The sequence below is a fragment of the Paenibacillus sp. NRS-1782 genome (assembly GCF_050467685.1).
In the GTDB taxonomy this organism is placed as follows: Bacteria; Bacillota; Bacilli; order Paenibacillales; family Paenibacillaceae; genus Paenibacillus; species Paenibacillus terrae_A.
In genome coordinates, this window is sequence record NZ_JBITPH010000035.1 from 1 (window position 1) to 43,846 (window position 43,846).

General features: G+C 48.0%; 38 protein-coding genes, 11 tRNA genes, 1 rRNA gene and 1 pseudogene. 46 read left to right on the plus strand and 5 right to left on the minus strand.

What is annotated here, in order from left to right; translation table 11 throughout:
* The 20 genes from ACIFQM_RS13010 to yajC form a co-directional block, all read left to right on the plus strand.
* Positions 1-121: ribosomal RNA gene (locus ACIFQM_RS13010) — 23S ribosomal RNA — on the plus strand; the annotation flags it as partial.
* Positions 122-189: 68 nt separating this feature from the next.
* Positions 190-265 (plus strand) — tRNA-Asn (locus ACIFQM_RS13015).
* 3 nt (positions 266-268) lie between these two features.
* A tRNA-Ser gene (locus ACIFQM_RS13020) sits at positions 269-360 on the plus strand.
* Positions 361-378: 18 nt separating this feature from the next.
* A tRNA-Glu gene (locus tag ACIFQM_RS13025) sits at positions 379-450 on the plus strand.
* 6 nt (positions 451-456) lie between these two features.
* Positions 457-532 (plus strand) — tRNA-Val (locus ACIFQM_RS13030).
* 31 nt (positions 533-563) lie between these two features.
* A tRNA-Met gene (locus tag ACIFQM_RS13035) sits at positions 564-637 on the plus strand.
* A 25-nt stretch (positions 638-662) separates the two neighbouring features.
* Positions 663-739, plus strand: a tRNA-Asp gene (locus ACIFQM_RS13040).
* A gap of 28 nt (positions 740-767) precedes the next feature.
* Positions 768-843: transfer RNA gene (locus ACIFQM_RS13045), tRNA-Lys, on the plus strand.
* A gap of 35 nt (positions 844-878) precedes the next feature.
* Positions 879-953 (plus strand) — tRNA-Gly (locus tag ACIFQM_RS13050).
* Positions 954-958: 5 nt separating this feature from the next.
* A tRNA-Arg gene (locus ACIFQM_RS13055) sits at positions 959-1,035 on the plus strand.
* Positions 1,036-1,048: 13 nt separating this feature from the next.
* Positions 1,049-1,128, plus strand: a tRNA-Leu gene (locus ACIFQM_RS13060).
* A gap of 7 nt (positions 1,129-1,135) precedes the next feature.
* Positions 1,136-1,209: transfer RNA gene (locus ACIFQM_RS13065), tRNA-Pro, on the plus strand.
* Positions 1,210-1,327: 118 nt separating this feature from the next.
* Positions 1,328-2,032: a BofC C-terminal domain-containing protein gene (locus ACIFQM_RS13070; protein WP_430037421.1), complete on the plus strand. Its 705-nt coding sequence runs from the start codon at positions 1,328-1,330 to the stop codon at positions 2,030-2,032.
* A gap of 234 nt (positions 2,033-2,266) precedes the next feature.
* Positions 2,267-2,770 (plus strand): crossover junction endodeoxyribonuclease RuvC, encoded by a 504-nt coding sequence (ruvC, locus tag ACIFQM_RS13075; protein ID WP_430037424.1) that lies wholly within the window; start codon positions 2,267-2,269, stop codon positions 2,768-2,770.
* The gene (ruvA, locus tag ACIFQM_RS13080; protein WP_430037428.1) at positions 2,767-3,375 is read left to right on the plus strand and encodes a Holliday junction branch migration protein RuvA; all 609 of its coding nucleotides are present in this window, start codon (positions 2,767-2,769) and stop codon (positions 3,373-3,375) included. The genes ruvC and ruvA overlap by 4 nt, the downstream gene beginning before the upstream one ends.
* A gap of 50 nt (positions 3,376-3,425) precedes the next feature.
* The gene (gene ruvB, locus ACIFQM_RS13085; protein WP_025681892.1) at positions 3,426-4,433 is read left to right on the plus strand and encodes a Holliday junction branch migration DNA helicase RuvB; all 1,008 of its coding nucleotides are present in this window, start codon (positions 3,426-3,428) and stop codon (positions 4,431-4,433) included.
* Positions 4,434-4,710: 277 nt separating this feature from the next.
* Complete coding sequence (locus ACIFQM_RS13090) at positions 4,711-6,804, plus strand: SpoIID/LytB domain-containing protein (protein WP_430037432.1); 2,094 nt, start codon at positions 4,711-4,713, stop codon at positions 6,802-6,804.
* Between the two features lie 7 nt (positions 6,805-6,811).
* Positions 6,812-7,840: a tRNA preQ1(34) S-adenosylmethionine ribosyltransferase-isomerase QueA gene (queA, locus tag ACIFQM_RS13095; protein WP_430037434.1), complete on the plus strand. Its 1,029-nt coding sequence runs from the start codon at positions 6,812-6,814 to the stop codon at positions 7,838-7,840.
* A gap of 20 nt (positions 7,841-7,860) precedes the next feature.
* Complete coding sequence (gene tgt, locus ACIFQM_RS13100) at positions 7,861-9,000, plus strand: tRNA guanosine(34) transglycosylase Tgt (protein WP_430037436.1); 1,140 nt, start codon at positions 7,861-7,863, stop codon at positions 8,998-9,000.
* A gap of 35 nt (positions 9,001-9,035) precedes the next feature.
* Positions 9,036-9,371, plus strand: coding sequence for a preprotein translocase subunit YajC (yajC, locus tag ACIFQM_RS13105; RefSeq protein WP_430037439.1), 336 nt, complete (start codon positions 9,036-9,038; stop codon positions 9,369-9,371).
* 78 nt (positions 9,372-9,449) lie between these two features.
* Here yajC and ACIFQM_RS13110 read toward each other — a convergent pair whose 3' ends face one another.
* Positions 9,450-9,839, minus strand: a complete 390-nt coding sequence (locus ACIFQM_RS13110) for a TIGR04086 family membrane protein (protein ID WP_025681897.1) — start codon at positions 9,837-9,839, stop codon at positions 9,450-9,452.
* Positions 9,840-10,042: 203 nt separating this feature from the next.
* On the opposite strand from ACIFQM_RS13110, the gene ACIFQM_RS13115 reads away from it, so the two are divergent.
* Positions 10,043-10,822, plus strand: a complete 780-nt coding sequence (locus tag ACIFQM_RS13115; RefSeq protein ID WP_430037603.1) for a YetF domain-containing protein — start codon at positions 10,043-10,045, stop codon at positions 10,820-10,822.
* 5 nt (positions 10,823-10,827) lie between these two features.
* Here the strand turns inward: ACIFQM_RS13115 and spoVB are convergent, their stop codons facing one another.
* The gene (spoVB, locus tag ACIFQM_RS13120; protein ID WP_430037441.1) at positions 10,828-12,399 is read right to left on the minus strand and encodes a stage V sporulation protein B; all 1,572 of its coding nucleotides are present in this window, start codon (positions 12,397-12,399) and stop codon (positions 10,828-10,830) included.
* Positions 12,400-12,705: 306 nt separating this feature from the next.
* Between spoVB and ACIFQM_RS13125 the strand changes: the two genes are divergently transcribed.
* From ACIFQM_RS13125 to ACIFQM_RS13165, 9 genes are all read left to right on the plus strand, one after another.
* A complete protein-coding gene (locus ACIFQM_RS13125; protein WP_013311570.1) occupies positions 12,706-12,963 on the plus strand; it encodes a post-transcriptional regulator in 258 nt (85 codons plus the stop codon).
* Positions 12,964-13,053: 90 nt separating this feature from the next.
* The gene (secD, locus tag ACIFQM_RS13130; RefSeq protein ID WP_430037444.1) at positions 13,054-14,310 is read left to right on the plus strand and encodes a protein translocase subunit SecD; all 1,257 of its coding nucleotides are present in this window, start codon (positions 13,054-13,056) and stop codon (positions 14,308-14,310) included.
* Positions 14,300-15,217, plus strand: coding sequence for a protein translocase subunit SecF (gene secF / locus ACIFQM_RS13135; RefSeq protein ID WP_430037447.1), 918 nt, complete (start codon positions 14,300-14,302; stop codon positions 15,215-15,217). Before secD ends, secF begins: the two co-directional genes overlap by 11 nt.
* 134 nt (positions 15,218-15,351) lie before the next feature.
* Positions 15,352-16,308, plus strand: coding sequence for a cation diffusion facilitator family transporter (locus ACIFQM_RS13140; RefSeq protein ID WP_430037450.1), 957 nt, complete (start codon positions 15,352-15,354; stop codon positions 16,306-16,308).
* Positions 16,309-16,342: 34 nt separating this feature from the next.
* Positions 16,343-18,739 (plus strand): single-stranded-DNA-specific exonuclease RecJ, encoded by a 2,397-nt coding sequence (recJ, locus tag ACIFQM_RS13145; RefSeq protein ID WP_430037453.1) that lies wholly within the window; start codon positions 16,343-16,345, stop codon positions 18,737-18,739.
* A gap of 69 nt (positions 18,740-18,808) precedes the next feature.
* Positions 18,809-19,321, plus strand: a complete 513-nt coding sequence (locus tag ACIFQM_RS13150) for an adenine phosphoribosyltransferase (protein WP_283652975.1) — start codon at positions 18,809-18,811, stop codon at positions 19,319-19,321.
* 190 nt (positions 19,322-19,511) lie between these two features.
* A complete protein-coding gene (locus ACIFQM_RS13155; RefSeq protein WP_430037456.1) occupies positions 19,512-20,351 on the plus strand; it encodes a PDC sensor domain-containing protein in 840 nt (279 codons plus the stop codon).
* An 18-nt stretch (positions 20,352-20,369) separates the two neighbouring features.
* The gene (locus tag ACIFQM_RS13160; protein WP_430037459.1) at positions 20,370-21,185 is read left to right on the plus strand and encodes a methyl-accepting chemotaxis protein; all 816 of its coding nucleotides are present in this window, start codon (positions 20,370-20,372) and stop codon (positions 21,183-21,185) included.
* Positions 21,148-21,348: a hypothetical protein gene (locus ACIFQM_RS13165; RefSeq protein WP_430037462.1), complete on the plus strand. Its 201-nt coding sequence runs from the start codon at positions 21,148-21,150 to the stop codon at positions 21,346-21,348. The genes ACIFQM_RS13160 and ACIFQM_RS13165 overlap by 38 nt, the downstream gene beginning before the upstream one ends.
* A gap of 140 nt (positions 21,349-21,488) precedes the next feature.
* Here ACIFQM_RS13165 and uraA read toward each other — a convergent pair whose 3' ends face one another.
* The gene (gene uraA / locus ACIFQM_RS13170; protein WP_430037464.1) at positions 21,489-22,799 is read right to left on the minus strand and encodes a uracil permease; all 1,311 of its coding nucleotides are present in this window, start codon (positions 22,797-22,799) and stop codon (positions 21,489-21,491) included.
* 269 nt (positions 22,800-23,068) lie between these two features.
* Here uraA and ACIFQM_RS13175 point away from each other — a divergent pair, with 269 nt between their 5' ends.
* From ACIFQM_RS13175 to crcB (ACIFQM_RS13240), 14 genes and pseudogenes are all read left to right on the plus strand, one after another.
* A complete protein-coding gene (locus tag ACIFQM_RS13175; RefSeq protein WP_430037467.1) occupies positions 23,069-25,246 on the plus strand; it encodes a RelA/SpoT family protein in 2,178 nt (725 codons plus the stop codon).
* Positions 25,247-25,384: 138 nt separating this feature from the next.
* Entirely contained in the window at positions 25,385-25,831 is a 447-nt protein-coding gene (gene dtd, locus ACIFQM_RS13180; RefSeq protein WP_430037470.1) for a D-aminoacyl-tRNA deacylase, read from the plus strand.
* Positions 25,832-25,932: 101 nt separating this feature from the next.
* Positions 25,933-26,094 (plus strand): hypothetical protein, encoded by a 162-nt coding sequence (locus ACIFQM_RS13185; RefSeq protein WP_430037473.1) that lies wholly within the window; start codon positions 25,933-25,935, stop codon positions 26,092-26,094.
* An 80-nt stretch (positions 26,095-26,174) separates the two neighbouring features.
* A pseudogene (locus ACIFQM_RS13190) lies at positions 26,175-26,270 on the plus strand (protease); the annotation flags it as partial.
* 50 nt (positions 26,271-26,320) lie between these two features.
* Complete coding sequence (locus ACIFQM_RS13195) at positions 26,321-26,779, plus strand: hypothetical protein (protein ID WP_430037476.1); 459 nt, start codon at positions 26,321-26,323, stop codon at positions 26,777-26,779.
* Between the two features lie 661 nt (positions 26,780-27,440).
* Positions 27,441-28,685, plus strand: coding sequence for a histidine--tRNA ligase (hisS, locus tag ACIFQM_RS13200; RefSeq protein ID WP_430037479.1), 1,245 nt, complete (start codon positions 27,441-27,443; stop codon positions 28,683-28,685).
* A gap of 85 nt (positions 28,686-28,770) precedes the next feature.
* Positions 28,771-30,549 (plus strand): aspartate--tRNA ligase, encoded by a 1,779-nt coding sequence (gene aspS / locus ACIFQM_RS13205; RefSeq protein WP_430037481.1) that lies wholly within the window; start codon positions 28,771-28,773, stop codon positions 30,547-30,549.
* 155 nt (positions 30,550-30,704) lie between these two features.
* Positions 30,705-31,454 carry a tRNA threonylcarbamoyladenosine dehydratase gene (locus ACIFQM_RS13210; protein WP_014282962.1) on the plus strand — a complete coding sequence of 250 codons (750 nt, stop codon included), beginning with the start codon at positions 30,705-30,707 and terminating at the stop codon, positions 31,452-31,454.
* A gap of 49 nt (positions 31,455-31,503) precedes the next feature.
* Positions 31,504-32,802, plus strand: a complete 1,299-nt coding sequence (locus tag ACIFQM_RS13215; protein WP_430037485.1) for an NCS2 family permease — start codon at positions 31,504-31,506, stop codon at positions 32,800-32,802.
* Between the two features lie 130 nt (positions 32,803-32,932).
* Entirely contained in the window at positions 32,933-34,684 is a 1,752-nt protein-coding gene (locus ACIFQM_RS13220) for an ABC transporter ATP-binding protein (protein ID WP_430037606.1), read from the plus strand.
* A 449-nt stretch (positions 34,685-35,133) separates the two neighbouring features.
* Positions 35,134-37,275: a HelD family protein gene (locus tag ACIFQM_RS13225; RefSeq protein WP_430037488.1), complete on the plus strand. Its 2,142-nt coding sequence runs from the start codon at positions 35,134-35,136 to the stop codon at positions 37,273-37,275.
* A gap of 279 nt (positions 37,276-37,554) precedes the next feature.
* Positions 37,555-38,865, plus strand: coding sequence for a replication-associated recombination protein A (locus ACIFQM_RS13230; protein WP_430037491.1), 1,311 nt, complete (start codon positions 37,555-37,557; stop codon positions 38,863-38,865).
* 101 nt (positions 38,866-38,966) lie between these two features.
* Complete coding sequence (gene crcB / locus ACIFQM_RS13235; protein WP_430037493.1) at positions 38,967-39,362, plus strand: fluoride efflux transporter CrcB; 396 nt, start codon at positions 38,967-38,969, stop codon at positions 39,360-39,362.
* Between the two features lie 3 nt (positions 39,363-39,365).
* Positions 39,366-39,722: a fluoride efflux transporter CrcB gene (crcB, locus tag ACIFQM_RS13240; RefSeq protein ID WP_430037496.1), complete on the plus strand. Its 357-nt coding sequence runs from the start codon at positions 39,366-39,368 to the stop codon at positions 39,720-39,722.
* Positions 39,723-39,834: 112 nt separating this feature from the next.
* Here crcB (ACIFQM_RS13240) and ACIFQM_RS13245 read toward each other — a convergent pair whose 3' ends face one another.
* Both ACIFQM_RS13245 and mnmA read right to left on the minus strand, forming a co-directional pair.
* Positions 39,835-40,665: a PPK2 family polyphosphate kinase gene (locus ACIFQM_RS13245; RefSeq protein WP_430037499.1), complete on the minus strand. Its 831-nt coding sequence runs from the start codon at positions 40,663-40,665 to the stop codon at positions 39,835-39,837.
* 156 nt (positions 40,666-40,821) lie between these two features.
* On the minus strand, positions 40,822-41,949 hold the full coding sequence (gene mnmA, locus ACIFQM_RS13250) for a tRNA 2-thiouridine(34) synthase MnmA (protein WP_430037501.1): 1,128 nt from the start codon (positions 41,947-41,949) through the stop codon (positions 40,822-40,824).
* 298 nt (positions 41,950-42,247) lie between these two features.
* Here mnmA and cymR point away from each other — a divergent pair, with 298 nt between their 5' ends.
* A complete protein-coding gene (gene cymR, locus ACIFQM_RS13255; RefSeq protein ID WP_014282941.1) occupies positions 42,248-42,667 on the plus strand; it encodes a cysteine metabolism transcriptional regulator CymR in 420 nt (139 codons plus the stop codon).
* A gap of 11 nt (positions 42,668-42,678) precedes the next feature.
* Complete coding sequence (locus tag ACIFQM_RS13260; RefSeq protein WP_430037504.1) at positions 42,679-43,830, plus strand: cysteine desulfurase family protein; 1,152 nt, start codon at positions 42,679-42,681, stop codon at positions 43,828-43,830.
* Positions 43,831-43,846: the final 16 nt, after the last annotated feature.

Below are 43,846 nucleotides of genomic sequence, written 5' to 3' on the forward strand. Positions count from 1 at the left end.
CCTCAAGATGAGATTTCCCAAATAGTAAGACCCCTTGAAGACGACGAGGTAGATAGGTTGGGGGTGGAAGTGCAGTAATGCATGGAGCTGACCAATACTAATCGGTCGAGGGCTTATCCTAAGAATAAGACGCAATGAAGTTTCGGATCCAGTTTTCAGGGTGTAACCTTGAATGAATGATTATGTTATTCCCTGATAGCTCAGTTGGTAGAGCACTCGACTGTTAATCGAGTTGTCACAGGTTCGAGTCCTGTTCGGGGAGCCATATGGAGAGGTGTCCGAGTTGGCCGAAGGAGCACGATTGGAAATCGTGTAGGCGCCAAAAGCGTCTCGAGGGTTCGAATCCCTCTCTCTCCGCCAGATATTATTTATTGTTAAGGCCCGTTGGTCAAGCGGTTAAGACACCTCCCTTTCACGGAGGTAACAGGGGTTCGATTCCCCTACGGGTCATAATATGGAGGCTTAGCTCAGCTGGGAGAGCATCTGCCTTACAAGCAGAGGGTCGGGGGTTCGAGCCCCTCAGCCTCCACCATTTATCATTATATAGAATTCCCTAATATTATCGCGGGGTGGAGCAGTTCGGTAGCTCGTCGGGCTCATAACCCGAAGGTCACAGGTTCAAATCCTGTCCCCGCAATTCATTTCCCTAAGGAAATCCTTTTGGAACTGTGGTGTAGAGGCCTAACATGCCTGCCTGTCACGCAGGAGATCGCGGGTTCGAATCCCGTCAGTTCCGCCATTTTTACAAATTTATATTACCCTGTTGGGAGCCATTAGCTCAGTTGGTAGAGCACCTGACTTTTAATCAGGGTGTCGAAGGTTCGAGCCCTTCATGGCTCACCATTCATGAATTTATATGTCATGGATATCATTGTATTGCGGACGTGGCTCAGCGGTAGAGCATCGCCTTGCCAAGGCGAGGGTCGCGGGTTCGATTCCCGTCGTCCGCTCCATATTTGCGCCCTTAGCTCAGCTGGATAGAGCGTTTGACTACGAATCAAAAGGCCGGGAGTTCGAATCTCTCAGGGCGCGCCATTTAACTTCATAAGCCGGTGTGGCGGAATTGGCAGACGCGCGCGACTCAAAATCGTGAGGGAAACCGTGGAGGTTCGAGTCCTCTTACCGGCATATATTTCGGGATGTAGCTCAGCTTGGTAGAGCACCTGGTTTGGGACCAGGGGGTCGCATGTTCAAATCGTGTCATCCCGATTCAAAAGGAAAGTCGCTTGAAGAAGCGGCTTTTTTTGTTATATTTTTTGTCTTTTTTTGTATAAATCAGTAATCGTCAGGTCACACTAACACAAAAAGTGGGACGGAAGGGATTACTGTGAAGCGATTAAGCTGGAAAAAACAAATTAAACGACGCTGGAAGCAGTGGAGAAGAACGGTGTGGGCCTGTACTATTTTTGGATCGGCTTGTTTGCTGGCAGGTTTAGGTATCCTGTTTTCACGTTATATGCAGACTATGATGTCACAGTCCCTTGCTACTACCGTTATGGCGGACGTTGATACGGAGGAGCCTTCACACACGAGTCCGGCTGAAGTGCATTCCTCGCAGGTGCAGGTATTGCAAAGTATCCGTGCTTCTGGCATCAGCAGAAAGACTCATTTGTTAACTACCTATGTGTGTGGCACAGAGACACTTTCTTTGGGAACGTTAAGTTCTCAGCAGTTAGAGAGTTTGCTGAAGCAGCATCCCGATTGGAAGGGACGGTTAAATTCCAGGGGCGAGGTGTGGCTGGAGCGTAAAGTGGAGGATTTGTCGGAGTTATGCAAACAGCACGCCTACATGGGTATGAGTATGGATGGACAGCTTACTTTGTTTGAAGGACCGCCTAAAAAAGAAAAAGTAATTCGGACTTTCTTTCAGCTGGATGTGGGATCAATGGAGACGGCTCTGCCCGAGGGAGTGTATGAGCAGCTCCAGCAGGGAATCCGTGTGCAGGATATGAACGAATACAACAGCGTGATCTCCACTTTTGGTGATTTTGCGGTGGAACGAACACAGCGGGTATTGAAGCAGCAATATTGATTACATGCAAGTGGGAGGCGTGTGGCTTTGCCCGGGGGGTGAGGCGTACAACGTCTCTTTTTTTGTGATGAACTTAGAGTTAAACTTTTTACTCTATTAGATGCAAAGTTTTGTTATAATGAAATGAACGACACATATGTTCGCTTTGTTTAGTATTTGGCAATGATTATGGTTTTGATATTGATCGTTGATGGCTAGTTAACGCCGTATTTTGGCGATAGGGGAGAGATTTTTTTGCGTTTTCTAGGAATTGATCCGGGTATTGCAATTGTGGGCTTTGGATTTGTAGACAAGATTGGCAGTAAGGTGGTTCCTGTTCAATACGGTTGCATCCAGACGGAGGCCCATACACCGGAAGAAGAGCGGTTGCTTTATGTGTATGAGGGCATGCTGCAATTGATTGATAAATATAAGCCTGATGCGGTAGCGCTGGAGAAGCTTTTTTTTAATCGTAACGTAACAACCGCAATGTCTGTGAGTCAGGCGCGCGGTGTGCTGGTGCTGGCTGCGAAACAACGTGGTCTGCCTATAGGGGAATATACGCCTATGCAGGTGAAACAGGCTATTGTAGGGTATGGAAAGGCTGAGAAGAAGCAGGTACAGGAAATGGTTAGAATGTTTCTGAAGCTTCAAGTTGTGCCCAAACCGGATGATGTGGCGGATGCTTTGGCAGTGGCTATTTGTCATGCGCATTCATATGGACTAAATTCAAAGTTAAATGAGGTATTGCGAAAATGATAGATTTCTTGCGTGGTTCTGTGGCTCACTTGGAAAATGAATATGTCGTTTTGGATGTGCAGGGTGTCGGGTACCGGGTGTTTTGTCCGAATCCTTATGCCTTTGTTAAAACAGATAAGCCTGTTGTCATTTATATTCACCATCATGTAAGGGAAGATGCTATTTTATTGTTCGGTTTTGCGACCCGTGAGGAGCAGCAGTTGTTCCGTAAGCTCATTGATGTATCTGGAATTGGGCCGCGTGTGGCGCTTGGTATTTTGGGAGGCGGTACACCTACTCATGTGGTAACGGCAATCTATCAGGAGAACATCGCGTTTCTCACCAAGCTGCCGGGTATCGGTAAAAAGACAGCACAGCGCATGATTCTGGATTTGAAGGACAAGCTGGACGGCATCGGCTCAGTCAGCATTGCGACCGGATTGTTTGCGGAGCCTGTCGTGGAAGAGGGTTCCTATTGGAGCGAGGCACGAGAAGCGCTCAAGGCGTTGGGCTACACAGATGCGGAGCTGGATATGGTATGGAGCAGAATGAAGAAAGACGCGAAACCTGATGAATCTGCCGATATTTTGATGAAACGGGCTTTGCAACTGTTGTTTGCCGGATAGGACGATGATGTCCGTTAAAGAAGTCTGATGAAAAGGAGGAGCGATGGAATATGGATGACCGGATTATTTCCGCCAATTTGATGATGGAAGACCAGACGGCGGAGCTAAGCCTTCGCCCCCGTTATCTGAATGAATATATCGGGCAAAATCAGGTGAAAGAAAATTTGAAAATATATATTGAAGCGGCCAAAATGCGTAAAGAGGCGCTGGATCATGTGCTGCTGTACGGCCCGCCTGGACTGGGCAAAACGACGCTCGCCAATATTATCGCCAACGAGCTTGGTGTTAATTTACGCACGACCTCAGGCCCGGCAATTGAAAGACCTGGGGACCTGGCGGCGTTGCTGACTAATCTTCAAGAGGGCGATGTTTTGTTCATTGACGAGATACATCGCCTGCACCGTACGGTGGAAGAAGTCATGTATCCGGCAATGGAGGATTTTGCTCTGGACATTATGATTGGTAAAGGCCCGAGTGCGCGTTCGGTTCGTCTGGATTTGCCGCCCTTTACGCTTATAGGGGCTACTACGCGCGCTGGGCTGCTTTCTGCGCCGTTGCGTGACCGATTTGGTGTCATTAGTCGGTTGGAGTTCTATACGACAGACGAGCTGGCCTACATCGTATCAAGGAACGCAGATATTATGGAGATTGAGATTGTCGGGGATGCGGCCGAGGAAATTGCATTGCGTTCACGGGGGACACCACGGATTGCGAATCGGCTGTTAAAAAGGGTACGTGATTTTGCCCAAGTTGCAGGAGACGGTATTATTCATTCGGAGCTGGCCGCAGAGGCGTTGAAGAGATTGCAAATTGATCCGCGCGGACTGGATGAAATTGACCATAAAATGCTTAAGGCGATGATTCATTCATTCCGTGGCGGACCTGTGGGATTGGATACAATTGCAGCGACCATTGGTGAAGAAAGTCAGACGATCGAGGATGTGTATGAGCCATATTTATTGCAAATCGGCCTTCTGCAAAGAACGCCGCGGGGACGGATGGTGACTCCGGCGGCCTATGCTCACCTCGGAATTCCCATGCCAACGGATTCACGGTGAGCAGGGAATGTGTACTTTTATCACATGGAACAGGCAGTATCGCCTCATACACAGAAAAATGTAGCTGAAATTAGTTCTTAACGTGATTACACGGCTATGTACTCGTATGATATTGTGAGACGAATGGTATGGAAAAGAGAGTGCGTTTAATTAAGATTTGAGCGGGTTCAAGTTTAGGCGTATTTCGCCGATGTATTAAAAGGGACAGGTATGAGTTAAGTCCCCGCCAAATCATGCAGTATGCGTGCTATGACAGCCAGAAATGGGGGAGCCAGAAATGAGTGAAAAGGCGTTAAATCAAAACACAATTTTCGGCACATGGGCGTGTCGGGCCAAACGGGCAACAGCGGCTATCGTATTAGCTGTAGTTTGCTTGCCTTGGTCTTCGACTGTTCACGCCGCTGCCACCCAAGAGGATATTCGTGTAGTGATCTTTGCGGATCTGGGCAGCAAATATAAAGCGACTACACCCGCTGTTACCTTGAAATCATCAGGGGCTTTGAGTGTCGGACAAAACAGTGGGGGCAGCTTTCAGGCCTGGACGGGACTTCCGGACAGCACAGCACGCTTTAGTGTAGACAGCTATCGGGTGAAGGTACTGGAAGGAAATGAAGCGGCTGCCATAAAAGCGGCTCAAGTGTTGCAGAAGACCAATGATAAACCGACGGTTTTTATTGGCTCGAAAAACGGTAGCTCTGTCTATCAGGTGTATGCGGGAATATATGCGAGTGAACAGGCGGCACAGGCCGCTGTACAGCGCATTTCTACTGCAACCGGAGCACAGGTGGAAGTTACGGGGAACAAGCATTGGTCTACAGGGAACTATGGTAGTGAGCAAGAGGCCAATCTCGTCCGAACGACGATTGCTGCCGCAGGTTTTGATGCTTTTACCGTAGTTCAATCGAGAGGTCAATATGCTGTGTGGATCGGTGAAGAGAGTAATGACAGCAAGTTGTCCGCTTTGAAAACAGAACTGGAAAGCAAGCAACCGCGACTCACCCTCTCTAAAGTCAACGCTACTCAAACTGGACTGATTGTGAGACAGGAAGCAGGAGTAACGACAGGCTCTCAGGTGATGACTCATTACGTGCTGAGTGGTTCTGATAATAGCAAGGTTATTGTCAACGGAGACAACGATGGAATTCAAGTGGTTGAGAGATCACAGCGTACATATCGTGGAGACATGGAGATTGGCATGACGTCAGGACAGCTAGCGCTAGTAAACGAAGTGCCGTTGGAGCAGTATTTGTATTCCGTGGTAGGAGCTGAGGTCTATTCCTCATGGCCGGGTGAAGCACTCAAGGCACAAGCGGTAGCGGCTCGCAGCTATGCGCTTGCCCAAGGCAATCGTTTTCAGATCGGGAACGTGGTGGATGGAACGTTAAGCCAGGCTTATAACGGCAAAGGCTCAGAGCATGCGAATGTTAGCGAGGCTGTAGATGCAACTGCTGGTGAAGTGATTAAAAGTGGTGGCAAGGTGGTCGAAGCTGTATTTTCATCCAATGCGGGTGGCGTTACAGCGGATGCTTCCGAGGTGTGGAATAGTGGCGGCGAAGCGTTTGCCAGCGTAGATAGCTCTGGAGATACTTCGGCGCAAAAAGGAGCACAAGAGTGGTATCATGTGCTTCTCTCGAGTGGAAAGACAGGCTATATCCGAGCAGATAACGTTAAGGAGTTGGAGGGAGTCACAGAGGCGGGGCTAGACAAGGTCACCGTGACTGCTGAAAATACCAATGTACGTCCCATTCCTCAAATTCAATCAAACGTGTCAGCAGTAGCCAAGGTACAACCGGGCGAAGAAATGATTGTATTGGAAAAGGTGCCTCAATCTGGAGACTACGCATGGGTGCGGGGACCCTTTACGGCTGCTCAGCTTGTAAAATCCTTGCAAGGGAAAGTAACGGGCACAGTACCGTCCTCTATTGACCATCTCGATGTCACCAAACGCGGTCCGAGTGGACGAGTGCTGGAGGTTGAAGCGAACGGATCGCCTTTAAAGGTGAAGTATCCTGATATGTTTCGTTCAGCGATGGGAGGATTGCCGAGCACGCTGTTTGATATTGCGAGTACTGGCAGTTATACTGTATTAGGCGCTGATGGGGCTACTACTCATGTAAATGGTGCACAGGGAACTTCAATCCTGTCGGCATCAGGGAGCAGCACTTCCAATGGTAATGGGGTGATTGTCATGAATGAAGATCGTCATGCGCGAGTCATCGACAAAACGCAAAGCTTTATTTTTACAGGCAAAGGGAATGGTCACGGTTTGGGCTTGTCACAATGGGGAGCCAACGGTTTGGCTGATCAGGGGTATGATTACAAGAAAATTTTGCAACACTATTACAAAAATGTGGATATAGTTAAGGACTGACCAATATATGAACGTAAACGATTATGATTTTGAATTACCTGAAACATTAATTGCACAGACGCCTTTGCTTGAACGTAGTGCTTCCAGACTGCTGACGTTGAATAAGGGTAGCGGTGAAGTGGGTCATCATACATTTTCAGATATTGTGCAGTATCTCCAACCGGGCGATACGCTGGTGCTAAATGATACGCGAGTGATTCCTGCACGCTTGTTTGGTATCAAGGAAGACACGGGAGCTAAGGCCGAGGTGTTACTGCTCAAGCCACTGGAGGGTGACCGATGGGAAGCATTGGTCAAACCCGGCAAGAAGTTGAAAAAGGGCGCGGTCATCGTTTTCGGTGATGAGTTGAAGGCGGTCATTGAGGAAGAAGGCGATATGGGCGGAAGAGTGCTCTCATTCTCATATGAAGGTATTTTTCAGGAGATATTGGATCGTCTTGGGAAAATGCCGCTTCCACCGTATATCAAGGAGCAACTGGATGACCGTGAGCGTTATCAGACGGTTTATGCCCGGCACGAAGGCTCAGCCGCGGCTCCAACCGCAGGTTTACATTTTACAGAGGAATTGCTGGACCGAATTAGAGAAAAGGGTGTTTCCATTGCTTTTGTCACCCTTCACGTCGGTTTAGGAACGTTCAGACCCATGTCTGTGGATACGATTGAAGAGCATGTGATGCATGAAGAATATTATTCATTGTCACAGGAAACGGCAGATGTGCTGAATGAAACCAAAGCGCGTGGCGGAAGAGTCGTAGCGGTGGGGACAACCAGTTGTCGGACGCTGGAGACGGTGGGCAATACATTCGGTGACGAACTATTACAGGCCAGCAGCGGCTGGACGCAGATTTTTATTTATCCAGGTTATGAATTCCGTGTGGTAGATGCGATGATTACGAATTTTCATTTGCCTAAATCCACATTGGTTATGCTGGTCAGCGCACTGGCGGGCAGGGAGAATATTATGCATGCTTACCAGGAGGCGATTGACCAGGAATATCGGTTTTTCAGCTTTGGGGACGCAATGTTCATTTATTAATTAAGGATGGTAGAGAAAATATGGCACCAGCAATAAGATACGAACATATTAAAACCTGCAAACAATCGGGTGCTCGTCTCGGTCGTGTGCATACACCTCACGGGGTTATTGAGACACCAACCTTTATGCCTGTAGGGACACAAGCTACAGTTAAAACGATGAGTCCTGAGGAACTGAAAGAAATGGATGCTCATATTATTTTGAGTAATACGTATCATCTGTTTCTTCGACCTGGTCACGATATTATTCGTGAAGCAGGCGGGCTGCACAAGTTTATGAACTGGGATCGTCCTATTTTAACGGACAGCGGCGGGTTTCAAGTGTTTTCATTGAGTGAAATGCGTAAAATTACGGAGGAGGGCGTTCATTTTCGCTCCCACTTGAATGGAGATAAGAAGTTTCTTTCGCCAGAAGTGGCCATGGAAATTCAAAACTCGCTCGGCTCGGATATTATGATGGCCTTTGATGAATGTCCTCCTTTTCCGGCTGAATATGAGTATGTGAAAAAGTCGTTGGAACGCACCAGCCGTTGGGCTGAGCGCTGTTTGGAGGCGCATGCGCGTCCTCTTGATCAAGGGTTGTTTGCCATTGTTCAGGGAGGGATGCATGAAGATCTGCGAAAGCAGAGCGCGGCGGATTTGACTTCCATGGATTTCCCGGGGTATGCTATTGGTGGACTGAGCGTAGGTGAACCGAAGCATTTGATGTATGAAGTGCTGGATTATACGCTTCCTCTGCTTCCCACTAACAAGCCACGCTACTTGATGGGCGTAGGTTCTCCGGATGCCTTAATTGAAGGCGCTATCCGTGGTGTGGATATGTTTGATTGCGTACTTCCAACACGAATTGCTCGCAACGGGACGACGATGACCAGCCAAGGCCGTCTTGTCGTTCGCAATGCCCAATATGCAAGAGATTTCGGTCCGCTTGATCCGGCTTGTGATTGCTATACCTGTCGTAATTATTCACGTGCTTACTTACGACACTTGATTAAAGCGGATGAAACCTTCGGGCTCCGACTGACAACGTATCATAATTTGCATTTCTTAATTCAATTGATGCGCAATGTCAGACAAGCGATTATGGATGACAGACTGCTTGATTTCCGCGATGAATTTTTTGAGCAGTATGGTCTTCATGATAATGATAAAGGTTTTTAAGTTTTAGGGGAGAGTATACGAAAGGGGGATTTAATATGTTTCAATTTGCTACAGCTGCAGCTGCACCTGGTGGAGCTGGGGGGCTTTTTCAAATGATTTGGCCACTGGCTCTGATGTTTGTAATCTTCTATTTCTTGCTGATTCGTCCGAATCAGAAAAAACAGAAGCAGCGTCAAACGATGCTTCAAGCCTTGAAAAAGGGTGATAAAGTGATTACAATCGGAGGTCTTCACGGTACAATTTTGGAGATTACGGATGATGTGGTCGTTTTGCGTGTCAATGATGTTACGAAGCTAACCTTTGATCGCAGCGCAATCAGCAATGCGATTGCAAAAGATTCTGCTTCCGAGGAAGTTGTTTCCAAATCATAGAATATTAGCATAACATGCAAAAACCGAGCCTTGGAGTAGGGCTCGGTTTTTTGTGTTGTTTCGCCACATACATTTTGATTATTTGCTCAGGTTAATCCCAAACATACCGCCCCCGGCTCCAATGATAAAGGCAATTCCCAGGTGCAAAAGATCCTTGGCGTTCATGCCTGCATCCAGTGCCAGAAAACCGACCAGCAGCACGATTAGCCCATACAGGATGCCTGTAATACCGCCTTGATACCAGCCTTTGTTCGTAGATCTTTTACCGGCGACGAAGCCGCCAGATACCATGGCGAATGCATGAACGATGTACGTATACAACGATAAATCCTGTTCCTGCATCTGTGTCAGCCACAAGAGTAGCGAAAGGATAAATGCGCCCAGAAGCATCCATGCAAAAGCATAAAACAAGCCGGATAAAATGGGATGGGCCAGACGAAACGAACACCAGCGGCGAATGAGCTCCATTGATAATTCCTCCTGTACCAAGGTTTGAACTATTATAATTCTATGGCCAAGCCTCCCGGCTTAGTACCAAGTCGTAAGCAGTCTTTGTCTTTATTTGAATAATTTAACCTTTTGATTTTTGTATGGTTGATATGAGAAACGGTCAGAATACGTGTACAATGAACGGCGAATGTCTTGTCGCAAGTACAGGAGGAGGCGACATGTTGGGGCACGATATTTTTGCACATGTATTTCGAACGTTGCTCATGTATTTTATTGTATTTCTGGTTATGCGCTTAATGGGTAAACGGGAGATCGGAAAATTATCTGTTTTTGACCTCGTGATATCCATTATGATTGCGGAAATCGCTGTATTTAGTTTGGAAGATGTAAAACGTCCGTTGTATGAAGGTCTGATTCCTTTGGGCGTGCTTCTGATTTTGCAGATCGGCATTTCGTATTTCAGTCTTAAAAGTCGGCGTCTACGGCTGCTGTTTGATGGTAAGCCCAGTGTATTGTTCTCCAATGGACAAATAAACAGAGGAGAAATGCTGAAGCAACGCTACAATTTAGATGATCTGCTGTTACAACTTCGGGAACAAAATATCGAAGGCTTGGACGATGTAGAATATGTTATTTTGGAAACGACAGGCAAGCTCACGGTCATACGTAAAGATGATGAAGTTGGAAATAGTGAATCTGAAAAGCAGACACCAAATTTAGAACAAACGAATTTGATAAACAATGATCAACAGGAGAATAAAGTCCATCCTTCGCCTCAAATCGGCGGGAAGTTTAGATATGAGGGTCTTCCCATTCCGTTGATTATGGATGGCAAGGTGCTGGATCGAAATTTGGAGCGCATGGATATGAACCGTTTTTGGCTTAAAAATCAGATTCAAGCTCAAGGACATAAGGATTTTAAGGATGTTTTCTTGTGCTCGGTTAACCATAAAGGCGATGTATATATTACGCCGCCTGCCTTTGGGGAATCCTCTAATTAAGCCTGCTATGCTTTAAACCATCTTCTCAGGACGGGGATACGGTTGAGGTTGCCCCAGTCAATCATTTTGGTCAGAGTCATCAGAAAAAGGTACAGAATAATGCCCAAGCCTGCGGCGAAAAGAAATTGCAGCCACATTTGACTGAAAAACGCTAGATGTCTGTAAGTATATAAGACGGCAGCCGCCATGATAATCATGCCGACTCCGGTTTTCCAGAAATCAAGCAGCCGCACTCTAAACCGAAGTAGTCTGCTTACACTGAAGCCATGCAAAAGAGTGACTATGGAACTGTTGATACAAATGGCAATGACAGCTCCATAAATACCGTATTGAGGCTGGGAAGCAAGCCAGACGATAAGCACGATTTTGAAAACGGCTCCGACAAAGGTATTGAATAAGGCGCTTCCGGGACGATCCAGAGCCTGAAGTGCTGCCTGAAGCGGGGCCTGAATGTACATAAAAAGAGCAAAAGGAGCCATGAGCTTAAGCATGCCCGCAATGTCGCCATTGTTGTAGAGGAGTAGGCACAGAGGCTCTGCCAATACGTACATAATGACAGCAAAAGGGGCTCCTGCAACTAAAGCAAGCCGAAGGGATTGATGCAATCGCTTATGAATGGCTGTCAATTGTCCCTTGGCAGCAGCTTCGGATAAAGAAGGTACAAGGGAAACAGCCAGTGAACTGGTGAGGACACCAGGCAGTAATAACACTGGAATGATCATACCCTGCATGGCTCCGTATTGGGCGGTTGCCACTCCGGTGGCAATACCTGCTACGGCCAGGCTACGCATACATAGAATAGATTCGAGCAAATAGGACAACGATCCTACAAGTCTTCCGGCTGTTACGGGAACCGATATAGACAGAAGCCGTGACAACACAGACGGTTGTTCGGAATGAGCACCTGAAGATGGAGAAACTTCTGGTTGGGGTATATGAACTTTTTGCTGGTTCCACTTGTATTGCCACAGAAGAACAATCATGCCAATGAGTTCACCCGCCAGCGCACCGAGCATCGCGCCCGCAGCAGCATAGGCCATGCCATACGGAAGGAGCAGATAAGCAAACCAGATGACGCAAAAAATGCGCATGACAGTCTCCGCAATGGAGGAGCTTGCGGACGGAATCATATTTTGTTTTCCCTGAAAATAGCCTCTGTAGGCAGAGGAAACAGCAACAATAACAATCATCGGACTCATGCTGACAAATGTATAATAAACACGGCTGTCTGTCAGCAGGTGGCTTGTAATCCAGGGGGCAAAGAGAAGACAGAGCACCATGGCCAGCAGGCTAAGTGTAACGGTGAAACGCAGACTTGTGTGCAAAATACGCCGTGATATTTCAGGCTGACCAGCCGTTTCAGATTCGGCTACAAGCTTGGCTACGGCAAGTGGTATCCCTCCGGTAATAAGGGTTACCAACACGATAAAAAAGGGATACCCCTGTTGGTACAAGCCGACTCCTTCGGGACCGATAATACGCGGGAGCGCGATTCGCGGAATAAAACCCAGCAGCCGATTGATAATTCCAGCCGCTAATAAAATAATTGCTCCATGGATGAATGTCTGCTTTTTCAATCGCAACTCCCTCTTCCCCAAAATGAATTCCGCGTCTATGTGTTACTTTAAAAGATATGCCAGACCTGTCCATGTTCATGACAAGCTTTTCCGAATGAAAGCAGAGGGATCAGGATAACCAGAGGGGGAGTGGTGAATTCTGCTATTGACGATCGAAATGAATGCATATATTGTTGGTTTACGGCTATTTTCGACGAAAAAGAAGGGTTTTCCAGGATCAGGGCAGAAATGTTCTATAAAGCAGTCAATAACCCCGCTAATTGCTGATCTGCGGAACCGGAGTCGCTGGGAGGAGGAACGGCCATCGTGGGTATGGAAGAGCTGGATGAGCAGGATTGGGATGACGCAATTGAGATGCTGTGTCAAAGCAAGGCGGACGAGTTGATTCTCGTAGGCTATGAGCATGTCACAAGCAAGGACGTGTGGAATTGCGTAAGCCATAAATATGAAAAGGAGGGTATTCCTCCGCTGCACAAGCTCGTTAACGATATACTTTCCCTTAAAGCGACGAGCTTTATGAACTATTTGACAATGTCCGCATTACGGGGCTCCACTTTCGAATAGAAGGGGGTCTTTTTTTGCGTTCAAATTGACTGCTTTTTGAGGGGTAGCTATAATAGGAATATTGAGAATGAAAGGGGAACATGGGACGGAATGAAGAGAATTCTAAGTTTCATCGTGGTCGTGCTCATAACCACTGGTGTTATGGTTGGGACAAGCCCGGGCCTGCTGAACAGTTTAAAACTAGGCCTCGATTTAAAGGGAGGCTTTGAAATTTTATATGAAGCCCAGCCTTTGGAAGCCGGGCAGAGTGTAACCAGACAGTCTCTCATACAAACAGCTCAAAGTCTGGAGAGACGGATTAATGCGCTCGGTACGACTGAGCCGGAAGTAACAACAGAGGGCACCAACCGTATTCGTGTGCGGCTTGCTGGTGTCTCCAATGAGGCAGAAGTCCGCTCCATGCTGAAAAAGCCTGCCGAGCTAACGTTCCGCAGTGCGACGGCAGCGGATGCTAAAAAGCCGGGCCAATACAGCAAAGTTGAGCTTCGTGGTAATGATTTTGTGGAGAATGGCGCTGTTGTTGGCTTTGACCAGCTGAACCAACCTGAAATTAGTATCAAAGTGAAAGACAAAGCCAAGTTTGCAGAGATCACAAAGCGACTTCTTAACAAAGAGTTGGCTATTTTTCTGGATCAGGAATTACTTTCTGCACCTACGGTACGTGGAGAACTGACGGATGGCAGTGCGTCGATCACAGGTAACTATACTCGTGATGAAGCGAACAAGCTGGCCGATACGATTAACCTGGGAGCACTTCCGCTCAAACTGACGGAAAAATATTCCCAGAGTGTAGGCGCTACACTGGGCCAATTGTCACTGGATCAGACGATCCGTGCCGGTTTGATTGGTTCGATCATTATTCTGGTATTCATGATTTTGATGTTCCGTGTACCGGGACTGGTTGCCAGCTTCTGTCTCATCGTTCATACCTGGCTGGTGCTTGCCATCTTCTACTTGGGCGGGTTTGTACTCACGCTTCCGGGTATTGCAGCGTTCGTGCTGGGGATCGGGATGGCAGTCGATGCCAATATCATTACGTATGAGCGGATTAAAGAAGAAATCAAGACAGGTAAGACGATTCGTTCTTCTGTCATCGCAGGCGGTAAAGCCTCATTCCGTACCGTTATGGACGCCAATATTACAACCATTATAGCGGCTGCTGTTATGTTCGGTCTGGGAACAGGCTCGGTTAGAGGTTTCGCTCTGGTGCTCATCGTTGATATTGTCACCAGTATTTTGACGAATATCTTCTTCTCCCGTTTCTTGCTCAATCTGCTGGTTAAAGCGGATGTTGTGAAGAAGCCCAAGTATTTTGGTGTGAAGGAGAGTGATATCAGTGCGCTTTAATTGGGACTATAAATATGTCAAGATGAGCAAATGGTTTTACACATTCTCAATTATTCTTACGCTGCTAGGCATTTTGAGTTTGTCCATATTTGGTTTGAATTACGGTGTTGACTTTCGTTCCGGTTCCAACGTGGATGTCAATTTGACTAAAGCAGTTACACAAGAACAGATTCAAACTTTGCTGGACAAGAAGGGTATCGGCAAAGAGGTGGATTATACGCCGGGTAAAGAACGCTTTGGTATTCGCTTTTCGCAGGTACTGACGGATCAGCAAGTGAATGATTTTAAAACATCTTTTAATAAAGAGCTTGATCCAAAGGCTTCCTTTGAGGTTAATACGGTGGATACGGAAATGGCGCAAGAGCTGGAGCGAAATGCAATATGGGCAATTTTGCTGGCCTGTGTAGCCATCGCTGCCTATATCTCGATCCGGTTTGAATGGCGGTTCGCCATTGCAGCCATCGTTTCGCTATTGCATGATGCGTTTCTCGTTATCAGTATTTTCTCCATCTTCCGACTTGAGGTGAATTTGACCTTTATTACGGCAATTCTGACGATTGTCGGCTTCTCCATTAATGACACCGTCGTTATTTTTGACCGTATTCGGGAAAATTTACGATTTGCCAAGAAGAAGTCCAGGGACGACTTGGAACAGGTGGTCGATCACAGTATTGCACAGACAATGACTCGTTCACTTGCAACGGTGTTTACTGTGTTTATTGCCTCCGTGTGCTTGTTCATTTTTGGCGGAGAGTCAATTCGGATGTTCTCGCTTGCGATGGTTATTGGTTTGTTGTTCGGTGCTTATTCTTCCATCTTCATTGCCAGCCCGTTGTGGGTAGCTTTGAAAGGAAAACAGAAGCCTTCGGCAACTGGCGGCAGTGTGGCCAAGATTGAAAAGTCTTAAATTACGCTTAATTTCACAACAGTATGAATGAAAGAGAAAGCCGCGTCTGCATGGGCGCGGTTTTCTAAGGTTTGGAGAATTTGACATAGAGCATTACCGGGGAATTGTCAGTTCAGGATTGAGGAGGAGACGTTGTGAATAGCGAACGCAGCCGATCATTGGAAACTGCGGCGTGGAGCGGGATTGTGGGTAATCTTGCACTGGCTGTTCTAAAGGGAACCGTTGGTTATACGGCAAACAGCAAGGCGTTGATGGGGGATGCGCTGCACACGGCTGCGGATAGTGCTTCCCGTTTGAAGGAGCTTTTGTTTTCCAAAGGTGCAGCAGAGCATGGTATACTGGCATGGTTGCGAAACGGTGAAAAAGTCCGGACTGTCATATCGGTGGTACTGGCTATATTGGTTCTAATGAGTGGTCTTCAGTTGGGCATATCGGCTGTTCGTTCTTTAAGCAGTCCAGACCCGCAGGCTCCAGGTCTGTATGCACTAATTGCTGCTTTCACTGCTTTGGTACTGAGAGAGTCACTGTTTCAGTTTCAATACCGCTACTCCATTAAACATGGTCATAAGACTGAAGCAGATTTGTACGCTAATCATGAACGGTATTCGCTGTATGCGTCGCTGATTGCTTTGATCGGCATGATTGGGGCAATGACAGGCGAAGCGATGGAATGGCCAGCATTATTATATCTTGACCCGACCGCTGCGTTGCTGGTAGCTTGTCTAGTGTTGCGTAAAGGATATCTGATGGTACTGAATACCGCCTATCCGGCTCCTGCACAACCTCTGCGTGAGGAAGACTCACAACGCTTTATGGAGACGATACAGCGGGTGCATGGTATCGTAACAGTTGAGCATCTGCATGCACAGGAAGCAGGTCATTTTATAACTGTGGATGTAACCATTAGCGTGAATCCCCGGATTACCGTGCAAGAAGCGCAGGAAATTGCTGATCGGGCAAAAAATCTGCTACTGGCACGTTTTCCGCAGGTGACCCATGTACAGATGCAGTTCGTTTCTTATCAAGCCGGGTATCCTTACAAGTCTAATCATGAGCTACCGGATAATGATGTGTCGTCCTTGCTGCAATAATAGCAGGGCGACTATGAAAGAAAGGTGAATAGGATTGCTTCATTCGCAGTACCGATGGAAGACCCCAGAGGTTAACCTGGAAGCGGCTCAGTCGTTGACGGAAGAGCTGGGGATTTCACCATTGTTGTCTCGGCTGCTAGTGAATCGGGGTGTCACTACGGCCGGGGAAGCAAACCGCTTTTTGTACGGAAGTGTAGACGACATACACGACCCTTTTCTGCTACTGGGCATGCAAGAGGCAGTGCCAAGGATCAGTAGGGCGTTAGAACGTGGCGAACACATATTAATTTATGGTGATTATGATGCGGACGGGGTATCCAGTACGTCATTGATGATTCAGCTTATGCGCTTCCTGAAAGCTTCGTATGATATTTATATTCCGCACCGCTCCAATGAGGGATATGGACTGCACAATCATGCCCTTGATTGGGCTAACCAGCAGGGGATTACGCTCGTCATTACAGTGGATACGGGAATTAGTGCAGTAGAGCAAATCGCTTATGCGGCAACCTTGGGTATGGATGTTATTGTTACAGACCATCACGAGCCTCCTGCTGTACTTCCTGAAGCGTATGCTCTGATCAATCCTAAGCTACCCGGATGTCCCTATCCATTCAAGGGTCTTGCTGGTGTAGGTGTCGCTCTAAAGCTGGCACAGGCGCTGCTGGGTGAAGTACCCGAGGAATGGTTTGAAATTGCTGCTATCGGTACGGTAGCTGATCTGATGCCGTTACATGGTGAGAACCGAACGATGGTACGCAGAGGGATTCAGTCGATGAGAAGCTCTGCGTTTCCGGGTATTCGGGCGTTGCTTGGTGTAGCGGGAGTGGATATGTCTACAGTGACCTCTGTCAACATTGCATTTGCCTTGGCTCCCCGGATTAATGCCAGTGGACGTCTGGATCATGCAGGACGGGCGGTCTCCCTTTTGACGACAGAGCAGGAGGGAGAAGCGGATCAGCTCGCGCATGCGCTGGATCTGCTCAATCGGGAGCGTCAGCAAGTGGTTGAACGTATTGTAGAGCAAGCCGAGCAGCAGCTGGCAGCCAAGCTGAATGGAAGCACGCTGCCGTCTGTCATCGTATTGGCAGGTGAAGGCTGGAACGTGGGTGTCGTGGGGATTGTGGCATCCAAGTTGCTGGATCGCTATTATCGTCCAACCATTATTCTGGGCATAGATACAGAGACAGGAATGTGCAAAGGGTCTGCCCGTTCTATTCCGGCCTTGGATATTTATAGTGCTCTGACAGACAGTCATGACCTGATGGAGCACTTTGGCGGTCATCCTTCGGCTGCGGGTATGACGCTGTCTCGCGACAATCTGGCATTATTTGAGGAACGGTTAAATCGCTATGCCGCTTCCATTTTGACGCTAGACAATCTCGTTCCTGTAGCCGAGGCAGACATGGTCTGTCGTTTGGACGAGGTATCTTTACAGGTGGTTGAAGAACTGGAGTTACTACAGCCCTTTGGTATGGGGAATCCTTCTCCACGTTTCGTGTTACAGGGTCTTCAATTGCGTGAGGCCCGTAAAATGGGGCGTGAGAAAAATCATGTCAAGCTGTTGCTGGAGCAGAACGGATTATCGCTGGATGCGGTTGCCTTTCGACGTGGTGATCTGGCCGATTTTTTGCAGCAGCAAACTGAGCTTGATCTGATGGGCGAGCTTTCTATTAATGAGTGGAACGGCAAACGCTCCCTCCAGCTGATGATGCAGGATATCCGTGTACAGGCTCCGCAAATTTTTGATTATCGGGGAGTATCGGACCCTTTTGCCGAGCTGGAGCGGGGGCTTAAGATTTTTCATCCTCGTATAGAAGCACGAAAAAATGACGTTGCTGTTGTGATGCATCCATCGTCCAGGCTCCGTCCGTCTCGTCCAGTGAACGTCGAATCCATATGGGTATATGATAAGGAGGGCGGCGTTACTCCCAGTCATGATCGAAGGGATACGCAGCACTCTGTAAAGTCACTGTTCGTGCTGGAGCCACCAGATACGCCAGAGCAGTTGCAGGCATTGTGGTCTACGTTTGAAGATGTGGAGAATGTGTTTCTTCTTCATTCGGTCAGTGAACGAGGCGGTCGGCTCGTCAGCCCGGACAGGGAGCTGTTTAAGCGTATTTACGTTGTGCTTTCCCAAGTAGGGACGCAGCCTGTGGACGAAAAAGCCATGCTGCCTGCTCTTAGCCGCCAATGCTCCTGTTCAGTACGAATGCTATCTAAAGTGCTGGACATTTTCGAGGAGCTTGAGTTTATAACGCGTACAAAAGGGCGATTCTGTTTTGTTTCCAATCCACCCAAGCGAGATTTAACGGCTTCTCCACGTTATCAGGAATTGCATGATATGGCTGAAATGGAGCGTTATTTACTGGATGCGGATACAACCCAGATGACAAGCTGGATTATGTCGCTTATGAAGGGCGCGTCTTGAGGCATACCCTCAAAGTCAATGATGTAGGCTGGACATACTAATTAGAAGTTTACAGTAGGAGGAACTAAGTTGGACTACAAAGAATATATTCGGGTGATTCCCGATTTTCCACAACCAGGGATTAGTTTTAAGGATATTACGACCCTGATGAAAAATGGAGAACTGTACCGCAAGGCAATCAATGATATGAAGGAACTGGTATCGGATTTGAAAATTGATCTGATTGCAGGTCCCGAAGCACGTGGATTCGTTGTAGGTGCGCCTCTGGCTTATGCGCTTGGAGTTGGTTTTATTCCCATCCGTAAAAGTGGCAAGCTGCCTGGTGATACTATCGAGGAAGCATACGGCTTGGAATACGGCAAGGACATGCTGGCTATGCATAAGGATGCAATTGAGCCGGGACAAAATGTTTTGATTGCGGATGATCTGCTTGCTACAGGCGGAACCATCGCTACATCAGTGAATTTGGTACGTCAGCTTGGTGGAAATGTGGTAGGGACTGCTTTTCTTATTGAGCTGTCTGATCTGAATGGACGAGCGAAATTGCCTGACGTAGATGTATTTACGTTGATTACGTACTAAGCGCTTTAAAGCCTGGGGGTTTCCCGGGAAATATTTGAGCATGAATAACCTAAATAGCTCGATGGAACCTCTCTTTTCTTAAAGAGTTGCTCCATCGGGCTATTTTTGTTTAGAATTCATTCACGAAAATCGTTATAAAAAAAATGAACGAATTGTCGATAAACAATAAAAAGGGGCAGGGGTGGTCATATTGCGTACATTTCAATTTAAAAGCTTACAAGCACGAACATTCTCTACCTTGGTTCCCCTTGTGCTTCTGACTCTGATTTTAATCAGTTTTTTGTCTTACTTTTTCGCTAAGCAAAAGTTGGACGCGGAAATTAGCCAGAATGCTACCCATTCTCTGTCGGGAGTTAAAGCAGATATTGCAGCTAATGTGGATCGGCATGCTTTACTTGTCTCCATGCTGGCCAAGAGTGCAGAACAGCTGGGGACAGGAACGAAAATTGAAAATTATGGTCATTTGTATGAACAAGAGTTGGCATTGAATGATATGACCTATGGTCTGGGTGTTTTTTTCGCCAAGGATGCGTATGAGCCTGATACGACATATCGATCCAATTATGTGTATAGAGATGGTAAACAAATGAAGCAAACGACTGAATATGATGATCCCCAATATAACTATTTAACAAAGTTGTGGTATACAGGGGCTGTTGAGCGAGGTAAAGAAATAAACTTTACGGAGCCCTTTTACGATTCCAAAATGAAAGTAAATATGATTACTGCCGGAAAAGCATTTTATGACCGAACAGGTAAGCTGATGGGTGTCATTACGGGTGACTTAAGTATGGCGAGTATTCAAGCCTATATCGAACGGATGAAATTCGGTGCCCAAGGAAGCGCGGTTTTGATGGACAAGAATGGAGCGATCCTGTCATCGGGACTCCAATCCATAAAAGCAGGTGAACCACTGGCGAAAGTGTTGGGTATGGAGGAGGCAGAAGCTATCCAAAATGGTGCTTCCGGGCAGTTGTCCGCGTCCATCGGGAATGAGGATTATCAGATATTGTATGATACAATACCGTAAACCGGTTGGAAAATTGGGGTGCTGCTGCCGGATTCGGAGCTGAATCGTCCTGCGAACGAAATGCTTAAACTGCTCCTTATCGTTAGTGCTATCGGAATCCTGCTGATCATGGGGGCCTTGCTGGTTAGCAATTTGGGGATGGTCAGAGAGATTAAAAAAATAATGCAGATGACGAATCGCATGGCCGTTGGAGATTATACAGTTGAAGTATCTCATCATCGTAAAGATGAGTTTGGTCAAATGGCAGAGGGAATTAATGAGGTGATTGCTGCTACAAGAGGGATGGCAAGTCGCTTGAGCGAAGAATCCAGCGTGATTACGACGGTATCCTTAACTATTTCCCAGGATATTTCTGGCGCATCTAAGGATGCGAAGCACAATGCTGACGAGCTGGCTCAGGTCAAAAAAGGCGCAGAACTACAGTTGGCTGCTGCGGCAGAGAGTGCGACTGCGATGGAGGAAATGGCTGTTGGCGTTCAACGTATTGCCGAATCCATACAGCAGGTATCTGAAGCTACCACAGGCATTGAACATAAGGCTCATCAAGGAAATGAACGTTTGACTGAGGTCACCCGAGGAATGCACAAAGCGAAGGTATCTATGGATGAAGCAGGTAAGGTAGTAGGTTCGTTGAATGAACGGTCGGCCCAGATCGGCAGTATTATCGGGATCATTCAGGAAATTAGCGGGCAGACCAAGCTGCTGTCGCTGAATGCTTCCATTGAGGCCGCACGTGCGGGGGAGCATGGCCGAGGGTTCGCTGTTGTGGCTTCAGAGATCGGCAAGCTTGCCGTAAATGTCAGCAGGCTCAGAGGAAGTTGCGGCATCTATTAGTTACCTTGCCGATATTGCAAAAGCTTCTGCTGAACATGCTGGGCAAGCCTCCGAACGATCTGAACGGCAACTGAAAGCGTTGGAAAGTCTGGATAGCTCAGCGAAGTCGCTTACAGGTGTTTCTGACACGCTCAATCAGGTGGTATCCCATTTTCGTGTGTGATGTTATTTGAAAATACAGGCGCTGCAATAAAAAAATCGCCGTTCTCCATGGGCTGTGGCTCAACACGCCTTGCCGTTTTGGCAGGTGGTGTTCATTCGCAGCACATGGAGTCGGCGATTTTTAATGTGATGGGACAGGCATCAATCCGGTGTTTTTTCTATCAAGGGTTCCTGAGTTTTATCATTGGACCAGCCGAGTACGTCAATCAGCTTGAAGAACAAGCTAAGGATAATCCCGATGATTGTAGCCAATGCCATACCTTTGAGGGTAACAGCGCCCCAAGTGAGTGTAGCACCACTGATTCCGACGACCAGTACGACCGTAGCAAGCAGCATGTTAGTCGGCTTGGCGAAATCAACTTTTTGCTCCACGAAGATTCTTAGACCGGAAGCAGCGATGACACCGAACAACAGCAAGGATACACCACCCATGACCGGAGCCGGGATATTGGAAACAATCGCCGAGAAGGTGCCTGAGAAGGACAATAGGATGGCAATAACAGCGGCCCCACCAATGACCCATACAGAGTACACTTTCGTTAATGCCATGACACCGATATTTTCACCATAGGTTGTATTGGGCGTCGAGCCAACAAAACCAGAAAAGATAGTGGAGATACCGTTACCCAGCAGCGAACGATGAAGGCCGGGATCTTTCGACAGCTCGCGTCCGACAATATTGCTAGTCACAAGCAAATGCCCGATATGCTCCACGATAACGACCAGGGCGACTGGAAGAATCGTCAGCATAGCCGAGGTGTTAAATACTGGAGTGGTAATTGCAGGATGTCCGAAAAAAGGTGCATCCGCAATTGCTTGCGTGTTTACCATACCCATAAAATAAGCGAGCATGTACCCCACCACGATACCAATCAGAATATGAATGATTTTGGCAAACCCGCGAAACAGCACGGCTCCCAGAACAGTGACACCGAGTGTAATAAGGGAAAGGGTAATGGTTTTGGGATCCGGGGTCCAGGCTTTGGTTGGATCGGCATTGATAATGCCTGCCATGCCTGCTGCAACCGGAACCAGCTCCAGACCAATCAGAGCTACAATGGAGCCCATGACAGCTGGTGGGAATACAACGTCCAGCCACCGGGTTCCGGCATATTTGATTACCAGCGCAACAAGGCAGAAAATAATACCTGTAACAATGAAAGCGCCGAGGGCCATGGCATAACCATTGCCACCAGGGTTGTTTTTAAGCACGAGACTAACTGGAGCGATAAAAGCGAAGCTGGAGCCGAGATAGGCGGGAATTTTGCCACGGCAGATCCAGATGTACAGTAATGTGCCAATTCCATTCATTAGCAAAATCATGCCGGGATCGACACCGAAGATATTCGGTACCAGCACGGTACTGCCAAACATGGCAAACAAATGCTGTACGCTGAGCAGGAACCCGGGTCCTGCCGGAAGCTTTTCATTAACTTGAATTTCGCGTTGCAACGCAGTTCACTCCTTAGTTCTTTCAATTATTCTTATATACATTAATTACTTTTCGTATTTTTTTCAATATAATTCGTTTCATTTCGCCAACAATCCTGATTTCATTGACCTATATGTGTCGGAATGACATGACAATGCCAAACCTGTAACAGTTGACGTGTGACGTGGTAACCGTCATAATTGTAGGAAATCACTTTTAAAAGGGAACCTTTGTGCGACATTGATCGGCGGGTTCCATTTTGCATAGAAAGGACACGGAATAGAGCAGAATGGGGATAGAGCAATTACTTAAAAAGGCCGGGGCCTATACCAGAGAAGCAGATCTTATCCGCATCAGGGAAGCCTACGATTTTGCCGAGCAGGCCCATTCAGGCCAGACTCGCAAGTCCGGTGAACCTTATATTCTGCATCCGCTTGCGGTTGCTGATATCGTCGTTAATATGCAGATGGATACCATCTCCATTATTGCCGCTCTTTTACATGACGTTGTGGAGGATACGACGGTGTCTTTGGCGCAGATTCGCGAGCATTTTGGCGATACATGTGCGATGCTTGTCGATGGTCTGACGAAGCTGGAGCGTATCCAGTTCCGTTCCAAGGAAGAACAACAGAACGAAAATTATCGAAAAATGTTTATTGCCATGGCACAGGACATTCGCGTCATTGTCATCAAGTTGGCGGATCGTCTGCATAACATGCGCACCTTGAAATACCAGTCCGAGGAAAGCCAGCGCCGGATCGCTTATGAAACGTTGGAAATTTTCTGTCCGGTTGCGAACCGACTGGGTATTTCAGCAATTAAATGGGAAATGGAAGATATTGCTCTGCGCTATCTGAATCCTCAGCAATATTATCGTATCGCCAATTTGATGCATAAGAAGCGGGCAGAGCGGGAGCAGTTTATTGATAACGTTATAGAACGCATTGCTGAGAAGCTGGAAGAGATGGGCATTCAGGCCGATTTATCCGGGCGTCCCAAGCATATTTACAGTGTGTTTAAAAAAATGACCACGAAAAACAAGCAATTCAATGAAATATATGATTTGCTGGCGATTCGGATCATTGTGGATAATATTAAGGACTGCTATGCCACACTGGGCATTATCCATACATTGTGGAAGCCGATGCCGGGGCGGTTTAAAGATTATATCGCTATGCCTAAGGCCAACATGTATCAGTCCCTTCATACGACAGTAGTCGGTCCGAATGGCGAACCAACCGAGGTACAGATTCGCACGGTGGATATGCACCGTACTGCTGAGTTCGGGATCGCAGCTCACTGGGCCTACAAAGAAGGAAATGGATCGAATAACACCAATTTTGAGGATAAAATTACCTTTTTTCGCGAAATTCTGGAGCTGCAAAATGAGGCGAAGGACGCGTCGGAATTTGTGGAATCGCTCAAAATGGACTTTTTCTCCGACCTTGTTTTTGTATTTACGCCAAAAGGAGAGGTTATTGAGCTGCCAGCCGGATCGGTTCCGCTGGATTTTGCTTTCCGGATCCATACCGAAGTCGGGAACCGCACAATTGGCTCCAAGGTAAATGGAAGAATTGTGCCGCTGGACTATCGGCTTAAAACCGGCGATATCGTCGAAATTATGACGTCCAAGCATTCTTATGGACCTAGTCAGGACTGGCTCAAAATTGCTCAGTCCTCTCACGCGCGCAGTAAAATCAAGCAGTGGTTCAAGAAGGAAAAGCGTGAGGAGAATGTCGAAAAAGGCCGTGAGAACCTGGAACGCGAGCTGAGAAAACGCGATATAGAGCCTTCGGTGTGGATGAGCGACGACAAGCTTCTGGAGGTTGCACAGAAGTTTTCTTTTAACGATATCGAGGATATGCTGTCTGCCATCGGCTTCGGTGGAATTACAGCAGCGCAGGTCTGTACACGTTTGACAGAGAAGCTGCGACGAGAGCAAGAAGAGGCACGTCTGATTGAGCTGACGACCGAGGTCAAGGAATATAAGCCGCAGGGCGAACGGAAAAAAACACCGACCAATGGTGTCAGCGTCAGAGGCGTAGACAATTTGCTCGTTCGTTTTGCACGATGCTGTAACCCTGTGCCGGGAGACGACATTATCGGTTATGTAACACGTGGACGCGGGGTATCTGTTCACCGCACGGATTGTCCTAATATCCCTTCGGGTACGGGCGAAGATCAGGCGCGTGTGATCGAGGTTGAGTGGGAAGAAGCTGCAGAAGTGAATTACAGCGTCGATATTGAGATTACAGGACATGATCGTAACGGCTTGTTGAACGAGGTGCTTCAGGCTATTTCAGAAAATAAAACCAGCTTCTCAGCTGTTACAGGCCGTACGGACAAAAATAAAATGGCGATGATTCACATTACGATTCTCATCCGCAATACGGATCATTTGCACTCTGTTGTTGAGCGAATCAAACGGGTGAAAGATGTGTACACTGTTCACCGGATTATGCAATAGCCCTTGTGGGTGTGTAAATAGGTTTACAGCCTTTGTAACGCAATTTGGTATAAGAGACACGTTATGTTGCTAAAAGAGACGTGGCTTGCCTGTAGGAGGCTCTTAAAGGGCAGGGATAAAGGAGACAGCGGACAGGCGATGAAGATTATTATTCAACGCTGTAAAGACGCTCAGGTAGCGGTTAATCAAAAGGTGGTTGGCAAGATCGGAACCGGATTGATGCTGCTGGTTGGTATTGGTCAGGGAGATACGGCGGCCGATGCCGTTTATTTGGCGGACAAAACAGCGGGATTACGTATATTTGAGGATACTGAAGGCAAAATGAACAACAGTGTGCTGGATGTTGGCGGAGCTATTTTGTCCGTCTCTCAGTTTACGCTCTATGGTGACTGCCGCAAGGGTAGAAGACCGAATTTCATGGGCGCTGCCAAGCCGGAGGAAGCAGAGAAGCTGTACGATTTTTTCAACAGTCAGCTTCGTGCGAAGGGCTTGGAGGTCGAGACAGGAATTTTCGGGGCCATGATGGATGTGTCATTGACCAACTGGGGTCCGGTAACGCTGATTCTGGATAGCGAACGTTCGTAACGTAGAGCAGTATAAAATGACCGTTCAAGGGGACGATAATGTCATCTCCGCTGGTGTTTAGCCAGATGGATAGCCTTAAGGGTGACAGGAGAGACGAAGCCATGCGTCAAACCCCGAAAATGGACGGTTATCGAACTGCTGCACTTCTTTTTCCCGGTAGCATTCAGGAGGCAACCAGCCTCACTCGTGAGAGTGATACGTTATTGCAGCATGTTGCAGCAGCTACGGACAAGCCGAGGCGTGATGCTTTGCCGCGCAGGTAGGAAAGGGGCCGAGAGGCTCCTTTTTCTTTTTAACTGCTTCAAATTGTTATAAAAATAGATTAAGCGGGTAATAACAAAGCGAGGATCGCGAGGCGGTTGTGGACAGAAACTTTATTACGTCTCGTACATCTAAAGATAAGCCCGCTTATGTGCGTGAGCTGTTGAAGGTACTGTAAATTCCACTGGAATTCATGCTTGTACAATCCCATCCTGAGGAGGATTTGATATGGCAAAGCAAATTCAGGCGTATTTTCGCACGGAGGATGAAGCTGAGGGCGCCAGATCTTCGCTGCAAGCCTATAGCACGGAGCATTTGGAGGTAGGTACGCTGGATGATGCGCTCGGCAGGGACACGCGGGTATTAATCCCAATGTTACCCTATAACAACACTGGCACTGCTGGCGCGGCGATACCTGTCGCGGGGGCTTATAGTGAGAACATTATTCCAGAGGAGGAGAATAGCGAGGCTGACCGTGGCACTGCACGCAGGGATTTGAACGAAGACCGCAGCGGAACGACGGATCACGACACAAGCCTACTTCATGCGACAGACGTCTATATTAACGGTGATCAGGATGAATTACGGTATGTGTTATCTGCGAAGGTGAACGATGCTGACTACGATGAGGTTGTTTATAAGCTTCGTTCCAATCGCGGTTATGTAGCACATTTGGATTTAAGCTGAAAAAACTGTCACCGGTTTGTCGATAAATTGAGGAATTCAGATGTTATAGAAATGGCTGTAATACAAATGTAATATTCGAAACATCATTCCTTAATATTCGTTGTTTATAATAACAGCATGACCCCCTTTTGATATATCTTTTGAACCTGCGGACCGTTTCCGCAGGTTATTTTCTTTTTATAGGACTTATTTGTCTTATTGTGAAGGGAATGTCTTGACTTTGTCGAAGCGGTTCATTAAAATCATAAAATAATGAAAAATGATTTGATGACGGGACCAAGTACTCCGAACCCACAAGCGCAGAGAGGAATTTCCAGGCTGTAAAAATTCCCTTGATGAGCGGACGAATGACTTCCCCGAGAACAGACGGCGAACAATTGAGGAATATACGCTTAGAGTACATGGTAATTGTACCAAATAGCCGATATCCTGCATAATAGCCGTACTGCGCGTTACGGGCGTTATACGTATGAGCGGAGTCAGCGCAATGCTGACGGGCACTGAGCGTTTTTTACGCTGGTTGTCCGGCTAAACTCCGGAATGTGGGTGGTACCACGGGTGATTCGTAAACGACAATCTCTCGTCCCTGTTAATTTAACAGGGACGAGAGATTTTTTGTTTTATATTGAAACAAGAAATACACAGACGGGGGGATATGTTAATGGCCTTTCAAAAACCGACGGGAACGCAGGATTTGCTGCCGGGCAATGTAGAAAGATGGCAAGTGGTCGAGGAAAAAGCCCGCGAAATTAGCCGCCGCTTTAATTATCGTGAAATCCGTACACCAATGTTCGAGCAAACGAATTTGTTCGTTCGGGGTGTGGGTGAAACAACGGATGTGGTGGAAAAGGAAATGTACACCTTTGAGGATAAGGGAAAACGCAGTATGACACTGCGTCCGGAAGGGACAGCAGGCGTGGTCCGCTCCTACGTGGAGAACAAGCTGTACGGGGAGCCGGATGTAACGAAGCTGTATTATATCGGTCCAATGTTCCGCTATGAGCGTCCACAGGCTGGACGTCAGCGCCAGTTCCACCAGTTCGGTATTGAAGCCTTAGGTGCAGTAGATCCTGCACTGGACGCAGAGGTTATCGCTTTCGGGTATCAGTTCTGCCGTGAGCTGGGCTTGAAAGGGGTAAAGGTAGAGATTAACTCAGTCGGCAATGCTGCCAGTCGTGCAGCTTACCGTCAGCATCTGGTGGATTTCCTGTTGCCGATCAAGGATACGTTGACCAAGGAGAGCCAGTCGCGCATTGAGCGTAACCCGTTGCGAGTGCTGGATAGCAAGGATGACCAGGACAAATTTGGCGGTGCGCCTTCCATTTTGGATAGCTTGGACGAGGAATCCAGCACGCATTTTGAGAAGGTAAAGCAAAGTTTGGATGCCATGGGTGTGGAATATACAGTCAACCCGCGCTTGGTACGGGGGCTGGATTACTATACGCTGACCGCGTTCGAATTCAAAGCCGAAGGAATTGGAGCCATTGACACCATCGGTGGAGGCGGACGCTACAACGGATTGGTTGGCGATCTAGGCGGACCGGATCAGCCGGGTATAGGCTTCGGCATCGGACTGGAGCGGATTCAGCTAATCTTGGAGCATCAGGGTGTCGAACTGAATGAAGCCCAGCCGCTGGATGTCTATATGGTGGCGTTGGGTGAAGCGGCAGAAACGGAAGTAACCAGACAACTGTTCAAGCTGCGCCAAGCCGGATTTTCCGCAGAGCGAGATTATCTGGGTCGCAAAATGAAGGCACAGATGAAATCAGCAGATCGTTTTAAAGCACGGTATACTGCGATTTTGGGCGAGGATGAGCTGGTACGCGGTGAAATCGCACTGAAAAACATGGAGACTGGCGAGCAGCGTACCGTCAAGCTGGATCAACTGGTGGAAGAGCTAGGTTAATCCAGAGTAACATTCAGTCGGGTGGAACTTCCTTCGGCTGGTCAGAAAGCATCAACCCCTAAAACAATAAACAGGAGTGTGTATTATGAAAAGGAGTCATCAATGCGGCGCATTAACCCATGCGCACATCGGAGAAACAGTTACATTGAACGGTTGGGTACAAACCCGTCGTGACCTGGGAGGCGTACTTTTTATCGACCTGCGTGACCGCAGCGGGATTGTACAAATCGTGTTTAACCCGGCATATTCCGGTGACGCGCTGCAAATCGCGGACCGAGTTCGTAGTGAATACGTGCTGGAGGTTACGGGTACAGTGGTCAAGCGTGATGCAGAAACCATTAACGCGAACCTGCCTACTGGTGAAATTGAAGTGCGTATTACAGAAATTGAAGTATTGAATGCAGCCAAAACACCTCCATTCTTTATTGAGGATGGCGTGGAAGTAGACGAGTCGTTGCGTTTGAAATACCGTTATCTGGACCTGCGTCGTCCGGAAATGCACCAAACGTTGAAACTGCGTTCCAAAGCAGCAAAAGTATTCCGTGACTTCCTGGACGGTGAAGATTTCATCGAGGTGGAAACACCGATTTTGACGAAAAGCTCGCCGGAGGGTGCACGTGACTATTTGGTGCCAAGCCGTGTACATGAGGGTGAGTTTTTCGCCTTGCCGCAATCGCCACAACTTTACAAGCAATTGTTGATGGTGGGTGGCGTAGAGCGCTACTACCAAATTGCACGTTGCTTCCGCGATGAAGACCTGCGTGCCGACCGCCAGCCTGAATTTACACAGGTCGACATTGAGACCTCCTTTATGCAACAGGATGACTTGCTGCCCATGATGGAGCAACTGATGGTGAAGCTGTTTAGAGAGACGGTTGGTGTTGAACTGGAAACGCCGTTCCAACGGATTACACATGCCGATGCAATGGACAAGTACGGCTCTGACAAGCCAGATCTGCGTTTTGGTCTTGAACTGATTCATGTCAATGATATCGTGTCAAGCAGCGGCGTGAAGGTATTTGCTTCTGTAATTGAAAAAGGCGGCGAGGTTAAAGTTCTCAATGCTAAGGGCTGTGGCACATGGAGCCGCAAGGAAATTGACGATCTGGGTCCTTATGCTGCACGTTACGGTGCCAAGGGTCTGGCTTGGATTCAAGTAAAAGAAGGCGAATTCAAGGGGCCTATCGTTAAATTCTTTACACCGGAAGAAATCGAAGCTCTGAGAGAGCGTACGGGAGCCGAAGAAGGCGACTTGCTGCTCTTCTCTGCGGATAACAAAAAAGTAGTCGCTGATGTATTGGGCGCGCTTCGTCTGAAAATTGGCCGTCAACTAGGTCTGATCGACGACAACGTATACAAATTTGCATGGGTTGTAGACTTCCCGTTGCTCGGCTACGATGAAGAACAAAAACGTTATGTAGCAGAGCACCATCCGTTCACACGTCCGAAGGACGAAGACCTTGCCCTCTTGGACACAGACCCAGGTCAAGTTCGTGCCCAAGCCTACGATATCGTGCTGAATGGCTACGAAGTGGGCGGCGGCTCGATGCGGATTTACAAACGCGATGTTCAGGAGAAAATGTTCAATGCTCTCGGCCTGTCGCCAGAAGTAGCTAAAGAAAAATTTGGCTACCTGTTGGATGCGTTCGAATATGGTACGCCTCCACATGGTGGTATTGCCTTCGGCTTTGACCGTCTGGTGATGTTGCTTGCGGGTCGTACAAACCTGCGTGAAACCATTGCATTCCCGAAAACAGCCAATGCAACGGATTTGCTGATGGACGCACCGTCCGAAGTGGATCAAGGTCAATTGGAGCAGCTTCATATCCGTCTTGCTCCAAAGCCAGTTGCTCCTAAAGCTTAAGGCATACATTTGATTCTATAAGTGCCTTACTTGGGCCTGTGAATAGCGAAAAAAATGTCATGAACCCGTTACCCTCTTATGGATAATGGGTTCGTGGTTTGTATGCATGAAATTCAAGCATAGTGTCTAAATCAGTGAGGGAGGATATATACCATATGCTGCATCAATTTTCACGAACAGAGCTGGCCATCGGAACTGAGGGGCTGGAGGTTATGAAGAATAGCACGGTAGCCGTGTTAGGTATCGGTGGTGTCGGCTCCATTGCAGTGGAAGCGCTGGCGCGTACGGGTGTTGGACGCATCATTTTGATTGATAAGGACGTCGTGGATATTACTAATATTAACCGCCAAATTCATGCGCTGACGACAACGGTAGGCCAAAAAAAGGCTGATCTGATGGTAGAGCGCGTGAAGCTGATTAATCCTGAATGTGAAGCGATTGCACTGAACATGTTTTATACGGAAGAAACGTATGAGGAGCTGTTCAAGTACGATCTGGATTATGTGCTGGATGCCTCGGATACGATTATTTACAAAATCCATTTGATCAAGGAATGTCTGAAACGGGGGATTCCGATGATCTCCAGTATGGGCGCGGCCAATAAAATGGACCCTAGCCGTTTTCAGGTGGCGGATATCTCCCAAACGAAAATGGACCCGATTGCCCGTGTAATCCGCACCAAGCTGCGTAAGGAAGGCATTACAAAAGGCGTCAAGGTCGTATTTTCGGATGAGGAGCCGATGAAGCCGCGTGAAGAGATTACGAAAAAAATCGTACCTGCGAACGCACCCGAAATCCGGAAGGCGAAGCAGCCGCCTGCGAGTAATGCTTTTGTACCTCCCGTGGCAGGATTGATCATGGTCAGTGTGGCAGTCAAGGATTTGTTAAACAACGCTGGCGTGTAAGTCTGAAAATAGTAACTACAGATCGAACAACTTGCTGGAGGGTTTTGGTATGAAGGGTGGACTATGGTCCAGAAGTCTTGGTTACAAACCCGAGCATCATTGGAAAAAGGAAGTGGCCGCTGGTGCCATTTCCTATTTTTCCGTTGTATATATTGTCATGGTCAATGCGACCATTTTGGCAGATGCCGGGATTCCGTTACAAGGAGCTATGCTGGGTACGCTGCTCACGTCGATTATTGGCTGCTTGCTTATGGCCTTTGGCGGAAAGTCCCCAATGGTTGTGGTACCAGGTATGGGGATTAATGCCTTTTTCACTTATACGCTCGTACACTCTATGAAGCTGAGCTGGCAGGAAGCATTGATGGTGGTCACCATTACAGGCATTTTATTCGCCATTGTTGCATTTACGTCCTTGTACAAGCTGATTAGTCAGGCGATTCCCCATAATTTGCAGCACGGAATTACGGTAGGAATTGGTTTGTTTTTGACCTTTATCGGATTGCAAAAAAGTGGCATCGTGATTGCTCACCAAACGACTTTTGTCGCTATCGGCCATTTTAATGATCCAAAGGTAATCACGGCTTGTGTAACCTTGCTGCTCGCTATTGTGCTGTTTGTGCGCAACGTGCAGGGAGGACTGCTGATTAGTATTTTGGCAGGAACGGGGCTTGCTTACGTGCTGGGAGCTGTAGAACCGACAAGCGAGGTGCGAACCTCTGAAACAGTGCGGCAGTATGGGCAATTGTTTGGTGAGCTATCCTTTTCAGGCATCGTTTCGGTAGCCTTCTGGATTGCTGTTTTTTTGTTGCTGCTTATTGTTCTGTTCGAAAACATTGGGATGATTGCAGCCCAGACCAACATGATCGGAAGACCGGACACGTTCAAGAACAGCCTGCGAGTGTTAGCGGTAACCAATATTTTTGCCGGAATTTTAGGGAGCAGTCCGGCGGTAGCGGCGGCGGAATCCACGGCGGGTATTGCAGCAGGAGGCCGCTCAGGGGCTACGCCGCTGGTCACTGCCATTTTATTCGGGGCAACCTTCTTTTTCATTCCGTTACTTGCTTACATTCCGGATAGTGCCATTGCGCCCGTGCTCATCATCATTGGCGGTCTGATGGTACAAAATGTCCGTGAGATGGATTTTAGTGATTTTACCGAGGCGTTTCCTGCATTTCTGGTCATGGTGATGATGCCCTTTACTTATAGCATTGTAGACGGAATGGCATTTGGCTTTATTGCATATCCCGTAGCCAAGCTTGCAGCAGGGCGCGGCAAGGAAGTGCCTGTCGCATTGTATATTATTTCCGTGCTATTTGTGGCTAACTTTGTGCTTCATTCTCTGGTGTAGTAAACTCAAATTTAGGCTGTACTATTCATACCCGCGCACAGCGCGGGTGTTGTTGTTTGGAGAAGAATGGTCAGACAAGAAGCGAGGTACATGGTTTATGGAAAAGGAACATCATCTACAGCAGAATCGAATGAAGGAAAAGCCGGATAAAAAACCCGATAAGGCTGGCATGGGTCGATTTGTCAAATTGATTGCAAGCGCACATCCTCCCAAGGCCATTCTCGTGATCGCCCTGATTCTGACCTTGATTCAGACGACTGCCGGCTTAATTGTACCGCTGATGACCAAGGGACTGATCGACGGTTTAACCTTTTCTTCACTGAACCGTATGGTCATTTTTGGCCTGCTGGGGGCCTTTGTGCTTCAGGCTGTAGCTTCAGCGGTTTCCATTTATATGCTGAACTATGCCGGACATAAAATTGTAGCTAATTTACGCAAACGCTTATGGCATAAGATTTTGTCTCTTCCCATTCCGTATTTTGATCGGAATCGCTCCGGGGATACGATGAGTCGTGTCACCAATGATACAAGCCTGATTATGAACCTGATTACGGAGTATCTTGTGAATCTGATTTCTAACGTAATTGCCATTATTGGTGGTATTGCCTTGTTGTTTTATCTGGATTGGGTCATGACGCTCATCATTATGGCTATCGTTCCATTAACAGCGCTGATTTTATTTCCCGTGGGCAGGAAAATGTACCGTATATCCAAAAAACAGCAGGATGAGATGGCTGATCTGACCTCGGTACTGAGTCAGGTTATCGGAGAAATCAGGCTGGTAAAGGCGTACGGAACCGAAAGCAGGGAAGCACAGGCTGGAGAGGATCGGATTTACCGGATGTTCCGTTTTGGCTTGCAGGAATCCCGTATTTTGGCGTTGGTAGGTCCCATTTCTACGTTCTTGCTGACCGCCGTCCTGGTCATTATTTTGGGTGTTGGTGGTGTTCGCGTCGCATCAGGCGTGCTGACTGCCGGGGATTTGGTAGCTTTTATTTTGCTACTGTTTCAGGTCATTACACCAATGGCCCAGTTCACGACCTTATATTCACGTCTGCAAAAGGTGGTAGGTGCCACGGAACGAATTCAGACGATTTTGGATCATGAAGAGGAGCCGCTGGAATTGAAGCAGGAAGCAACAAAAGAAAGCAGGGATATCGTGCTGCGTGATGTTGCCTTTTCCTATTCTGAGGGTGAAGAGGTTCTTCATCATGCCAGCTTGGTCATTCCGGCTAACCGAACAACGGCATTTGTTGGACCGAGTGGAAGCGGCAAGTCCACGTTATTTTCGTTGCTGGAGCGTTTTTATGTACCGGATACGGGAGAGATTCGTTATGGAGATGAACCGATATCGTTGTATACATTATCCTCCTGGCGCTCCAAAATTGGCTATGTGTCCCAGGAAAGCTCGATGATGACCGGAACGGTCAGAGATAATATAACGTACGGCTTGGGACGGGAAGCTGATCTGGAGGAAGTGAGACAGGCAGCCACGATGGCGTACGCGGATGCGTTTATTATGGATTTACCGCAAGACTATGAGACTGAGGTGGGTGAGCGGGGGATGAAGCTCTCCGGTGGGCAACGTCAACGGATTGCCATTGCGCGTGCGCTTCTGCGTAGCCCGGATATTCTTATGCTGGACGAGGCTACATCCAGTCTGGACAGCTCTTCCGAGCATGAGGTGCAGAAAGCGCTGGCGAATCTGATGGAAGGTCGTACGACCATTGTTATCGCTCACCGTTTGTCTACTGTGGTTCATTCCGATCAGATTATTGTGTTAGACAAGGGGAAGGTGACCGGTGCAGGAACTCATGCGGAGCTGATTGAGTCCCATGAAGTGTACCGAGAGCTGGCTCAGAAGCAGTTTGTGGAAGTATGAGGGAGAGGAGCATGGAGCGTTAGAGGCCGCTTCGCGGGTGCCGCAAGGGTCCATACTTTATGTGAAGGGCAGGGGAAGTTCAAGGGCTAAGAACAAGAGCATAAGAGCAAGAGCATAAGAACAGATGTATGAGTGGAAGAAGTGGTTTGAAGTGAATTTTGTGGATTTGGTTAGAAGCGGTGTGGTTATATTACTGGGCGTGTTCGTATGTGAAAATGGAGGGGCTGTCTTGAAATGAGAGCAGGACGGTTTTTTTGAATGATATAAAGTGTGTTTTGGCTTCTTTGAAGGATACAAGGAGGTCTTTTTTGTACATGGAAATGGGTGTGTTAGGAAATAAGGTTGGATTTTTTGGGGTTAATGTGTTACGCTTACTTTCCTTTTTTTGTGTCGGAGCAAGTGAATGGGATGCAGAAATCGAGACTTGATATTCTTAGGAGGTAACTGAAATGGAGAACGGGTTTCAAAGTGCCTATCAAGAAGAACAGCACAGGCTGTCGCTTGCTATGGAGGAAATTGATCGCAGATTGGAACGGCTTCGCAATACGCCGGTGTACACGGGGCATGATTTTACGGAGCAGGTGCTGGAATCCGGGCGGGAGGAAAAACGTCAGGCTTTGGCAAAAAGTGTGCAGGAGCCTTATTTTGGACGCATGGATTTTGACGAACGTGGCAGAGGACAGCGTAAGCCCCTCTACATCGGCAAAATCGGAGTGGAGCGCGAGGAAGCGTCTGCGTATCCGCTTGTGATTGATTGGCGCGCGCCGATTGCCAGCTTGTTTTATTCTTTTACAGGCGGTGAAGAAACCGTGTCCTACGAGGCTCCCGAGGGAACGATTGAGGGCTTGGTGTATCTAAAGCGCAACGTTGTCATTCGTAAAAGAATACTGGAACGGGTAGCCGATACGTATAATCGTGAAAGCGACGAGCCTGCGGTTTCCGATGAATTTCTTGTCTATCGCCTGGGAGAGAACAAGGATAACCGATTGCGGGATATCGTATCTACGATTCAGGCCGAGCAGGATCAAATCATTCGTGCCGCTAAAAATACAGCCCTCGTCATTCAAGGGGTAGCGGGTAGTGGCAAGACGACGGTAGCGCTGCATCGTCTCGCATTTTTACTGTATCAATACAAGGAGCAGGTATCGGCGGACAAGATGGTTATTTTTGCACCGAATCATATGTTTCTCGATTATATTTCAGATGTACTTCCAGAGCTGGGGGTCGGAAATATTCAGCAAAGTACATTTGCGGACTGGGCGCTTAACCTGTTGGGTCTGGATTTACCTATAGCTGATCCTGCTGAAACGTTAGCTTATTGGTTTGAGAGCGGTAGCCTGAGAACGGAATCAATGGATGAGGCGCCAGGACGATTCAAAGGTTCGATTCACTTCATGAAGCTGCTTCAAGCTTTTGTGGATCGGCTGGAGCCTGTTTCGGTGCCGGAGGGTGATTTTTCACCATGGGATGGGGCGGTGCTTTCGCGAGCGGAGATTTTGAACTGGTTCAATGAGGAATACAAGCCCTATCCGCTCGCGAAGCGAAAAGAACGTGTGCTTGCAAGAGTCCATCGCTGGATTGAAATGGAGCTGAAAAAGTCGCCCTCGGCGGCTGCACTCAAGGAACGTAAGAAAAAAGCGGGACCCCGGGAAAAGGCATATGCTAAAAAATGGCCCCAATATGACGCACTGACGCTTTACAAGCAGCTTTTTCAGGCAGCAAAAGGATTACCCGCAGACACGGCTGCGGAGTTGAAGGCTTCTTTGCCTGCTGCTATTTTTAAGACCACACAGTCGGACCTGCGTAAACAGGTTATCCGCGAAGAGGATCTTACTGCCTTGGTATATCTTCATGTGCTGATTCATGAGGTAGAATCGTCTCAACGTTTTGACCATGTAGTCATTGATGAAGCGCAGGATTTCTCACCTTTTCATATCGCACTATTGGATTTGTTCGTTAAAGGGCATTCCTTCACGATATTGGGTGATCTGTCGCAGGGTATTCACGAATACCGTGGCGTACATGCCTGGGAAGAAATGAGTTCTCTTTTTGCGCCGGAACATACGGGGTATTTTGCACTTACCCGAAGCTACAGATCTACGCTGGAGATTATTGAGTTTGCAAATACGATTTTGGAGCAGGGGGTTCGCGGCGGCATTACGGCCGTTCCGGTATTCCGTAGCGGCGATCCGGTGCGTACACTGCCATACGGTACATCAGGGCGTGAACAGAGTTTGCTGACCGCTCTGCAAGAGCTTTCTTCCAAGGAATATCGCACTGTATCTGTGCTGACACGTACCTTGAAGGAGGCAGTGGAGCTGCATGAGGCTTTTACAAATGCAGGATTAGATGTGAATCTGATCGACGGTGGTAAAAAGCAATACGAAGGTGGATTGTCCATTCTACCTGTGTACCTGTCCAAAGGGCTGGAGTTCGACGCAGTCATTGTAGCGGATGCCGACCGAGAACATTATGGAGAGCTGGCATGGGATGCCAAGCTGCTGTATGTGGGCTGTACCCGTGCGCTGCATGAGCTGTGGCTGTTACATGAGGGTGCACTTCCGAATTATGTACAGGAGCAGGCGAAATAAGGGAAATCTACCAGCATAAGAACAGCCACGAAATTTATCTTTCGTTCGGCTGTTATTTTTTTGCTTGCTAGGTTGCAGGTATGTAAATATATAGTTATGCCATGACCATGCTATCTGCAACTTGTCTGTGGGTATGGTAGAATAAAAGGCGGTTCAACCCGTTTTTAGGATCATAGATCGCTTGAAATTTCAAGGTTTCAACCGCATGAGCGAACGCCATGTATATGGACCCCGCAGGGGTAGAGTGTTCCCTCATATCACCATAAGGAAGTGAATGAAATGGACTTATTTTCATATTCCCAGGAGTCGACGCCAAGCAATCGGTTGCTTGCTGACCGGCTGCGTCCGACTTCGCTGGATGAATATATTGGACAGGAGCATGTCGTCGGTCCGGGCAAGCTGCTGCGAAGAGCTATAGAGGCAGATCAGGTTTCTTCCATCCTCCTGTATGGGCCGCCGGGATGTGGCAAGACGACGCTGGCGCATATCATTTCACAACACACGCAAGGCGAATTTGTCCGCCTGAATGCAGTGGAAGCGTCAGTGAAGGACGTGAGGGAAGTCATTGACCGCGCACAAACGAATAAATCGATGTACGGCAAAAAAACGATCCTGTTTCTCGATGAGGTACATCGTTTCAACAGCTCGCGTCAGGATGCACTGCTGCCTGCGGTGGAAAAGGGTACAATCGTATTTATCGGCGCCACCACCGAAAACCCCTTTCACTACGTAAACGGCGCCTTGCTGAGCCGTTCTACATTGTTTCAGCTCGAATCGCTAACGCGGGAGCATTCGCTGGCAGCCATGCGCCGCGCCTTGGGCGATGCGGACAAGGGGCTTGGCTATATGCAGCTTCAGGTGGACGAAGCTGCGCTGGATCACATCGCGTCCATGGCGAACGGCGATATCCGCCGCGCCTTGAACGCGATGGAATTGGCGGCGCTCACGACGCCTCCGCTGGCAGACGGCACGATTCACGTGACGTTAGAGGTCGCGGAGGAATCCATTCGCCGCCCGATTGTCAAGGCAGACGAGTCCACGCAGTATGACGTGCTGTCCGCCTTTCACAAAAGCATTCGCGGCTCCAGCGACGCGGCGCTGTTCTGGTTTCTCTACGCCGTAGAGAAGCTCGGCATGGACCCGATGACCTTTCTCCGCCGCCTCATCGCAGCGAGCAGTGAGGACATTGGTCTGGCGAACCCGCAGGCGATGGTGCAGGCAGTGAGTGCGCTTGAAGCCTATCGCAATAACGGCTGGCCCGAGGCCAAGCTGAACATCGCGCAGGCTATTTTGTTCGCCGTAGAGAGTCCAAAATCCAATGCCGTATATACGGCGATTTCACGGGCCATGTCGTCTATGGACGATATCAAATCCGCTGAGGTTCCGCTGCATTTGCGTGATGCGCATTACAAAGGCTCGGAGAAGCTGGGGCATGTCGGCTATCAGTATCCGCACAATTATCCGAACCATTATGTGAAACAGCAATATTTGCCTGATTCGATAGCAGACCGGACCTTTTACCAGGCTACAGAGCAGGGGAATGAGTCGAAAATCAGACAAAATCAACAGTGGCGGGATTCACAGTCGTAAAATAAATGTAGCAAATGGGTATACGTAGTGTGTAAGATCAGGTTTAGCCACTGTTATGGTTACACCATGAATACTGCAAGAGTGAAGAAGGGGACGTAAAGATGAAAGACGTGCTATTTGTCGGGGCAGGTGGAGCGCTCGGAACCTCTGCCCGTTATGGCGTACAAACATTGCTGCCTGCGTCAGGGGCCGATTTTCCACTTGGCGTACTGTTAATCAATTGGATCGGCTGTCTGTTTCTCGGCTGGTTCTTTACAGTAACTTTGCGGTCGTGGCGGATTAAGCCTCGCTGGCGACTTGCCATCGGAACAGGCTTTACTGGGGCCTTTACAACCTTTTCCACCTTTGCAATGGATGCTGTACGTCTGACGGTTCATGATCATGCGCTTGCGGCTGTGTTGTATCTGCTACTGAGTGTATGTGGAGGTCTGTTTTTGACTTGGACTGGTATTCGTATGGGCACGAAAATGACGCAAGCTGCTTCCCAGGAGGTATAGCTTATGATCTGGTGGGCGGCGGCAGGTGGAATGGTCGGTACATTGGCGAGATACGGGCTTGGCATGTGGGTTGGAAAAAGGTTTGGCACCGCATTTCCGTGGGGAACGTGGATCATTAACATCAGTGGTTCATTGCTGCTCGGTTGGCTGTACGGCGAATTTACGCAGCACAATCTGTCTCCTGCACTCTGGATGCTGCTGGGAACAGGCTTTTGTGGTGGCTATACCACCTTTTCAACATTCGGGTATGAATCTGTCCAACTGATGGAGCGTAGAGAATATCGGCGTACGGCTGTGTATGTGCTTTCTTCGGTGGTGGTAGGAGTTGTAGCTGCGGCTGTTGGGTATGGGGTTAGTTGACGCAATAAAGCCTCCAAAATCTCTACCCTGGCATTTTCAGCCTTGAGTAAGGTTTCGGAAGCTTTTTTTGATGTGTTAACGAACATAGGATAGAGTACTTGCGCCTGCGCAGCTATTTTTTATCCCGTTCTTTATACAGCTCAGGCAAAAGGGATTCCAGTTCCGGTCTTGGTTCAGGATCGGACAGCTTCATATCCTCCAGCGTTTGGACGGCAATGCGCAGCACGGTATAATCCCTGTACCAACGGTTATCCGAAGGAACGACATACCACGGAGCTTGTTTGGTTGCGCTTAGCTCCAGCACGTCCTCATAATATTGGGTATATTGCTTCCAAAATTTACGTTCCTGCAAATCACTCGGATCAAGCTTCCAGTTTTTATGCGGCTTTTCAATACGGTCGATCAGCTTCTCCAACTGGAATTGCTTTGAAATATGTAAAAAGATTTTGACGACCTTAACATTGCTATCCAGCAGCAATTGTTCAAAATGTTTGATGTGTTTAATATTTCGTTTGGCCTGCTTGTCGGATACCTGACTGTGAACACGTGTAATCAGTACATCCTCATAATAAGAGCGGTTGAATGCCGCGATATATCCACGTCCCGGGGCTACGCTGTGGGCACGCCACAGGAAATCGTGACTTAATTCTTCGGCTGTAGGCGATTTAAAGCTGTGGACTGTCACTCCCGCCGGGTTGAGATTGGAAAATACCTGCTTGATGACGCCATCTTTTCCGCTGCAATCCATACCTTGAAATACAAACAAAACGGCTTGTTTTTTCTCCGTAAATAATTTGCTTTGTAATTCCGCGAAGCGTTCCTTCAATTGATCTGTTTCCTGCTGAATTTCTTCTTTATTTTTGATATCCTGAGTATCCTTGGGGTTCCACTCTTTTAAAGAAACTTTTTTACCCGGTGTCAGCATTCCTAATGAATCAGACATAAAAGGCACGCTCCCTTTCAATTGAAGTAAGATATCTTGTCTACATCATATACCCAAATGGAGAAAAGAGCATCTTTTCATAAAAAAAGCGTCCCTCCATAGATAGAAGGGACACCACCTGTTTAAACATTTATGCCAACATCAACGGGGATTATTTTAAACCGTTTCAGGCTGGAGCTTTTCAACCTTGTCGATGGTTCCGCCGCCCAGACACCGTTCACCATCGTAAAATACGACGGCTTGTCCAGGGGTAATGGCTTTTTGATGTACGTCGAATGCGACGTGTACGGTTCCATCCTCAAGCCATTGCAAAGTCACTTGCTGATCAGGCTGGCGATAACGGAACTTGGCTGCACAACGGAATTCGCCGGACGGACGCGTATCCGCGCCTTCAATCCAGTTCACGTCGGTTGCAATTAGACTGGTGGAATACAAGCTGTGGTGACGATCGCCCTGTACCACATACAAAATGTTCTTTTCCAAATCCTTGTCGGCTACGAACCACGGTTCGCCTGAACCGGAGCCGCCTATGCCCAAGCCTTGCCGTTGGCCGAGTGTATAGTACATCAGGCCATCATGGCGTCCTTTGACTTCACCTGTAGCGATATCCACCATGTCTCCGCCTTTAGCAGGCAGATACCCGCTCAAAAACTCCTTGAAATTACGCTCGCCGATGAAGCATACGCCAGTGCTGTCCTTCTTCTTGGCCGTATACAATCCTGCGGCTTCCGCAATTTTGCGGACTTCCGGTTTCGGCAAATGACCGATAGGGAACATAGTCCGAGACAACTGCTTTTGGCTCAATGCATTCAGGAAGTAGGTCTGATCCTTGTTGCTGTCCACGCCCCGCAGCAAGGTAAAACGGCCGTTTTCTTCCACAACCCGGGCGTAATGTCCTGTAGCAACATAATCCGCGCCCAAATCCAGCGCTTTATTGAGAAATTCGCCAAATTTAATTTCACGGTTGCACATGACATCCGGGTTTGGAGTACGTCCAGCCTTATATTCATCAAGAAAATACGAGAATACTTTATCGAAGTATTCTTTTTCAAAATTGACGGTATAGTAAGGAATGTCGATCTGCTCACAGACACGGCGTACATCCTCCGCATCCTCCTCAGCCGTACAACGGCCAAATTCATCCGTGTCATCCCAGTTTTTCATGAAGATGCCGATTACGTCATAGCCCTGCTCCTTTAGCAGCAGCGCGGTAACGGATGAGTCGACGCCCCCGGACATGCCGACGACGACACGGGTTTCATGATTGGCTTTAGCCATGGTCATCACCCAATTCTCTTAATATTGTTGTAGAACCCTCCTACTATAACATAAACGATAATAAGTTACGATGGCTGTGCGATCCAACGACACGGAGAACGATGGGGGAAAGTTCTATAAAATGGGCCAAAGCCGTTCCAAATGGTCCGAAAACAACTTTTTTTAAGATTGTTACCGTAATATTTCCCTTTACCTGCCCTAATATGTTAACATAAGCTGAGGGTTAAGATCGGAATAGAGAGGTTTATAACACCAGTTATTCCGCGTGTTTAACGGAATTGTTACTATAAGTGAGGTGGCACAATTGAAAATATCAACAAAAGGCCGCTACGGTCTGACGATTATGATGGAACTTGCAGCCAGGTTTGGCGAAGGTCCGACGTCTTTGAAAAGTATAGCCGAGAAGAATCAGCTCTCCGAGCATTATCTGGAGCAGCTTATTGCGCCTTTGCGCAATGCAGGTTTGGTAAAAAGTATCCGTGGTGCTTACGGCGGTTATATTCTGGCGGGTGAACCGGCAGGGGTAACGGCAGGAGACATTATTCGTGTATTGGAGGGTCCGATTTCTCCGGTAGATTTCACTGAAGAGGACGATCCGGCGAAGCGCCAGCTATGGCTACGGATTCGTGACAGTATTGCAGAAGTACTGGATTCCACTACGCTCAAGGACTTGATCACATACCAGGAACATGATGAATTGGATAACTATATGTTCTACATTTGAGGTGGATTAACATGAACAGAATTTATCTGGATCATGCCGCATCGACTCCTATGCATCCTGAGGTTGCGCAGACTATAATGGACATCATGACCGGCCAATTCGGTAACGCTTCAAGCGTTCATGCCTTCGGCCGGGATGCCAAGCGCACCGTCAGCGCAGCGCGGGATGCCGTTGCGGCCTCTTTGGGCTGCAAGCCCGAAGAGATCATATTTACAAGCGGAGGGACAGAAAGCGATAATCTGGCCCTGTTCGGGATGGCTACGGCAGATGGCCGCACTTCCGGCCATATCATTACGACAACCATTGAGCATCATGCGGTGCTTCATGCTTGCGCTGAACTCGAAAAAGCGGGTTATGAAGTGACCTATGTGCCAGTCAACAGCTTTGGGCGCGTCAATCCAGCCGACATAGAGGCTGCGATCCGGCCGGACACTTTTTTGATCAGCATGATGCATGCCAACAATGAGGTAGGCGTAATTCAGCCGATCCAAGAAGTGGGACAGATTGCGGGAGAACATGCTATTGTATTCCATGTAGATGCGGTTCAAGCTTACGGTCATATACAGATAGACCTCCATATTCTTTCGGTTGATTTACTTAGTGTATCCGGTCATAAAATTAACGGCCCGCAAGGCGTTGGAGCTTTGTATATCCGTCAGGGTACACGTATCCAGCCTTTGATGCACGGGGGACTTCAGGAGAAAAAACGTCGTGCTGGTACAGAAAACGTTGCCGGGATTGCAGGCTTAGCTAAAGCAGCAACTCTGGCTAACACCTCTATAGAGGAACGTTGGGCGTACGATATGACTCTTCGTCAAACTCTGCTGAAAGCACTGGAAAACACTTTGGGGAAAGACGCTTTTGTAATCAACGGCGACCCTAAGCATTTTTTACCGAATGTGCTAAATCTTAGCTTTCCGGATATCGGTACGGAGACGATGCTGATGAATCTGGATATGGAAGGAATTGCAGCGGCCAGCGGTTCAGCTTGTACTTCCGGGTCTTTGGAATTGTCGCATGTGTTGCAGGCGATGGATCTTCCTAAAGATGTTTTGAATTCAGCGATTCGCTTTAGCTTCGGTTTGGGTAATACTATGGAGGAAATGGAATACACGGCCAAGAAAATTGAAACCATATGGAAGCGGCTACGTACTAGGTACTAGTACAGCATCAGATTTA

Bases quoted from the DNA above. Each gene is read 5' to 3' on its own strand.
- ruvA (WP_430037428.1), top strand. From the start codon at position 2,767: ATGATAGATTTCTTGCGTGGTTCTGTGGCTCACTTGGAAAATGAATAT.
- ruvB (WP_025681892.1), top strand. From the start codon at position 3,426: ATGGATGACCGGATTATTTCCGCCAATTTGATGATGGAAGACCAGACG.
- ACIFQM_RS13090 (WP_430037432.1), top strand. From the start codon at position 4,711: ATGAGTGAAAAGGCGTTAAATCAAAACACAATTTTCGGCACATGGGCG.
- queA (WP_430037434.1), top strand. From the start codon at position 6,812: ATGAACGTAAACGATTATGATTTTGAATTACCTGAAACATTAATTGCA.
- tgt (WP_430037436.1), top strand. From the start codon at position 7,861: ATGGCACCAGCAATAAGATACGAACATATTAAAACCTGCAAACAATCG.
- yajC (WP_430037439.1), top strand. From the start codon at position 9,036: ATGTTTCAATTTGCTACAGCTGCAGCTGCACCTGGTGGAGCTGGGGGG.
- ACIFQM_RS13110 (WP_025681897.1), bottom strand. From the start codon at position 9,839: ATGGAGCTCATTCGCCGCTGGTGTTCGTTTCGTCTGGCCCATCCCATT.
- secD (WP_430037444.1), top strand. From the start codon at position 13,054: ATGAAGAGAATTCTAAGTTTCATCGTGGTCGTGCTCATAACCACTGGT.
- ACIFQM_RS13165 (WP_430037462.1), top strand. From the start codon at position 21,148: ATGTCAGCAGGCTCAGAGGAAGTTGCGGCATCTATTAGTTACCTTGCC.
- ACIFQM_RS13175 (WP_430037467.1), top strand. From the start codon at position 23,069: ATGGGGATAGAGCAATTACTTAAAAAGGCCGGGGCCTATACCAGAGAA.
- dtd (WP_430037470.1), top strand. From the start codon at position 25,385: ATGAAGATTATTATTCAACGCTGTAAAGACGCTCAGGTAGCGGTTAAT.
- ACIFQM_RS13185 (WP_430037473.1), top strand. From the start codon at position 25,933: ATGCGTCAAACCCCGAAAATGGACGGTTATCGAACTGCTGCACTTCTT.
- ACIFQM_RS13195 (WP_430037476.1), top strand. From the start codon at position 26,321: ATGGCAAAGCAAATTCAGGCGTATTTTCGCACGGAGGATGAAGCTGAG.
- hisS (WP_430037479.1), top strand. From the start codon at position 27,441: ATGGCCTTTCAAAAACCGACGGGAACGCAGGATTTGCTGCCGGGCAAT.
- aspS (WP_430037481.1), top strand. From the start codon at position 28,771: ATGAAAAGGAGTCATCAATGCGGCGCATTAACCCATGCGCACATCGGA.
- ACIFQM_RS13210 (WP_014282962.1), top strand. From the start codon at position 30,705: ATGCTGCATCAATTTTCACGAACAGAGCTGGCCATCGGAACTGAGGGG.
- ACIFQM_RS13215 (WP_430037485.1), top strand. From the start codon at position 31,504: ATGAAGGGTGGACTATGGTCCAGAAGTCTTGGTTACAAACCCGAGCAT.
- ACIFQM_RS13220 (WP_430037606.1), top strand. From the start codon at position 32,933: ATGAAGGAAAAGCCGGATAAAAAACCCGATAAGGCTGGCATGGGTCGA.
- ACIFQM_RS13225 (WP_430037488.1), top strand. From the start codon at position 35,134: ATGGAGAACGGGTTTCAAAGTGCCTATCAAGAAGAACAGCACAGGCTG.
- ACIFQM_RS13230 (WP_430037491.1), top strand. From the start codon at position 37,555: ATGGACTTATTTTCATATTCCCAGGAGTCGACGCCAAGCAATCGGTTG.
- crcB (WP_430037493.1), top strand. From the start codon at position 38,967: ATGAAAGACGTGCTATTTGTCGGGGCAGGTGGAGCGCTCGGAACCTCT.
- crcB (WP_430037496.1), top strand. From the start codon at position 39,366: ATGATCTGGTGGGCGGCGGCAGGTGGAATGGTCGGTACATTGGCGAGA.
- ACIFQM_RS13245 (WP_430037499.1), bottom strand. From the start codon at position 40,665: ATGTCTGATTCATTAGGAATGCTGACACCGGGTAAAAAAGTTTCTTTA.
- mnmA (WP_430037501.1), bottom strand. From the start codon at position 41,949: ATGACCATGGCTAAAGCCAATCATGAAACCCGTGTCGTCGTCGGCATG.
- ACIFQM_RS13260 (WP_430037504.1), top strand. From the start codon at position 42,679: ATGAACAGAATTTATCTGGATCATGCCGCATCGACTCCTATGCATCCT.